The 54,299-nt window shown below is 70.1% G+C and carries 55 protein-coding genes, 2 pseudogenes and 1 riboswitch; of the genes and pseudogenes, 22 read left to right on the forward strand and 35 right to left on the reverse strand.

Annotated features, from left to right (window positions below):
• Positions 1-234: 234 nt before the first annotated feature.
• A complete protein-coding gene (locus AC0IY0_RS25055; RefSeq protein ID WP_471766006.1) occupies positions 235-480 on the forward strand; it encodes a cupredoxin domain-containing protein in 246 nt (81 codons plus the stop codon).
• A gap of 35 nt (positions 481-515) precedes the next feature.
• Here the strand turns inward: AC0IY0_RS25055 and AC0IY0_RS25060 are convergent, their stop codons facing one another.
• The 3 genes from AC0IY0_RS25060 to AC0IY0_RS25070 form a co-directional block, all read right to left on the reverse strand.
• Positions 516-1,586 carry a hypothetical protein gene (locus AC0IY0_RS25060; protein ID WP_471766008.1) on the reverse strand — a complete coding sequence of 357 codons (1,071 nt, stop codon included), beginning with the start codon at positions 1,584-1,586 and terminating at the stop codon, positions 516-518.
• A 139-nt stretch (positions 1,587-1,725) separates the two neighbouring features.
• Positions 1,726-2,100, reverse strand: a complete 375-nt coding sequence (locus AC0IY0_RS25065; RefSeq protein ID WP_147941855.1) for an integron — start codon at positions 2,098-2,100, stop codon at positions 1,726-1,728.
• A gap of 614 nt (positions 2,101-2,714) precedes the next feature.
• Positions 2,715-3,519, reverse strand: a protein-coding gene (locus tag AC0IY0_RS25070; protein ID WP_471766010.1) for an IS5 family transposase whose coding sequence is annotated in 2 segments (ribosomal slippage) — positions 2,715-3,192 and positions 3,191-3,519 — 807 coding nt in all. Because the reading frame shifts where the segments join, the coding sequence is not laid out codon by codon here.
• Positions 3,520-3,727: 208 nt separating this feature from the next.
• Between AC0IY0_RS25070 and AC0IY0_RS25075 the strand changes: the two genes are divergently transcribed.
• Complete coding sequence (locus AC0IY0_RS25075; protein ID WP_147942009.1) at positions 3,728-3,979, forward strand: hypothetical protein; 252 nt, start codon at positions 3,728-3,730, stop codon at positions 3,977-3,979.
• 63 nt (positions 3,980-4,042) lie between these two features.
• On the forward strand, positions 4,043-4,309 hold the full coding sequence (locus AC0IY0_RS25080; RefSeq protein ID WP_147942010.1) for a helix-turn-helix domain-containing protein: 267 nt from the start codon (positions 4,043-4,045) through the stop codon (positions 4,307-4,309).
• Here the strand turns inward: AC0IY0_RS25080 and AC0IY0_RS25085 are convergent.
• The 6 genes from AC0IY0_RS25085 to AC0IY0_RS25110 all read right to left on the reverse strand — a co-directional run bounded on the left by AC0IY0_RS25085 (position 4,244) and on the right by AC0IY0_RS25110 (position 7,738).
• A complete protein-coding gene (locus AC0IY0_RS25085; RefSeq protein ID WP_187193754.1) occupies positions 4,244-4,423 on the reverse strand; it encodes a hypothetical protein in 180 nt (59 codons plus the stop codon). The two genes, AC0IY0_RS25080 and AC0IY0_RS25085, sit on opposite strands and share 66 nt — an antisense overlap.
• Positions 4,424-5,158: 735 nt before the next feature.
• Entirely contained in the window at positions 5,159-5,830 is a 672-nt protein-coding gene (locus AC0IY0_RS25090) for a sugar transferase (RefSeq protein WP_187193620.1), read from the reverse strand.
• Between the two features lie 720 nt (positions 5,831-6,550).
• Positions 6,551-6,778, reverse strand: coding sequence for a hypothetical protein (locus AC0IY0_RS25095; protein WP_147909528.1), 228 nt, complete (start codon positions 6,776-6,778; stop codon positions 6,551-6,553).
• Positions 6,779-6,785: 7 nt separating this feature from the next.
• Positions 6,786-6,980: a hypothetical protein gene (locus tag AC0IY0_RS25100; protein WP_147909529.1), complete on the reverse strand. Its 195-nt coding sequence runs from the start codon at positions 6,978-6,980 to the stop codon at positions 6,786-6,788.
• The gene (locus AC0IY0_RS25105; RefSeq protein WP_246692319.1) at positions 6,977-7,315 is read right to left on the reverse strand and encodes a hypothetical protein; all 339 of its coding nucleotides are present in this window, start codon (positions 7,313-7,315) and stop codon (positions 6,977-6,979) included. The genes AC0IY0_RS25100 and AC0IY0_RS25105 overlap by 4 nt, the downstream gene beginning before the upstream one ends.
• Positions 7,316-7,465: 150 nt before the next feature.
• Positions 7,466-7,738: a hypothetical protein gene (locus AC0IY0_RS25110; protein WP_471766014.1), complete on the reverse strand. Its 273-nt coding sequence runs from the start codon at positions 7,736-7,738 to the stop codon at positions 7,466-7,468.
• A 24-nt stretch (positions 7,739-7,762) separates the two neighbouring features.
• On the opposite strand from AC0IY0_RS25110, the gene AC0IY0_RS25115 reads away from it, so the two are divergent.
• Together AC0IY0_RS25115 and AC0IY0_RS25120 are read left to right on the forward strand one after the other, a co-directional pair.
• Entirely contained in the window at positions 7,763-8,260 is a 498-nt protein-coding gene (locus AC0IY0_RS25115; RefSeq protein WP_471766016.1) for a hypothetical protein, read from the forward strand.
• Positions 8,220-8,766: pseudogene (locus AC0IY0_RS25120) on the forward strand (transglycosylase SLT domain-containing protein). Before AC0IY0_RS25115 ends, AC0IY0_RS25120 begins: the two are co-directional and overlap by 41 nt.
• A 356-nt stretch (positions 8,767-9,122) precedes the next feature.
• On the opposite strand, the gene AC0IY0_RS25125 reads toward AC0IY0_RS25120, so the two are convergent.
• Positions 9,123-9,533, reverse strand: coding sequence for a hypothetical protein (locus AC0IY0_RS25125; protein WP_147909532.1), 411 nt, complete (start codon positions 9,531-9,533; stop codon positions 9,123-9,125).
• Between the two features lie 397 nt (positions 9,534-9,930).
• Positions 9,931-10,521 (reverse strand): cell wall hydrolase, encoded by a 591-nt coding sequence (locus AC0IY0_RS25130; RefSeq protein ID WP_471766018.1) that lies wholly within the window; start codon positions 10,519-10,521, stop codon positions 9,931-9,933.
• A 417-nt stretch (positions 10,522-10,938) separates the two neighbouring features.
• Positions 10,939-11,136: riboswitch (cobalamin riboswitch) on the forward strand.
• 240 nt (positions 11,137-11,376) lie between these two features.
• Here AC0IY0_RS25130 and AC0IY0_RS25135 point away from each other — a divergent pair.
• Positions 11,377-13,401, forward strand: a complete 2,025-nt coding sequence (locus AC0IY0_RS25135) for a TonB-dependent receptor (protein ID WP_461232478.1) — start codon at positions 11,377-11,379, stop codon at positions 13,399-13,401.
• Positions 13,402-13,448: 47 nt separating this feature from the next.
• Here the strand turns inward: AC0IY0_RS25135 and AC0IY0_RS25140 are convergent, their stop codons facing one another.
• The gene (locus AC0IY0_RS25140; RefSeq protein WP_147909534.1) at positions 13,449-13,775 is read right to left on the reverse strand and encodes a DMT family transporter; all 327 of its coding nucleotides are present in this window, start codon (positions 13,773-13,775) and stop codon (positions 13,449-13,451) included.
• A 346-nt stretch (positions 13,776-14,121) separates the two neighbouring features.
• On the opposite strand from AC0IY0_RS25140, the gene AC0IY0_RS25145 reads away from it, so the two are divergent.
• The gene (locus AC0IY0_RS25145; protein WP_461231463.1) at positions 14,122-15,351 is read left to right on the forward strand and encodes a serine hydrolase domain-containing protein; all 1,230 of its coding nucleotides are present in this window, start codon (positions 14,122-14,124) and stop codon (positions 15,349-15,351) included.
• A 58-nt stretch (positions 15,352-15,409) separates the two neighbouring features.
• Here AC0IY0_RS25145 and AC0IY0_RS25150 read toward each other — a convergent pair whose 3' ends face one another.
• The gene (locus AC0IY0_RS25150) at positions 15,410-16,732 is read right to left on the reverse strand and encodes an HdeD family acid-resistance protein (RefSeq protein ID WP_246692636.1); all 1,323 of its coding nucleotides are present in this window, start codon (positions 16,730-16,732) and stop codon (positions 15,410-15,412) included.
• Positions 16,733-17,559: 827 nt separating this feature from the next.
• On the opposite strand from AC0IY0_RS25150, the gene AC0IY0_RS25155 reads away from it, so the two are divergent.
• A complete protein-coding gene (locus AC0IY0_RS25155; protein WP_147938572.1) occupies positions 17,560-18,522 on the forward strand; it encodes a sugar kinase in 963 nt (320 codons plus the stop codon).
• A gap of 14 nt (positions 18,523-18,536) precedes the next feature.
• Here AC0IY0_RS25155 and AC0IY0_RS25160 read toward each other — a convergent pair whose 3' ends face one another.
• Positions 18,537-19,376 carry a YfdX family protein gene (locus AC0IY0_RS25160; RefSeq protein ID WP_147938571.1) on the reverse strand — a complete coding sequence of 280 codons (840 nt, stop codon included), beginning with the start codon at positions 19,374-19,376 and terminating at the stop codon, positions 18,537-18,539.
• Between the two features lie 265 nt (positions 19,377-19,641).
• Here AC0IY0_RS25160 and AC0IY0_RS25165 point away from each other — a divergent pair, with 265 nt between their 5' ends.
• The gene (locus AC0IY0_RS25165) at positions 19,642-20,442 is read left to right on the forward strand and encodes a DUF502 domain-containing protein (RefSeq protein WP_147938570.1); all 801 of its coding nucleotides are present in this window, start codon (positions 19,642-19,644) and stop codon (positions 20,440-20,442) included.
• Positions 20,443-20,516: 74 nt separating this feature from the next.
• Here AC0IY0_RS25165 and AC0IY0_RS25170 read toward each other — a convergent pair whose 3' ends face one another.
• Positions 20,517-20,840, reverse strand: coding sequence for a hypothetical protein (locus AC0IY0_RS25170; RefSeq protein ID WP_147938569.1), 324 nt, complete (start codon positions 20,838-20,840; stop codon positions 20,517-20,519).
• Between the two features lie 322 nt (positions 20,841-21,162).
• The gene (recG, locus tag AC0IY0_RS25175) at positions 21,163-23,379 is read right to left on the reverse strand and encodes an ATP-dependent DNA helicase RecG (RefSeq protein ID WP_246692635.1); all 2,217 of its coding nucleotides are present in this window, start codon (positions 23,377-23,379) and stop codon (positions 21,163-21,165) included.
• 144 nt (positions 23,380-23,523) lie between these two features.
• Between recG and AC0IY0_RS25180 the strand changes: the two genes are divergently transcribed.
• Positions 23,524-24,408, forward strand: a complete 885-nt coding sequence (locus AC0IY0_RS25180) for an alpha/beta fold hydrolase (protein WP_471766020.1) — start codon at positions 23,524-23,526, stop codon at positions 24,406-24,408.
• 34 nt (positions 24,409-24,442) lie between these two features.
• On the opposite strand, the gene AC0IY0_RS25185 is transcribed toward AC0IY0_RS25180, so the two are convergent.
• Both AC0IY0_RS25185 and AC0IY0_RS25190 read right to left on the reverse strand, forming a co-directional pair.
• The gene (locus AC0IY0_RS25185; protein ID WP_471766021.1) at positions 24,443-24,904 is read right to left on the reverse strand and encodes a type II toxin-antitoxin system HicB family antitoxin; all 462 of its coding nucleotides are present in this window, start codon (positions 24,902-24,904) and stop codon (positions 24,443-24,445) included.
• A complete protein-coding gene (locus AC0IY0_RS25190; RefSeq protein WP_147938635.1) occupies positions 24,901-25,095 on the reverse strand; it encodes a type II toxin-antitoxin system HicA family toxin in 195 nt (64 codons plus the stop codon). The genes AC0IY0_RS25185 and AC0IY0_RS25190 overlap by 4 nt, the downstream gene beginning before the upstream one ends.
• A 256-nt stretch (positions 25,096-25,351) precedes the next feature.
• On the opposite strand from AC0IY0_RS25190, the gene AC0IY0_RS25195 reads away from it, so the two are divergent.
• A complete protein-coding gene (locus tag AC0IY0_RS25195) occupies positions 25,352-26,566 on the forward strand; it encodes a UbiH/UbiF family hydroxylase (protein ID WP_471766022.1) in 1,215 nt (404 codons plus the stop codon).
• Positions 26,567-26,765: 199 nt separating this feature from the next.
• Here the strand turns inward: AC0IY0_RS25195 and AC0IY0_RS25200 are convergent, their stop codons facing one another.
• Positions 26,766-27,110, reverse strand: a complete 345-nt coding sequence (locus AC0IY0_RS25200) for a hypothetical protein (RefSeq protein WP_147899101.1) — start codon at positions 27,108-27,110, stop codon at positions 26,766-26,768.
• Between the two features lie 161 nt (positions 27,111-27,271).
• Positions 27,272-28,522 carry an AMP-binding protein gene (locus AC0IY0_RS25205; RefSeq protein WP_461231462.1) on the reverse strand — a complete coding sequence of 417 codons (1,251 nt, stop codon included), beginning with the start codon at positions 28,520-28,522 and terminating at the stop codon, positions 27,272-27,274.
• Positions 28,523-29,036: 514 nt separating this feature from the next.
• Here AC0IY0_RS25205 and AC0IY0_RS25210 point away from each other — a divergent pair.
• Positions 29,037-29,819 carry an invasion associated locus B family protein gene (locus AC0IY0_RS25210; RefSeq protein WP_471766023.1) on the forward strand — a complete coding sequence of 261 codons (783 nt, stop codon included), beginning with the start codon at positions 29,037-29,039 and terminating at the stop codon, positions 29,817-29,819.
• Between the two features lie 165 nt (positions 29,820-29,984).
• Here the strand turns inward: AC0IY0_RS25210 and hspQ are convergent, their stop codons facing one another.
• Both hspQ and AC0IY0_RS25220 read right to left on the reverse strand, forming a co-directional pair.
• Positions 29,985-30,323 carry a heat shock protein HspQ gene (hspQ, locus tag AC0IY0_RS25215; RefSeq protein ID WP_147909570.1) on the reverse strand — a complete coding sequence of 113 codons (339 nt, stop codon included), beginning with the start codon at positions 30,321-30,323 and terminating at the stop codon, positions 29,985-29,987.
• Positions 30,324-30,384: 61 nt separating this feature from the next.
• Positions 30,385-31,149: a DJ-1/PfpI family protein gene (locus AC0IY0_RS25220; RefSeq protein ID WP_471766025.1), complete on the reverse strand. Its 765-nt coding sequence runs from the start codon at positions 31,147-31,149 to the stop codon at positions 30,385-30,387.
• Between the two features lie 52 nt (positions 31,150-31,201).
• Here AC0IY0_RS25220 and AC0IY0_RS25225 point away from each other — a divergent pair.
• A pseudogene (locus AC0IY0_RS25225) lies at positions 31,202-32,184 on the forward strand (GlxA family transcriptional regulator).
• Between the two features lie 5 nt (positions 32,185-32,189).
• Here the strand turns inward: AC0IY0_RS25225 and AC0IY0_RS25230 are convergent.
• From AC0IY0_RS25230 to AC0IY0_RS25255, 6 genes are all read right to left on the reverse strand, one after another.
• Entirely contained in the window at positions 32,190-33,239 is a 1,050-nt protein-coding gene (locus AC0IY0_RS25230) for an HpcH/HpaI aldolase/citrate lyase family protein (protein ID WP_147857554.1), read from the reverse strand.
• A gap of 174 nt (positions 33,240-33,413) precedes the next feature.
• Positions 33,414-34,745: a DUF2778 domain-containing protein gene (locus AC0IY0_RS25235; RefSeq protein WP_471766026.1), complete on the reverse strand. Its 1,332-nt coding sequence runs from the start codon at positions 34,743-34,745 to the stop codon at positions 33,414-33,416.
• A 277-nt stretch (positions 34,746-35,022) separates the two neighbouring features.
• Positions 35,023-36,342, reverse strand: coding sequence for an AmpG family muropeptide MFS transporter (locus AC0IY0_RS25240; RefSeq protein ID WP_147909574.1), 1,320 nt, complete (start codon positions 36,340-36,342; stop codon positions 35,023-35,025).
• Positions 36,343-36,560: 218 nt separating this feature from the next.
• Positions 36,561-40,181 carry a transcription-repair coupling factor gene (gene mfd / locus AC0IY0_RS25245; protein WP_471766027.1) on the reverse strand — a complete coding sequence of 1,207 codons (3,621 nt, stop codon included), beginning with the start codon at positions 40,179-40,181 and terminating at the stop codon, positions 36,561-36,563.
• 615 nt (positions 40,182-40,796) lie between these two features.
• Positions 40,797-41,027 carry a hypothetical protein gene (locus AC0IY0_RS25250; protein WP_147941392.1) on the reverse strand — a complete coding sequence of 77 codons (231 nt, stop codon included), beginning with the start codon at positions 41,025-41,027 and terminating at the stop codon, positions 40,797-40,799.
• A 14-nt stretch (positions 41,028-41,041) separates the two neighbouring features.
• Positions 41,042-41,338 carry an FAD assembly factor SdhE gene (locus AC0IY0_RS25255; protein WP_147857071.1) on the reverse strand — a complete coding sequence of 99 codons (297 nt, stop codon included), beginning with the start codon at positions 41,336-41,338 and terminating at the stop codon, positions 41,042-41,044.
• Positions 41,339-41,535: 197 nt separating this feature from the next.
• Here AC0IY0_RS25255 and AC0IY0_RS25260 point away from each other — a divergent pair, with 197 nt between their 5' ends.
• The 3 genes from AC0IY0_RS25260 to AC0IY0_RS25270 all read left to right on the forward strand — a co-directional run bounded on the left by AC0IY0_RS25260 (position 41,536) and on the right by AC0IY0_RS25270 (position 43,469).
• Positions 41,536-42,513, forward strand: a complete 978-nt coding sequence (locus AC0IY0_RS25260; protein WP_147941391.1) for a quinone oxidoreductase family protein — start codon at positions 41,536-41,538, stop codon at positions 42,511-42,513.
• On the forward strand, positions 42,510-43,136 hold the full coding sequence (pncA, locus tag AC0IY0_RS25265) for a bifunctional nicotinamidase/pyrazinamidase (protein WP_147941390.1): 627 nt from the start codon (positions 42,510-42,512) through the stop codon (positions 43,134-43,136). Before AC0IY0_RS25260 ends, pncA begins: the two co-directional genes overlap by 4 nt.
• Positions 43,137-43,268: 132 nt before the next feature.
• The gene (locus AC0IY0_RS25270; RefSeq protein ID WP_147909579.1) at positions 43,269-43,469 is read left to right on the forward strand and encodes a hypothetical protein; all 201 of its coding nucleotides are present in this window, start codon (positions 43,269-43,271) and stop codon (positions 43,467-43,469) included.
• A 69-nt stretch (positions 43,470-43,538) separates the two neighbouring features.
• On the opposite strand, the gene AC0IY0_RS25275 is transcribed toward AC0IY0_RS25270, so the two are convergent.
• From AC0IY0_RS25275 to rimO, 3 genes are all read right to left on the reverse strand, one after another.
• On the reverse strand, positions 43,539-43,772 hold the full coding sequence (locus tag AC0IY0_RS25275; protein WP_147941389.1) for a hypothetical protein: 234 nt from the start codon (positions 43,770-43,772) through the stop codon (positions 43,539-43,541).
• Between the two features lie 53 nt (positions 43,773-43,825).
• Positions 43,826-44,908 (reverse strand): DNA polymerase IV, encoded by a 1,083-nt coding sequence (dinB, locus tag AC0IY0_RS25280; RefSeq protein ID WP_147941388.1) that lies wholly within the window; start codon positions 44,906-44,908, stop codon positions 43,826-43,828.
• Between the two features lie 117 nt (positions 44,909-45,025).
• The gene (rimO, locus tag AC0IY0_RS25285) at positions 45,026-46,378 is read right to left on the reverse strand and encodes a 30S ribosomal protein S12 methylthiotransferase RimO (protein ID WP_147941387.1); all 1,353 of its coding nucleotides are present in this window, start codon (positions 46,376-46,378) and stop codon (positions 45,026-45,028) included.
• Between the two features lie 394 nt (positions 46,379-46,772).
• On the opposite strand from rimO, the gene pabB reads away from it, so the two are divergent.
• The 5 genes from pabB (at position 46,773) to AC0IY0_RS25310 (ending at position 50,512) form a co-directional block, all read left to right on the forward strand.
• A complete protein-coding gene (pabB, locus tag AC0IY0_RS25290) occupies positions 46,773-48,164 on the forward strand; it encodes an aminodeoxychorismate synthase component I (protein ID WP_246692944.1) in 1,392 nt (463 codons plus the stop codon).
• A complete protein-coding gene (locus tag AC0IY0_RS25295; RefSeq protein WP_147941386.1) occupies positions 48,161-48,784 on the forward strand; it encodes an anthranilate synthase component II in 624 nt (207 codons plus the stop codon). Before pabB ends, AC0IY0_RS25295 begins: the two co-directional genes overlap by 4 nt.
• Positions 48,771-49,646 (forward strand): aminotransferase class IV, encoded by an 876-nt coding sequence (locus tag AC0IY0_RS25300; protein WP_147941385.1) that lies wholly within the window; start codon positions 48,771-48,773, stop codon positions 49,644-49,646. The genes AC0IY0_RS25295 and AC0IY0_RS25300 overlap by 14 nt, the downstream gene beginning before the upstream one ends.
• Positions 49,643-50,059 carry a DoxX family protein gene (locus AC0IY0_RS25305; protein ID WP_147941384.1) on the forward strand — a complete coding sequence of 139 codons (417 nt, stop codon included), beginning with the start codon at positions 49,643-49,645 and terminating at the stop codon, positions 50,057-50,059. The genes AC0IY0_RS25300 and AC0IY0_RS25305 overlap by 4 nt, the downstream gene beginning before the upstream one ends.
• A gap of 210 nt (positions 50,060-50,269) precedes the next feature.
• Positions 50,270-50,512 carry a hypothetical protein gene (locus tag AC0IY0_RS25310; protein ID WP_147941383.1) on the forward strand — a complete coding sequence of 81 codons (243 nt, stop codon included), beginning with the start codon at positions 50,270-50,272 and terminating at the stop codon, positions 50,510-50,512.
• Positions 50,513-50,669: 157 nt separating this feature from the next.
• Here AC0IY0_RS25310 and attM read toward each other — a convergent pair whose 3' ends face one another.
• Positions 50,670-51,461, reverse strand: coding sequence for an AttM family quorum-quenching N-acyl homoserine lactonase (gene attM / locus AC0IY0_RS25315; RefSeq protein WP_471766031.1), 792 nt, complete (start codon positions 51,459-51,461; stop codon positions 50,670-50,672).
• Between the two features lie 360 nt (positions 51,462-51,821).
• Here attM and AC0IY0_RS25320 point away from each other — a divergent pair, with 360 nt between their 5' ends.
• On the forward strand, positions 51,822-52,379 hold the full coding sequence (locus AC0IY0_RS25320) for a YciE/YciF ferroxidase family protein (protein WP_147941938.1): 558 nt from the start codon (positions 51,822-51,824) through the stop codon (positions 52,377-52,379).
• Positions 52,380-52,543: 164 nt separating this feature from the next.
• Here the strand turns inward: AC0IY0_RS25320 and AC0IY0_RS25325 are convergent, their stop codons facing one another.
• The 3 genes from AC0IY0_RS25325 to AC0IY0_RS25335 form a co-directional block, all read right to left on the reverse strand.
• Positions 52,544-52,873, reverse strand: coding sequence for a hypothetical protein (locus AC0IY0_RS25325; RefSeq protein WP_147941937.1), 330 nt, complete (start codon positions 52,871-52,873; stop codon positions 52,544-52,546).
• Positions 52,874-52,949: 76 nt separating this feature from the next.
• On the reverse strand, positions 52,950-53,819 hold the full coding sequence (gene mazG / locus AC0IY0_RS25330) for a nucleoside triphosphate pyrophosphohydrolase (RefSeq protein WP_461231454.1): 870 nt from the start codon (positions 53,817-53,819) through the stop codon (positions 52,950-52,952).
• Positions 53,820-53,881: 62 nt separating this feature from the next.
• Positions 53,882-54,115: a hypothetical protein gene (locus tag AC0IY0_RS25335; RefSeq protein WP_147941935.1), complete on the reverse strand. Its 234-nt coding sequence runs from the start codon at positions 54,113-54,115 to the stop codon at positions 53,882-53,884.
• Positions 54,116-54,299: the final 184 nt, after the last annotated feature.

Consider the following 54,299-nt stretch of genomic DNA (forward strand, 5'->3'; position numbering starts at 1 on the left):
ATGCGGTCACGCCCGACGAGTGCGCCAACTTCTTCGCTGCCGCAGGATACGAACCAGATTAAACCGAAAATGCTCTAGTGCTAGGCTTGTTTCGCGAAATTATTTACTTGGGTTGTAGCCGTGCCGATACGCAATCTTGGTCGCGGGTTTCTCGTCGGCACGCCTATCGCGCTCATAGCAGGGTTACTCGCGCTCGGACCGGCCCAAGCCGATCTTGCCAACGTCGTCCGCGTCGTGCTGCAGAAGAGTCGGCAATACGCCCCCACCGACCTGTTCCTCCGCCGAGGTGACACCATCGTCCTGGTCAACGGGGACGACGGCGCGATCCATCATGCCTTCATCGAGGCCGATCGGTTCGCGTTCGACGCCGGCGATCAGGAGCCGGGCAAGCAGGCCACGCTGACGCTGAAGGAGCCCGGCGACTTCGTGATCGAGTGCGGTATCCACCCGAAGATGAAGCTTACCCTCCACGTCCAGTAGGATGGCCGCCACCGAGCTCCATCTATCAGGCGGCCTCAGATCACCGGTAGGCCGGTGAGGCCTTCGTACAGGGCTTCGTGGCCGACGTAGTACAGCGCCAGGAAGGTCGCGAGCGCACCGCCGTAGTACGCCGGCGCCCACGTGATGTCGCGGACCCGCACCGCGGTGCGCACGTCGTCGGCGGCAATGCCGAGCAGCACGACGATGATCCCGGAATGCCCGATCGCGTCGACCTTGCCGAACTCGAACACCGCCGAGACGAAAATCGCCGCCAGGATGATCGCCGCAGCGCGTCGCACCAGCGGTGTCCAGATCAGCGCGAAGGCCAGGGTGAACTCGATGACGCCGGCCGCCTGCATGAACAGCTCAGGCGTCGCACCCATGGTCATCTGCGGCTTGGCGGCGAGCAGCGGATCGGTCCACTGCGGGTAGGCCCATTTCTCGACCGAGGCCCACATCAGCGTGACGGCAGCGGCCCAGCGCACGATGTCGAGCGAACGCAGGCCGAAGGGCTTCAGGTTGAGGCCTTGGAAGATCAGGTAGACCGCCACCCCGAGAAACACCGGATAGTCGGCGAGGTGGAACACGCCGTACTGCGCGGTGGCGAAGCTGAACAGGAAGACGATGCCCAGGCCGGTGAGCGGCATGGTCCGCCGCCAGATCAGGCCGGCGGCCAGCGCGAGCTGGAACCACGGGATCCAGGCGACGTCGGTCTTGAGCTCCGGGGTGAGGATGATGCCGCCGAGTTCCCAGAGCGAGACGAAGAAGAAGCCCAGCGTGGCGCGGACCAGAAGTTCGGTGTCGGTGCGGATCCGGGTGGTCACACGATCCAGCGCGTTGAGCAGGGCACCGCCCAGCGGCGTACCCTCGGTCAGGCACCCGAACATCAGGCACAGGATGGCCAGACCGGCGAGCCACTCGAAGTCAGCGCACAGCACCTGCTCAAGGCCACGCGGCTGCCCGGCGACGTCGTAGGCACAGAACCATTTTACGTGAGCGCTGGCGGAGCTCGTACCGGCGAGGAGGGCCAAGGGTGGGGCTGCGAGGCTTGCCAGCGAACGCGTACCCAGGCGACGCGTGAGCCTGAGCGCCGAGACCCGAACCATGATTACCTCGAAAGACGTGGCGGGCACCAACCCGCCTACGTATTTCCTCACAAACAGCGGTATCACGTCAACGAGTTATTAACGAACATTACGCGATGGTTAATAGCTGTCGCGGTGCTTATTGCCTGGGCAAACGACGCTAGTTTCGATCTTTGCTGAGGCTGATGTAGCGCGCCAGAACCCAGCCGTGCTCGCAGGGGCCGGTGTAACTCTGCTCGATCGGCGTGAGGATCGTGGTCCGGCATCCGAGCAGCGCGGAGCCGTAGACGACGCCCAGCCACGGGCCGAGCTTCTCGCAGACCACGACCATGTCGCCGTCGTGCAGGCGGCCGATCTCGCGAAACGGAGCTTCTCCGGGCCCGCTCTGCACCGCCACGAAGCTCTCCGGCTCGGCTCCGAGTTCGATCACACGCCCCTTCTCCGGACAGGCATCGTCGCCGATCGACCCATGCATCAGGATCGGCACGTTCAGAGGGATCGTTTCGGCCTTCGCCAAGCTGGGCAGCAGAAGCATGAGAGGCAGCCCAAGACGCAGGACAGTGGATGACATGAGCGTGCCGCGCTGCCGTATTCGATAGGAAGCGCTATCGCGCTCGCCTGAGTGGGTATGACGGCGAACAACGCCGCCGATGCTGAGGGGATCCTGGCCATGAGCCGGTGCCTGCAGTGTTCAGTTCCCCCCGCCGCACCGACCCTCATGCGACTGCCCGGCCAAGGCCTCACAGGCAGCCTACAGGGAACTGGCCCGGAGAGCGCCTGTCGTCACATGCTTGCCCGCCGCGTGCATTGCGGTGTCGCGAACATCTTGGTCACACTGACGGAAGGAGGCGGTCCTATAGCAGGCCTGGAAGAGACTGTCGCTGGTTAGGCTCGACCGCGCTGAGCCTTGAGGCGCGGCAAGGCGAGCTCCTTCTCTTGCTCGAACTGCGCCAGCGTCATCTCTCCAGCATCTAGTGCACAGACGCCAACGAACGCACCACGTGCTTTCCCGCGAACTAACTGCCATCGCTTGAAAGATCATACTGCCTTGTGTGCGTTTTGCCGGCGTCAGAGCACTAGACGGCGTGCGAGTTGCTCGCGGTACTTGCCCCTGCGGTGCCGTCGCGATCTGAAACTTTTAATTAAGAGTTAGGGACAAAACCGTTTGGCCTGAGTTCGGCAGATGAGGGCGCAGGCGAGTGTCGTGAGGGCGAGGTGGAGGTTGAGGCGTCGCTGGCAGCGGATGGTCAGTCGGCGGAAGCGGGCCAGCCAAGCCAGGATGCGCTCCACGATCCAGCGGTAGCGTCCCAGGTGCTCGCGGATCTCGATGCCACGGCGGGCGATCCGCGGCGTGATGCTACGAGCCCGGCACTCGCGCCGACACCGGCGATGATCGTAGCCCTTGTCAGCGTGCAGCTTGTCGGGCCTGCGCCGCGGGCGACCACGCCGGCCGGTGCGCACGCCCGGCACCGCGTCGAGCGTGGCAGCCAGCATGCGGCTGTCGTGGCAGTTGGCCCCGGTGAGTATCAGGCCGAGCGGCGTGCCGTTGGCGTCCACGACGAGGTGGCGCTTCGTGCCCGGCTTGCCCCGGTCCGTCGGGTTCGAGCCCGTCGCAGAGCCCCTTTTTCGCCGGCAGGCTCGCGCTGTCGAGGGCAGCCCGTGACCAATCGAGCACATCGGCATCCTGAAGCTGCTCCAGCATCACGCGATGCAAGGCGGCCCAGACGCCCGCCGCCTGCCACGCGCCCAGCCGCCGCCAACTCGTCTTGCCGCTGCAGCCCACTTCGGAACGCGGCAGGTGCGTCCTCTGCATGCCGGTCCGCAAAACCAGGATGATGCCGGACAGCGCCGCCCGATCCGAGACGTGCGGCCGGCCACCTTTCGGCTTCTCGGGCTTAGGCGGACGAAGCGGCTCGACCACCGCCCAGAGGTCGTCGGGTACAAGAGCATCCATGCCCTCCCAACCCGCCCGAATGGGTTTTGTCCCACGCTCTTATTCGGTGGGCCCTACGCTTGAAAGAGCCACCACAACAGTGGTCCAGCGCATCAGGAGCAGCCGACTTAAAACTCGGCTTAGATGTAATTTTTATTATTGGAATGGTTCGCCCATCGTAGTAACGATCTTGCGATGGCGTCAGTGCCTCACGAGATCAACATTCTTCATGGCCGAGACCAAAGATCAACGGGAAATCGTGCTGCGCAATCTCGCGACACACGCCGGCTCGGCACGGAGCCGGATGTGCATGTCTTTGGACAATGCAGCCCGCTTGGTTCACCTCACACCTGAGCTCATCGCAACGGTCGAGAACGGCAGCGACTGCTCATCTTCGCTCGCCGAATTGATGCGGCTCGCCCTTTTTCTCGGCCTGACCGAGCTTGGCGAACCCCGCCCTCGGGCGCTTGGAGCTGTGTAGCCACCACTCAAAAAAACTCGCCGAGCAGAAACTTCGGTCCGAGCCTGCACGTACCGAAGGCCCATGATCGATCCAGATAAAAAGCCTGCATCCCTCGATGCGACCCTAGCTGCGCAGGTCCAAGCCGCCCGCCTACGCGGCGCCTACTCGATAGAGACCTTGGCAACGCTCGCCCGGGTTGAGCCCGGGGTGATCACCGAGCTCGAGAACGGCAGACAGGTTTTCGATGTCAGCGCCCGAGAACGCGTCATGGATATCCTTGGTCTACGTCCCGACAGCCTTCGCCATCTCAACAGAGCCGCCGATCCTCTTCTGCGCACCCCGGACTGAGATGGACGTCGGGCCGTCGGCAATCACCAGGATTTCATTCCGCCAGGCATCGCGCTCGCCCTGAACCGCCTTGATCAGCGCATGCATGCTACCGGCGTCGATCGCGGTTTCCATCAGCATGTCCTGGGCGATCGCGAGCTGCTACCACAGGTCGGCATTCTCGCGTGCGATGGGGATAAACGCGCTCACGTCATCGCCCAACCTCTGGCCTTCTGCCCGCGCTGTCGCGTGCCATCATAGGCTGGAACTGGAGCACCAGAGGCGGCTTAGGAGGCCCACACTGTTCCGGCGGCAGGCGTTAGGCGATCCGTTCGGTTGTCCCCACGCCTGACAATCCGCTTTCTTTAAGTGGACGTGAAGCAGGACCTCACAGCCGGCGCATAGGGTCTGACACAACTTCAAAATGTTGTAATTTGTTAAGGTTTTGGCTGCACAAATATGGGTCGTCCGTGTTAAAAAACCTGATGATGCATTGGGCCGCCGTTGTCCTCACCGCCTACGTCGTAGGCTTTGTCGAATTCTGGCGCATATGTGAAGCTGCGCCGACTTCGCGGGACGACGTGGGCAAGGGCGTCGTTTAAGGCCACGCAGGTTTGCGACAGCTACCACGCGGCTTAAAGCGGCTCTACCCGCACCCTTCGAGTTTGAGCCAACTGAGTTGGTTTCAAGGGCCACAGCTGGTCGGACATCCGGCATACCCGGATCGTAGCCGCGATGATGTTCATCGCGATGGACACCAAGCCAGCTAAAACTAGCAGCGTTCGACAGGGTGCCTCGTCGGGTTCAGCGTAATCGCACCAGAGCGGGTTGTCGTCCTGCATGGCGTGGTCCCTCGGCGGCACGGCCACGCTACTTGCTGCCGCGCTGGGCGAGCACGGCCGGGACGGTGCGCAGCATGATCGCGATGTCCCGGCGCAGGCTCCAGCGGCTGGCGTAGTCCAGGTCGAGCGCCACGCGCTCGGCGTAGCTGGTGTCGGAGCGGCCCGAGACCTGCCACAGCCCGGTGACGCCCGGCGGCACGGCAAAGCAGGTCGAGAACGCCCGGCCGTAGCGGGCGACCTCGGCCTGCACGATCGGGCGCGGGCCGACCAGGCTCATCTCGCCGCGCAGCACGTTCCACAGCTGTGGCAGCTCGTCGAGCGAGGTCTTGCGCAGCACCTGGCCGATGGCGGTGATGCGCGGATCGTCGGAGAGCTTGTGCGTGGCGGCCCACTCGGCCCGGGCGCTCGGGCTGGCGGCCAGGTGCGCGGCCAGCACGCCCTCGCCGTCCGTGACCATCGAGCGGAACTTCAGGCAGCCGAAGCTGCGCCCGTCCCGGCCGAGCCGCATGTGCCGGAAGATCGGCGCCTTGCGGTCGCCGGCCCAGACCAGCACGGCGATCAGCAGCATCAGCGGCAGCAGCAGGAACAGCGCGGTCGCCGCCACCCCGATGTCGAGCCCGCGCTTGGCCGCCCAATCCAGCCGAAGCCCACGCGCCACGAACGGCGTATCCGGCAGAACAGCCTCGGTCGCTTCGATCACCGGGCTTGGGACCTTCTCAACATCCACACCAAAATGCGTGATGTCGAGCTTATGCCGCAATGCAAAAACATGCTCGATCTCTTGGTAAATTGCGGTATGCGACATGGCTATGCTTCACAGTAGAGACGGAACGAATGATAAATCATCGGTAAGTTAACGAACTATTACGGCCAACATTCTGTCGATAGTTGAGCATATTAAAAAAATATTGGCGGTCGCCTCAGCAGGCTAATGCTGGTTAACGCCGCGGATCATGTCGCGAATGTGGCAGAACCAATCTGGGAGGTTAAGCTGCATTACGGATATGCATGAGACGCGCACAGTAGTCCCATCATAAAACAATTTTAAATTGTGTTTTTTGACGAAGTTTCGCCTTTGCGGCGCAACAACAAGATCAATCCTGCCGTGGGATTTGAATGGGTTCGAGGTAGGAGCAGAGGCTCGAGTTCTGGGTCGGGTCACCAGTACTCGTTGAGATCCCTGCGGATTGCCTCCGACGATCAGAGATCCGGGCCGTGAGCCGGCGCTTGCGGTGTCCAGTTCCCCCGCCGCGCCGACCCTCCCGCGACTGCCCGGCCGAGGCTTCACGGGCGCCCTGTGGGGAACTGGCCCGGAGAGCGCCTGTCGTCACGAGCTTGGCCGCCGCACGCTTTGCGATGTCGCGAACGCCTCAGGCGCACAGACGGAAGAGGCGACGCTTTAGCAAATCCTGAGATGGTCTCAGAGGGCCCCCTCCAGCAAGCGCTCCATCTGCACGTCGGCCAGGTAGTTCATCAGGCGATCGGCCGTGCCAGAGCTAGCTCCCGCGACCCAAGCTGGAACGGGCAACTGGGTTTGCGGGATGGCGGCAATAACGGACTCGGCCTTCAGCGCAGCCTCCCGCGGTGTGGCGGCGACGAGGAACCGTACCCCCTGAGGGGCTTCGATAAGGAGCGCGATGCAGGTCATGGCGTCCTCAACGGGTCGACTGCGAGAACTGTTTCGTTCTCAATCCTGTTTTCTCGTCCGTCTCGCCGAACGGCTGCAGATCCTCACCGCATGGCTCGGCCTGTTCCACCACGCGCGCGCATTCTCGGTTGGCCTGATTGGTCGAGGTCGACAGCCGGTTGTCGGCAGCCCCTGTTTTGGTCCCGCTGGCCTCGTCTTTCACAGATCTGCAGCCTCAGCGGACATGCGCTTTGCGGACTTGCACCCTCTCCCCCCGAAAAGCAGGGTGGTGATGACCTTCTCTCCGGACGGGGGAGACTCGGCGGCATTCTCCCTTTGGGCCAGCCGTGGCCGGGCGGTCCATTCGGGCGAGACGATCCGCACGATTTTGGTCTCGCTGCGGAAGCCGGTGATCTGACGCTCCTCGACGGTCAGCAGCTCGAGCTTCCGGGCCTCGCAGATCGCGTTGCGCACCGTGGTCTCGGCGACGCCTACGAACGCCGCGAAGCGCCCGACTGCCAGCCGGCAATCCTTCCTACGAATCACCTCGGCGGCCACCAAAGCGAGATCCGCCTGACGTCGCGAAGGTCCTTCGCGGCGCCGGGGCGAGCGTCGCGGTGCTGGGCCGTGCGGTTCGTTTCAAGCCCAACGTCGCGGGTGGCGCGCCCGCGCCCGAGCCTGCGAGTGCGAAGCCGCCCGGCCCTGATGTCAACGATTCTCGATCCTGCAGGCGCCCTGTCCGCGCTGCTGGCCCTGAATGCCGCAGCGGCGCTGAAGCTTCAGCCGCTGGTCCAGTCGAAGCCGGATCCGCGGCACGACCACGGCATTCGACACGGCCGCCCCCCAGAAGCCGATGGGCGTCGCACCTGCGCAAAGCCAGGTGATCTCCTGGATCGAGCGGGCCGTTCTCGCCTCCATCGACGAGCATGCGGAGGATGCCGCAGTGTCGGCCGGATCGCGCGACGGAACCGGGACCGCCACGAGCTTGCCCGCCGAACCCTGCCGATGATCGCGACGGCCATCCGGGAGAAGCTCGAGCGCGCGACCGCGGCCGCCGTGCAAGGCCGGACCCATGCCGATCCGCCGGCTGGCGGCGTCCCGGACGGGCCGCTGCGCGTCCTCAAGATCCGGCTTCGGCCGGACGATCTCGGGGTCGTCACCCTGGAGGTGCAGCTCTCCAACGGCCAGTTTTTAACCCATCCGCGCGCCTCGCAGTCGGAGACCGCCACGCTGCTGCGCGAGCATACGGCGATCCATACCGACCTCCTGAGCCACGGCAGCTACCAAGCCGGGGGCATCGTCGGGCAGGCGCGTTCAGCCGAGGCATCGACCGCGTCGGACGGCTCACGATTTCACGCGTCGCCATCGTTCAACGACGGGGCCCGCGCGGGCAACGAGGGCACCAGACAGCAGCAGGACGAGCAGCGCCAATCGGGCAACAGACGCAAAAGGGAACGGACGGATGAAGTGGTACGTCTTCGTGAGAGCGGCATTTATCTCTAGCGTTGTCACGGCAGTGGCGAATGTCTGCGAGGCCGAGATGGCGCGCGCCTCCGCCCGCTACTGCGTGCCGCTGGGCGTGCTCTACGCCGTCGGCCTGACCGAGGATCGGCAAGCGCGGCTCCCTTCAACCCTACGCCATGAACTTCGCCGGAACCGCCTATTTCGGAACGGGGCCGCGGGACGTGATCGCTCGCTTCACGGAAGCGCGCAGCAAGGGCATCCGCCCGATCGACCTCGGCTGCATGCAGATCAACCACCTCTATCACGGCGGCAAGCTCGGCTCGGTCGAGGCCATGATCGACCGGCTCGCGAACGTCCAGTACGCCACCCAATTCCTCCAGGAGCTCAAGAAGCGAGAGGGCAGCTGGACGATGGCGGTGGCGCGCTACCATGCCGGGCCGAACAACAATGCGGCGCAGAAACAGTATATCTGCCGGGTGGTCGCCAACATGGTCGCGACCGGATTCAGGCAATGGACCCCGGCGGCGACGCAGTTCTACCGGTGATGCACCCTTCGACCGGGGGCGGCCGCGGGCACGCTCGATCACGGTGGCCGGCGCCGATCCCCTCGAGGCATGCCACGTCCCTTCCGGCTAGGCGGCGAGAGATGCAGACGAGGAACGGTTTCTTCAGTGCCAACAGCGCAGATTACCGACCACTCTATGCGGATGCTGCCTATTGGCCGCTCATACGTTGAGCAAGACGGCAAACGCCACCATCCTTCCGGGGCTGGGAGAGCATGATGAACGACGCACCAGACCCGCCCGACGGCGCGTTCGCCAGGACGCTTCTGCTGTTCGCGGTGACCATCGCGGTCATCGCGGTCTCGGCCTACATCCTGATCCGGATGGATTGAGCGCAGTCAGAGGATCTTGCAGCTTCCGTAGCTCATCTTGATCTCGCCGCGATCCTCCGGATTGAGCTGCGCCTCGACGAAGTTCAGCTTGTTCAGGTCGATCAGAAGAAAATATACGCCGTTCTGGCACTTGATCGCGTTGCGCGGGGTCCGTTCATTCAAGCGCGGCGACGCCACCTGACATTCGTAATAGTCGGACCGCCCGGCGGAGAGGACGGTCAGCAAGCCGCCGCCGGAGACCAACGAGAAGGTCCGCGCCCGGTGCGGCTGAGGCTTTGCACCCTCGGGGCCGGGGGCCGCGTCGAGCCCCACCGAGACGTCCTCCGTACAGGTCATCGGGCGGCGCAACTGAGAGGCTGCCGGTGCGATGCTCAGAATGAGGACCGCACCAGCGAGCGCTACCCTGTGGGCAATCATCGGCGGCAGATCCGTGATTCGTGGGTAGTTCTAACCGACAAGCTAAGGCGTCGCCCGTCGATGTAAATCTCGCCTCCGCGGGTCACGGAGCCAATCAACAGATTTACCGCCGCGCGCGATGTCACTTCATCTGCCATGACCGGTCAAGATGGTGCGATCGACAGCACCGCCTCGTTCTATGCCGGTCGATCCGCGTCCCTGTCGGGAGCCGCGTCCCGATGTATGGCTTGCGGCGGCTTCCGCCGGCCCGCGTGGTCGCGGGCGGCCACGCTCGCAGCGGGATGGACACGCGCTGCGAGCGGGTGGTGCCGGGGCGCAGGCTTGCGGCAAGGGGAGGGACCCGCGCCGGAAGCGCGATCCGGATCCGGCAAGGCCGTTCGGATCGTTGTGCGCAGCGCTAACGCGTCGGCGCAGCCGGGCCGGCCGCGTAGCTCGACACCGTCGGGGACAGGGCGGCGGGCGCCGGCGTTTCCGCCTTGGCGGCGCGGGAGTTGCGCTTCTCGTAGAAGGCATTGCCGCCGGCTACGGCCACGTAGTGCATGTTCGTGTACGGGAAGTGGTGGCCGGCCGTGTGGAAATACATCGCCTTCCCGACCTTCGGGTGACGCTCGCCCGCCAGCACCGCGTCGGCGGCATCCGCCACCTTTTGGAGGTCGCGGTCCTGCATCGGCTTGGTCAGGACGCCGGGGGCGAACTGCCCGGGCTGCCCGACCACCGCACAGATGCCGCCCGGGAAGATCGCGGCCTCCATCCGGTTCATGACCACGGTGCCGACGGCCAGCAGACCGGATTCGTCGCTGCGGTTCGATTCGAAATACATGGCCCGGCCGAGGCAGTCGCGCTCGGCGTCGGTGACCACCATCGACGGCTTGCGGCCGGGGATCGATCCTGTGGTCAGGGGTGACGCGGTGTTGCACGCACCGAGGCCGCCGGCGAGCGCCAGCGCGACCAGCCCCGAAACGGTCTTGATCCTCTCGCTACCCTGCATGCATCAGCGCTCCGTCCTCCGGCCTCGGGGCAGGGCGATCGCCCTGCCCGGCGTCGCCACTCTCGATCGTTGTACGCGCCAAGCTTGTGTGCACGTTCGCGGCGAGGATGTGGCGGGCCGGCATGCGTGGATCGCCCCGAACGCCGGTCGGCCCGCGCTGGCGGACCACGGACAGCCCTGGAACGCGGCCCCTCGCGGGACGGACCGGAGCCGCAGCGGGAGCCGCAGGTCCGGGCGGAAAAGCTTCGCGATACCATTAGCGTAGCATCGCCCGGAGCCGTCCGGGATCGGAGGGACGAGTCCCCCGGTCGGCGGCCTCGTTCGGCTGGAACGAGAGCCGGCCGAGGGCCCGGTGTCATCCGATAGACACACACGCCGCCAACCGGTGCCGGGACGTTGACGGGACCCAAGCCTTGGCTCGAAGGTGGCTGGGACGGTTCCCTTCGGGGATCAAAAGGGAACGCGGTGAGGGGTCTTCCCCGAATCCGCGGCTGCCCCCGCAACTGTAAGCGGTGAGCCTTCTCGTCACCACGTCACTGGGCCGCCTCGCCCGGGAAGACGACGAGAGGGCGGCGACCCATGAGCCAGGAGACCTGCCGTCAGTCGTGGTCACACGCGAAACGCGCTGGGCGGGGTGTCCTGGCGGGTGCCGGGACGCCCGCGCGAGCGCGGTCGGCGCGGCCTCGTTCGCGGTGACGTGCCACTGCCGTCGCCCGAGGTCCCGTGTCCCGTCCTGTGCCGCGCTTGACGCCCTCGAAACTGGCCGTGCTGACGGCCCTGGCGCTGCTGCCCCCGGCGGCCTCCGCCCGGGACGGATCCCGGCCGAGCCAGGACACCGAGGCGACGCTCGACGAGATCTCGGTCACCGCAGAGCCTTCCGGGGCCCCGCGGGGCGGTGCCGCCGCGAGTGCGGGCTATGTCAGCGGCGTGACCGGCATCGGCGGCCCGCTCCTGCCCGTGGCTTCCGCCAGCGCGGGGGTGATCACGGGCGCCCAGCTCAACAGCCGGCCGGTGACGCGTCCCGGCGAGGTGCTGGAGGCGGTGCCGGGCCTGATCGTCACCCAGCATAGCGGGGAGGGGAAGGCCAACCAGTTCTTCCTGCGCGGCTTCAACCTCGACCACGGTACCGACATCGCCCTGTTCCTGGACGGCATGCCGCTCAACATGCGCACCCACGCCCACGGGCAGGGCTATGCCGACATCAACTTCCTGATCCCCGAACTCGTCGGCGCGGTGGAGTTCCACAAGGGGCCGTACTTCGTACGCGACGGCGATTTCGCCTCCGCCGGCTCGGTGCGGATCGACTATCTCGACACCGTCCAGAAAAACCTCGCGCTCACCGCCATCGGCAGCTTCGGCTACAAGCGCGCGCTCACCATCGCCTCGACCCCGATCGGGGACGGCAACCTCCTGGTCGCGGCCGACGCACAGGTCTACGACGGTCCGTGGGTGGTCCCGGACGCCCTGCGCAAGATCAGCACCGTCGCCCGCTACAGCCAGGGCACGGCGCTCGACGGCTTCTCGGTCACGGGCATGGCCTATGCCAGCCGCTGGACCGCCACCAACCAGATCCCCGAGCGGGCCGTCGCTCAGGGGCTGATCGGCCGATACGGCACGATCAACCCCACGGATGGCGGGGATACGAGCCGCCTCTCGCTGTCCGGCCGCTTCAGCAGCACCGACGACACAGGCGTGACCCGGGCCTCGGCCTACGTGATCCGCTCGCAGCTCAACCTGTTCAACGACTTCACTTATGTCCTCAACGACCCCGTCGCGGGCGACCAGTTCCACCAGCTCGACCAGCGCATCATCGGCGGCGGCGAGGCGCTGCACATCTTCCAGGGCGCGTTGTTCGGGCGTCCGATGGAGAACGAGGTCGGCGTGCAGACCCGGACCGACAGCATCCGGGTCGGGCTGTTCAACACGACGAACCGGCAATACCGCTCGGGCGTGCTCGACGATCGGGTGCTGGAGACGAGCGGGGCCTTCTATTTCGACAACCGGGTGCGCTGGACCGACTGGCTGCGCACCAGCCTCGGCTTCCGCGCCGACGGCTATGATGCCCGCGTCGCCTCGGACACGCCGGCCAATTCGGGCCGGGCCCGCGACGGCATCGTCAATCCTAAGCTCGGCCTGACCCTCGGACCGTGGTTCGACACCGAGTTCTACGTGAATTACGGCGGCGGCTTCCACTCGAACGACGTGCGCGGGGTGACTGCCACGGTCGATCCGGCAAGCCCCCTGTTCAACATCGGCCGCGCGCCGTTCCTGGTGCCCTCGACCGGCTACGAGGTCGGGCTGCGCAACCGCTCGATCGCCGGGCTGGAGACCAGCCTCGCCTTGTTCCGGCTCGACTTCGCGTCCGAAAACCTGTTCCAGGGCGACACCGGCACCACGGAGCCGAGCCGCCCGACCCGGCGCTTCGGCGTCGAGTGGACGAACCGCTACGCGCTGACGCCGTTCCTGTCGCTGGAGGGCGATCTGACGATCACCAACGCCCGGTTCTCCGATTCCGACCCAGTCGGCACCCGGGTGCCGGAGGCGCCTACCACCATCGCGTCGGCCGGCATCACCTTCGGCGCGCCGCTCGGCTGGTTCGGCTCCCTGCGGTTCCGGTATTTCGGGCCGCGCCCGCTGATCGAGGACAATTCCATCCGCTCGCGCCCGACCGCCCTGTTCAACGGCCGGGTCGGCTACGCCTTCGAGAACGGGGTCAGCGTCTCCCTCGACGTGCTGAACCTGACCAACAGCAAGTCCGACCAGATCACCTACGCCTACGTCTCGCGCCTGCCCGGGGAGCCCGCCGAGGGCCTGACCGACCGCGTGTTCCACCCGGCCGAGCCCACGGCCGTGCGCCTCACCATCGCAGGCCGGTTCTGAGCGCGGCCGATTCTGAGCGCGACCCCGGGGCCCGGAGGGGATCCGGCTCAGTGCTGGCCCTGCCCGGACGCCAGGATGGCCACGCCCACCGCGATGATCGCGATCCCCACTAGCATGGTCGGGCTGATCGCCTCGCCGTACAGCCACGCGCCGCCGAGTGCGGCGCCGATCATGCCGACCCCGGACCAGATCGCGTAGACCACCCCGATCGGCAGCATGTCCATGCTGCTCGACATCAGCCATAGGGCGGTGCCGTAGCCGACCGCCACGATCAGAGTGGGGCCCGGCTTGGTCAGGCCGTCGGCGGCCTTCAGCGCCAGGGTGGCGGTGACCTCCGCGCCGATCGCGAGCCCGAGGATCAGGAAAGGGTTCATCGCGCGGAAGACCTTTTGTGCAGGCGCGGAGCCAGTCTCAAGTGAAAATCGGTTCTTCGGATCGGCAAGGACGATCAGGGGAGGACGATCAGGTAAGGACGGTGGGTTGCAGTTTGTGCGCGGCAGCCTCCTCCCATAAGGTGCCGCCGGCGTTCGGGAGCCCTTTTCCGTCGAATCGATGAAGATTTTCGAATCCTCCGCACTAGGCACGCGCGGCTGAGCGCCGAATTCAACGTCCGACCGGGTTGGCCCTTCGTTAACGCCTCCTCATCATGGTCGCCGCCCGTGCCAAGGCCCCGATCGACGGCGCCACGACAGTGCCGATCCAGAGCGATACCGATCCACCATGACTGCGTCGCCCGCGATCCCGGAAGCTTCGGCCCGCCCCCGTCCGGGCCGCCAGCGGGGCATGCGCTGGGGCCTGATCGCCGCGGCCGGCGGCGGCGTGGCGGCGGGCTGCGCCTGGACCGCCACCGCACTGATCAACGTCCCGAATCCGGTCACGCTGGCAGCCCTGGCGGTCATCGAGCCGTCCGCGATCGGCCCCTGGTTCCCCAGCCGGGTGGTGCAGGCGCCCGAACGGGCCCGCGACCTGGCGTTCCGGCCGAGCCCGATCCTGGAGCGCGTCTCCTGGAAGGGCCGGACGGTTCCGCTCGCGACGATGCTGGCGGAGACGCACACCAACGCCTTCCTGGTGGTGCAGGACGGCGTCCTGATCCACGAATGGCAGCGGCCGGGCACAGGACCGGCGACGCTGTTCCCGTCCTGGTCGGTGGCGAAGTCGATCGTGTCGCTGCTGGTCGCCACCGCGGTGGCGGGCGGCAAGCTCGCGGAGACCGACCGGGTCTCGGCCCTGCTGCCCGAACTGCGCCACGGCGCGGTCTTCGGCCAGATCACCGTGCGCGACCTCCTCGACATGACGAGCGGGATCGCCGTGCCGGAGAACTACGACCCGCAGCATCCGCTGACCGGCACCGCCGGGATGTACCTGACGCGCGACATCACTGCCTTCGTCCGCGACAACGCCCATCTGGCGTTCAAGCCCGGCAGCCAGGGCCGCTACCGCAGCATCGACACCGAGTTGCTCGGCCTGATCCTGGCGCGGGTCGAGGGCAAGCCCCTGGCGAACCTCCTCTCCGAGCGGATCTGGAAGCCGATGGGCGCCCAGGCCGACGCGACCTGGAATCTCGACCGGGCCGGCGGGATCGAGAAGGCGTTCTGCTGCATCAACGCCACGCCCCGCGACTTCGCCCGCCTTGGGCTTCTGGTGGCCGACCAGGGCTTGGCGGGCCAGAACCGCATCATCCCGGCTCGCTGGATCGACCGGATCGAGACGCCGGCCCGCCGGGCGGTCGATGGCTGGCAGTATTCGGCCCAGTGGTGGCATGCCCCCGGGGGCGACGACAGCGACATCTCGGCGATCGGCGTCTACGGCCAGTACGTCTACGTCGACCGCGAGACTGGGACCGTGATCGTGAAGCTCAGCGACCACGGCGCCGAGCAGGATGAGGTCGACACATTGTCGGTGATGCAGGCCATCGCCCGCGATCTCGCTGCCCGCCGCACGGCCCGTTGACCCGGGCGCGCCACCCTATCGGCGGCCCGGAGGGCAGGGGGACCCGGAAGGCCCTCAGTCAGGCCTCGGTCTGACCCGAGCCTGATGCGCGCCGGCGCCAGGCGAGGTGGAACAACCGGGTCAGGGACCCGAACCGCCCGTTGCGGACGAACCGGCGGCCCACATTGGCCCAGGCGATGGAGGTCACCGGTGTGGCCGGGTCGACGAGGGCGCTAAGCGCGCGCGTGTAATCGAGCACCAGACCGGGGGTCCAGGTCATCGACCGGGCACCGTTGCGCAGCAGCGCCGCGGCCCAGAATTCCGGGCTCGTCAGCGCGTTGGCGAGGCTCCGCCAGGGATGCCCCCCGCGGCTGAACGCGCCCTCCACGGCGACATCCAGGGCGCGGGCGACCGTGGTCGAACAGTTGCGGCTGATGAAGTTGTAGGTCGTGTCGCCGCGATAGGCGTCCCAGAACGCCCGCAGCCGGAGGCCGTCGACGCCGTTGAGTGTGACCGCGACGGTGGCCTCGCACCAATCCGCGACCTCCGCGCGATGCGACGGCAGGAACCGGCCGGGGACGTCGTTCTCGGGACCGGCGCGCAGGCTCGACCGGAGGTTGGCCGGCGAGCGGTCGATCTCCACCGCGGGGTAGTGGCTGATATAGAGGTCGCCCGCCAGTTCGAGGGCGGCGTGGCCGGTGGAGTACCGCCCCGCCACGTCGACGGAGGCGACGTAGCGCCGGACCAGCCGCTGCGTGGCCGGCGTCGTGGCCTGGCCGGTCGGCGTCCAGACATAGACGGTCAAGCTGTCGGAGTTCAGGGCCGACGCCCCCTCCAGCACCGGCTCCGGGGCCGTCCGCCGGGTCCGCAGGCCCGCCAAGGCCAACCGCAGGCCGTTGATGACCAGGAACATCCCGATGCAGTAGCCCACGGTGCCGACGTACCAGGTCGGCCAAGGCTGCAGGTGGAACACGCCGAAGGCGACGCCCAGCGCGCCGAGCGCCACAGAGGTCCGCCATTCGGGGAATTTCAGCAGGTAGGCGAGGACGATCCGGATCATGCCGTCGACCAGGAAGACGGTGCCGAACAGCATCGCCAGCAGGAAGAAGCTCGAGGCCGAGGCCATCATGATCAGGATGGCCGCCAAGGCCAGGAACAGGCCCTTGAAGATCCGCAGCCGCCGGGCCGCCCCCGCGGCGATCAGGCCGGCGCCGAGCGAACCGAGGGCGTCCACCAGCAGGAGCAGGCCGAACCAGCGCTCCGGGATATGGACCGCCCCCGCGAGGGCATCGATCATCACGGCGACGCCTAGCAGGGCCAGGGCCACGCCGGCGGCCAGGATCAGGTGCGCATGGCGGCGGACCGCATCGCCCCCGACCAGCACCTGCCACAGGGGAGCCATCCGGGCGCCGCCCTCCCGGATCGGACGATCCAGATCGAGGCCGTCAGGTCGGGTTATCACGGATGAGCGATGGGACATGAAGGTCGTCTTCGAAAGCGCGCGTGCGACCCGCACCTTTCACGACTCGACTGATGACTTTGTTAAAGCATGCGCGGCCGCCGCGCTTCCAGAGATGGTATCCAGAGGGCACACACGGATTTGCCGAACCATCCGGCAAGACGAGATCCGGGATATGACGCGCGTTCCGTACGAACAAGGCACTGCTCCCAAACCTCGACCCGGCGCAGATAGGTCCGTGTGAACCAGAACCGGCGGACCGTCCGATCCGCCGAGCCCCAGATCCGACAGCTCGTAGGCGATCTGAGCGGAGGCGTTGCACCGGTCGGTCTCGAATTCGGTCGAGCTTCCGGGGGAGAACGAGAGCTGATACGGACCGAACCGGTCTGCATTCGCCAGTGGCGGCCGCCGATACCGACGCTGACGGCCGACGTCAGGTCGTACGGGAGGATACCCTCTGCGAAGTAGCCATCCTCGTTACCCTATTACGAGTTCGTGTTGATGCCGGGCCGGAGCCAGTGGCCCTCAACGTTCCAATATGTTCGAATCGGATCTTCAAAAGTCCGAGACGGTCAATGACGTCGGACAATTCAGGACGGCGCGCTGGAAGACTGCGCGCGACGCGCGAAAACCGGATACCGGCGGGGGTCGATGAGGGCTATACTTCAAAAGGATACGAGCCCACGAGGCGGCCGCGCGATCGATAGGCCAAGCCGGACGGGTCCGGTCGTCCACCGGCCCGGTCGAGGCTCCGCACACGGAGAAGCCGCATGAGGGTCGCCTGCGTCGGGGAGTGCATGGTCGAGTTGTCGGAGCGGCCGGATGGGAGCCTGGTCCGCGGTTTCGGCGGCGACACGCTCAACACCGCGCTCTACCTCGCCCGCCTCGGCGTGACGGTGGATTACGTCACCGCCCTGGGAGATGACACCTGGAGCGACGCGATGGTGGAAGCCTGGGGCCGCGAGGGTATCGGCCTCGAGCGGGTCCGCCGCCTGCCGGGCCGGATGCCGGGGCTCTACATCATCCGCACTGACGACGCGGGCGAACGCAGCTTCCATTACTGGCGCGACAGCGCCGCCGCGCGGGACCTGTTCTCGGAACCGGGCGCGGCCGAGACGCGTGCCGCCCTGGAGTCCGACGACCTCGTCTACGTCTCCGGGATCAGCCTGTCGCTCTACGGCGAGGCCGGCCGCGCCGCCCTGGCCGAGACCCTGGCGACCCTGCGCGCCCGGGGCGGACGGGTCGCGTTCGATACCAATTACCGGCCCCGCGGCTGGCCGGACCGGGACGTGGCTCGGGCGGCGTTCCGCCAGGCCCTGGCGCAGGCGGACCTGATCTTCGCCTCGGTGGAGGACCTGGACTGGCTGTTCGGCGAGGCGGGGGAAGAGGAGGTGCTGCGCTACCGTGGCCGTGCCGAGATCGTGCTCAAGACCGCGGACGGCTCGGTCCCGGTCGCCCGGGTGCTGGACGGGACGTCTGACACGAACGTGCCGGCCGGCCCGGTGGACCGGGTGGTCGACACGACGGCCGCGGGCGACAGCTTCGCGGCTGGCTACCTCGCGGCACGCATTGCTGGGCTGCCCCCGGAGGCCTCCGCCGCCGAGGCGCACCGCCTAGCAGGCGCCGTGATCGGGCATCGCGGCGCGGTGATCCCCCGGGACGCGATGCCAGCACCCGCTATCCGACGTCCCCGTCCGAGCGGTAGCGGCGAGGTTGCAGCGGCAGACCCGTAGCCCGCCGCCCCGCCTCACTGCGCGGCCGACTTGGCGGTGCTGGCCGTGGCGTGTCCAGCCTCCGGCTTGGGCGCGGCAGCCGCTTTCGGCACCGTGGTCACGTCGATCGTATCGAAGCGTACGCCGTCCTCGACCTGCTTCAGCGCAACGTTGGCCTGGTAATACTGACCGTCGGCGATCAGCTTGGCGGCCTGATCGACGTCCTGGGTGGTCTTGACCAGCGGCACCACCGCCATGGTGAAATCGACATCGACGCCGGCAAGCTTGAGCCGATCGACCGCGCCGGTTCGATCTCCGGCCCGCAGCTTGTGGTTGGCTTCGTCGATCGCGGCGGACTGATCCTTGGTGCGGGCCACGAAGTCGTCGGCCAGGACTAGTTGCGCGTCGACCGGCAACCACGTGACCGATTCGGTCGCGCGCGCGGTCCCGGCCTTCGCCGGCGGCGTGTCCTTGGCGCCCGCTTGCCCCATCGCGGCGTCGCCCGCCGGGGCACCCCCTGCCATCGTGGCCGCCGTGCGCATGCCGGACGGCGGCTTGAGGTCGGCTTCGGCCTTCGTGAAGGCGGTGGAATCGGTCTTGGACTTCTCCAGTGCGGATTGGGCGTGGCTGACGAACATCCGCGCTTGCTCGGGCTTCGCCTCGTAGATCGCGAGCCGCGCCAGGTGGACGTCGCGATAGGCGTCGATGCCGTCGGTCGACAGCTTGCCGGCCTCCGCGGCGGCCTGCTTCTGCAGCGCGCCGGTCACGTGCGGTGCCGTGCGGTCCGGCTGCGCAGCTTGGTCGGCGGCCGCGGCCGCGCCGGCGAGCAAGGTCGATGCGGCCAGGGCAGCCGCCAGCGTCTTCAGTCTGGTCATGTCAGGATTCCGGTCTGGCCCGGTGGGCGTCGGCGGCCGGCGTCGGTCGTCTTCAGCGCGCCGTCGGGACTGCCGGAACAACCGCCTGCCGGGGGCGGCCGTTGCGTGAAATTTCGGTCATGGCTCGGCCACCGGACGGTCAGGCGGCGAGGCCGCACGCGGCTATCGCCCTTGAGGCGGACAAGCGCAGCCGCTACCTGTGCCTTCGGGGGACCGATCGCCCCCAGGCAGGATCGCCGCAGGTCGAGCGGCCGAGAGGGCACCCGTGGCGCCGAGTTCCCCGCCGATTCAGGCTCCCGAGCCCGACGCATCCGCGCCCGGCCCCGCCACCCCGAAGACGCGCGTCAGCGCGCGGGGGCGGCTGCGCACCTATTTCCTCACCGGCATCATCGTGGCCGGACCGCTGGCGATCACCGCCTACATCACGTGGTGGTTCATCGCGCTGATCGATTCCTTCGTGAAGCCGCTGGTGCCGGCGAACTACCTGCCGGACCATTACCTGCCGTTCTCGATCCCCGGCCTCGGCCTTGTCATCGCGTTCCTGGCGGTGACGCTGCTGGGCTTCCTCACGGCGAACCTAGTCGGTCGCTCGGTGATCGAGTTCGGCGAGGTGCTGCTGGCCCGCACCCCGGTGATCTCCGGCCTGTACAAGGGCCTGCGCCAGATCTTCGAGACCCTGTTCTCGGCCAACGGCACCTCGTTCCGCACGGTCGGCTTGGTCGAGTTCCCGGTGAAGGGCACGTGGTCGGTGGTGTTCCTGTCGGCTCCGGCCTCCCCGGAGGTCGAGGGCGCGCTGCAGGCCCGGAACGCCGCCGGCGCCGACGAGATGGTCGGGGTGTTCCTGCCCTGCGCGCCCAACCCGACCACGGGCTTCTTCTTCTACCTGCCGCGCTCAGCGGTGGTGGAACTGCATATCAGTGTCGACGACGCGGCCAAGCTGGTGATGTCGGCGGGCGTGATCCAGCCGGAGGACCCGCAGGGACGGCTTCATGCCATGGCGGCGTCCCTGCGGACGGCGCAGCAGGCAGGCGACCCGGCGGCCCACCGGGAGCCGCAGGACGCGTGAGGCCCAACCGAAAGGGCCGCCCCGCACGCGCGGGCCGGCCCTGAAATCCGTCGCTCATTCTGAGATCGTGTGACTCAGCGCTGCAGCGAAGCCGTCTGCGGCGCGATGGTCGGCGGCGTGGCCTGAGCGACCGTGACGGCGCTGCGGGTCGGAGTCGGGGCCCAACCGGTGGCGCACTGCATGGTCAGGGCCAAGCCCAGCGCGATGCAGATCCCGTTGGCAGCGAGCCAGAACGGACGCGCGGCCCGCCGCACGGCAGCCTGCAGATCCTCCGACGTCTTCGTCACCGCTGCGACGGCACCGTCCGAGATCGGCAACAACCAGGGCTCGGTCGGCAAGGCTTGGATACCGGCCATCTCGTGGGAGCCCGGCAGGTTTTGGAACAGTCCGTTCGACATGTCCGTCCTCCAGATTCGTCCGTGATGTCCCGGCTTACCGGGCCATTCGTTCATCTACAGTTAAGGGACGATTGTGGCTGATGCAAGGTCAAGGCGCATGTCTACGCGATCTCCCGCCGCCGTGAGGCCGGCCCCGGCCCGCCCGCAGCTCAGCACAAGTCCTTCTGAAACAGAGATTTTCTCCGCATTACGTGCTCCGCGTGCATCAGCAGGCGGTTTCGTGCGGTTTGTTCCCGGGCGTGCAGGGCCAAGGTGGCGTTTTCCTGAACGGCGGGCTTTCCTGAACGCGCCGTTCAGGAAAGCCACGTCCCACCCGGGCCGTTCAGCCGGCCCCGATCAATCGGATCGCGGCATCGCGCTCGAACAGGTAGAGCAGCACCCGCAGCGCCTGGCCGCGCGGGCTCCTCAGGCCGGGATCGCGCTCGACGATCATCCGGGCGTCGTCCCGGGCAGCCACGAGCAGGTCGCCGTCGCTCTCGAGCCGGGCCAGCCGGAACGCGGCGAGGCCCGACTGGCGGGTGCCGAGCACCTCGCCTTCGCCGCGCAGCTTCAGGTCGGCCTCGGCGATGCGGAAGCCGTCCTCGCTGTCGCGCATCATCTCGAGCCGGGCCCGCGCCACCTGCCCAAGCGGCCCGCGGTAGAGCAGCAGGCAGGACGACGCCTTGGAGCCGCGCCCGACCCGGCCCCGGAGCTGGTGCAGCTGTGCCAGGCCGAACCGTTCGGCATGCTCGATCACCATGATGGTCGCCTCGGGCACGTCGACCCCGACCTCCACCACCGTGGTCGAGACCAGGACCTTGGTGTCCCCAGCGGCGAACCGGGCCATGCCGGCGTCCTTCTCGGGCCCAGGCATCTTGCCGTGGATCAGCCCGACCGCGTCGCCGAAATGCTGTTTCAGGTCGTCGAAGCGCTCGGCCGCGGCGGCGAGGTCGATGAACTCGGATTCCTCCACGAGCGGGCAGATCCAGTAGACCCGCTCCCCCGTGGCGATCGCCCGGGCGAGCCCCGCCACGACCTCGTCGATCCGCTCGGTCGGCAGGGTGATGGTGCGGATCGGCTGGCGGCCGGCGGGCTTCTCGTCGAGGACCGAGACGTCCATGTCACCGAAGAAGGTCAGCGCCAGCGTGCGCGGGATCGGCGTCGCGGTCATGACCAGGAAGTCCACCGCCTCGCCCTTGGCGCCGAGCGCCAGGCGCTGGTGCACGCCGAACCGGTGCTGTTCATCCACGACGGCGAGACCGAGGTCCCGGAACGTCACCGCCTCCTGGAACAGCGCGTGGGTGCCGACCAGGATGTCGATCTCGCCCGCCGCGAGGGCGGCGAGCGTGCTCTTGCGCTCGGCGGCCCGGTCGCGGCCGGTCATCAGGCGCAGCCGTAGGGAGCCGGCCAGCGGCTGGAGCCGGTCGAAATGCTGCCGGGCCAGGATCTCCGTGGGCGCCATCAGGGCGGCCTGCCGCCCGGCCTCCACGGCCGACGCCATGGCCAGCAGGGCCACCGCGGTCTTGCCCGAGCCGACATCGCCCTGGAGCAGGCGCAGCATCCGGCGCGGGGCGGCGAGATCCTCGCGGATCTCCACCACCGCCCGGGCCTGGGCGCCGGTGAGCGCGAAGGGCAGGGCGGCCCGGATGCGCCCGCTCAGCGCCCCGTCGCCGGCGTTGACCCGGCCGGCCTTGCGCCGCTGGCGGGCCCGCATCAGGGCGAGCGCCAGCTGCGAGGCGAGCAATTCGTCGTAGGACAGCCGCCGCCGTGCGGGGGTGGCCGGCGGCGGCTGGAGCGGATCCTCGGCCTTCGGCAGCGGCTCGTCGGGGCGGTGCTCCACGCGGAGCGCATCCGCGAAGGCGGGCAGGCGGTTCTTCTCCAGCCAGGCCGGATCCTGCCATTCGGGCAGGGTCGGCAGGCGATCGAGGGCCGCCACCGCGAGCTTGTTGATCGCCCGGGAGGTCAGCCCCTCCGTGGCGCCGTAGATCGGCTCGACGGCGGGCAGCTCGGCCAAGCCCGCCTCGTCCACGATGCGGGACGGGTGGACCATCTGGCGGGTGCCGTCCCACAGGTCGATCCGGCCGGTGATGTAGCGATGCGCACCCAGCGGCAGCATCTTCTCCACCCGGGCGCGGGGCATGCCGAAGAACACCAGGGAGATGTCGCCGGTGGAATCCTCCACCAGCACCCGGTGCGGGCGCTTGCCCGATCCGATCTGGGCCGGACGGTGGGCCACCACGGTGACCCCGACGGTCACCGGCTCGCCCACGGGCGCCTCGCTGACCGAGCCCATCAGCCGGCGCGGGACGCCGCCCTGGGGCAGGTGGAACAGCAGGTCCACGATCCGGGCCTCCCGCTCAGGCGTGCCGAGCAGCTTCTCGATCAGCGGCGCCATCTTGGGACCGACGCCCGGCAGGGCGCGGGCCGGGGCGAACAGGGGATCGAGGATGCTCGGACGCAGCAGCGGCGCGCGGACGCCCTCCGGCGCCTCCGCGGCGTCGGGGTCGTTCACGGCCGCATCCCGGGGGGCGGCGTCCTGAGGCGCGCGTGCATCTGTCATGGTGGCTCGGCGGACATCGTGCCGGAGCCGCCTTATCATCCGGTGCATGCCGGCGCGCCAGTGCGGCGCAAGGCACGGGCGCACGGGCGCATGGCACCTGGGCTCACGGCACACGCGTTCGCGACACGGAGGCGACCCACTCGCATGGCGACGGATTTTCTGCCGGGCTTCGACCGGCACCGGATCGAGACCGCACCCGGCGTGACGATCCACGCGCGCTCGGCCGGCTCGGGGCCGCCGGTGCTGCTGCTGCACGGCCACCCGCAGACGCTGTCGACCTGGCTGCACGTCGCCCCGCGCCTGGCCGAGCGCCGCACCATCGTGGCGATGGACCTGCGTGGCTACGGCGATTCGGACAAGCCCCCGGGCGGCGAGCGCCACGCCGCCTACGCCAAGCGCGCCATGGCGGCGGACGCAGTGGCGGTGATGCGGGCGCTCGGCCACGACCGGTTCGCTGTGGTCGGCCACGACCGCGGCGGCCGTGTCGCCCACCGCTTGGCCCTGGACCATCCGGAGCGGGTCGAGCGCCTGGCCCTGTTCGACATCGCCCCCACGGCGACGATGTACGCCCGCACCGACAAGGCCTTCGCGACGCGCTATTTCTGGTGGTTCTTCTTCATCCAGCCGCATCCGCTTCCCGAAACCCTGATCGGCGCGGACCCGGAATACTTCCTGCGCCACCACGTCGAGGGCCAGTCCAAGACCTCCGGCTCGACCCCGCCGGACCTCTTTTCGGAATACCTGCGCTGCTACAGTGACCCGGCCTGCCGCCACGCGATCTGCGAGGATTACCGGGCGGCGGCAGGCATCGACCTGGAGCACGACGCGGCCGATTCGGAGGCGCGGATCACGGCGCCGCTGCTCGCCCTCTGGGGGGCGCGGGGCGTGGTCGGCCAGACCTACGACGTGCTGGAGACCTGGCGCGAGAAGGCCACAGCCGTCTCGGGCCGGGCGCTCGATTGCGGGCATACCCTGCAGGAGGAGCGGCCCGAGGAGCTGTTCTCGGAGCTGTCGGCGTTCCTCGGGTGAAACGGCGCGCTCGGACGAAGCGAAGACGCAGCGCTCAGGACACCGGCACGCTCTGCACGCTCAGTTCGCAACCGAGCGCCCAGTAGGCAGCGTCGAACTGTGCCGTTCGGGTCTGATGATCGAGCCGGAACAGCCGGTCGACGCTCTCCCGGTTCCAGCCGAGCTGGCGCTGCAGCTCGGCGCGCGTGATGCCTTTGCTCCGCAGCATCCGGTACAGCATCACCTTGAGGTCGGTCTGCAATGGCAGCTTGACCCAAGCCCTGATGATGCGTCCATCCCAGGTGTCGGGAGCCTCGTCGGCCTCCACTCGCGCCGGTGCGGGTATGTCCACACCGCGCGCGATGCGCGCCGCCAGGGCTTCCTCAAGGGCACCTAAGCCGTTCATCGGAAGGGCGGCCGGATCCTCGACATACGTGGTGATCTCGGGAAAGGCCGCACAGGTGGCGAGATACGTCCCGTTGTCGTCGGGTTCGAGATCGAAGATGTAGCCAGTCACTTGAGATCCAACGGCTTAAGGATGCGGTTGACGAGCCCCGTGCCGAGCTCCTTCCGGCCGCCATGCATCGGGATCTGCGACACCCGATCGCCACGCCGGACCGTGAGATGGCCCGAGCCGCCCGTGTGGTTCTCGAACGTGCATCCCTTCGCGGCGAGGAGCCTGCGGAGTTCGCTCGCGTTCGTGCGGATATCGGACGTCCGACAGGTTCGTGGAAGTCCACAGAAATGTAGACCCCCGGCCTCACGTCAACGTTGTTCTGCGAACGGAGACTCACCGGGCAGGCCAATCGCTCGGTGGGCTGCGGCGCCGTGGCGGCGCCGGCCGGGATTGGCAGGGTGACTGCAAGACTCAGATAGGATCTGTCCCATAGGGACGAATCGGCCGAGACCGCCGATGCGACCCGGATCATGGGCGCAGGCGGTTCAAAGGATCGCGTCGGGCAGCATGTCAGAAGTGGTGAATATACCTTTCGACGTCGCCGTGGTGGGCGCGGGAGCCGCGGGGCTCGCCGCCGCGCTGGCGAGCGCCCAGGCCGGCATCCGGACCGCCCTGGTCGGCCGGCACGCCCCCGTGGCGGACGGGCGCACCGTGGCGCTGCTGGACGGGTCGGTGCGCTTCCTGGAGGCGCTGGGCGCCTGGGAGGCGGTGGCGCCGCAGGCCAGCCCGCTCTGCACCCTGCAGATCATCGACGACACCGGCAGCCTGTTCCGGCCGCCGCCGGTGCGCTTCCAGGCCGCCGAGATCGGGCTGGACGCCTTCGGGTGGAACGTCGAGAGCGCCCGCCTGGTCGAGAGCCTGCGCATCCGGGCCCGCGCCCAAGAGAATCTCACCCTGGTCGAGGCGGATGCGGCCGGCGCCGCCCCCGGCGAGGCGGTCTCGCGCCTGACCCTGGCGGATGGCGGCACGGTCGCGGCGCGTCTGGTGGTGGGTGCCGACGGGGCGCGCTCCCCGCTCCGGGCCGCCAGCGGCGTGCGCGTGCGCGACTGGACCTATCCGCAGAGCGCCATCACCACGATCCTGGCGCATGACCGCCCGCACCGGGACGTTTCCACCGAGTTCCACACCCGCTCCGGCCCGTTCACCCTGGTGCCGCTGCCGGGCGGCCACCGGTCGAGCCTCGTCTGGGTCACCGCGGAGAGCGCCGCGCGGCGCCTCGCGGCCCTGGACGACGCCGCCCTCGGCCAGGCGGTGGAGCGCCAGGCCCGGGCGATGCTCGGCGCGATGCGGATCGACGGCCCCCGGGGCCTCGTGCCGATGCGCGGCCTGTCCGTGTCGAGCCCGGTGGCGCAGCGGCTGGCGCTCGTCGGCGAGGCAGCCCACGTCTTCCCGCCGATCGGCGCACAGGGGCTGAACCTCGGCCTGCGCGACGCGGCCGCCCTGCGCGACCTGCTGGTCGCCGCCTCCCGGGACGGCCGCGACCCCGGCGGCCGGCCGGTACTCGACGGCTACGCCCGGAGCCGCCGCCTCGACGCGGCGGCCCGCACGGCCGCGGTCGACCTCCTGAACCGAAGCCTGCTCACCGACCTCGTTCCGGTCGACGCGCTGCGGGGCCTGGGACTGCTGGCGATGTCGCATCTCGGTCCGCTCCGGCGGATCGTGATGCGCGAGGGCGTGCTGCCGCGGCTCGGCGCGCCGGAACTGATGCGCGGCGCGCGCTGAGCGCGCTTCCAATCGCCGCCGATGACGCGCCGTGGGCCCTTGGCCGAATCGGACACGATCGTCCGGGCAGATCGTCCAAGGCCGTCATGGCGCGCAGCGCAGCGACCCAGTGCTGCGCTGCACTCCGGGACGGCGCGCGACCTAAGGTTGCCTCGCGGCACCCGCTAGGGCGGCGGAGCTTTGAACGAAAACTTATCGCTTAGAGGTCGGGCTGGGCGGCCACGTAGGCGCCGAGACGGGTGGCGAGGTCGACCGGGCCGCCGGCCCGGCCCTCGGCCGCGTCGCCGATCAGGAGGACCGGGATGCCGCGGTCCCGCAGTTGCGCGCGCAGGCGTGCGGCGCGGCGGGCGTAGGCCGGGTCCCGACGGGTCGGGGCCTGGAGCAGCACCGCCGCGGGGCGGGCGATCACGGCCAGGACATCGTCCGCCGCCTCCATCGAGGCGGTGACGCTCGCGTAGCCGAGGTTGGCCAGCTCGCCCGAAAGGGACCGGTCCACGGCGCGAACACCGTCATCGACCACGAGCACTTGTTGCAGCGCACCCATAGGCTTGAGCGGTACCTCATGAAGCGTGGCTTGGGAAGATAGCCAGAACCACAATCCGAAGCGAAACCCGCGAAGAAGCGGATCGGATCCGTCCGGTTGTGTGCGCGTGCGAGATTATCCGTCGTGCCTGAGCGCTGGATGAACCGAATGCCGTCCGCCGGTCAGGCGGTCTCGACACCGGTCACGGTCCCGCCGGCCGAGACCGGCCGGTAGCCCGAGTTCCGCCAATCCTGGGGGTCCAGGTCGGGAACGCCGCCACGGGGGAGGGGCGCCGCCGCGCAGGCCAAGCCGCGATAAACCAGGCCCCGATAAACCGGGCCGCGATCGAGGAATGCGAGATCGAGGAGCGCTCGGGGCAGGGGCGCCCGCTCCGGATGGGCCAGTGTCGCGGCGAGGTCGCGGCCGCCCGGTCGCGTGAGGACTACGTCTTCGTCGAACACCAGCGAATCGAGGCGGCGCGGGCCGGCCGATTCGGCGACGGGGCCCGGGATCAGGTGCGTGGGCGCCCGGTGGACCACGTGGAGGGCCCGCACGGTCCAGGGCAGGGGCAGGGCGGCGAGCGCCGCCTCGATCAGGGACGGGACCACGAGGCGCGTCGGCACCGGCCGCATCAGGCCGGCCCGGAACCCCGCCTCGTCGAAGGGAATCACGGTCTCGAGGCTGGCCCCGGCCGCCAGCGCCGCGCCGAGGCCGGTGACCAGTCCGCGCAGGTCGTGGGCCGGCAGGAGCGTCAGGATCCGCTCGTCCGCCGTCACCGGCAGCACGTCGAGGTGGACGTCGATCGCCGCGGCGAGCGCTGCCGCGCTGCGGTAGACCGGCCGGGTCGGGTCGGCCGCCGCGAAGGTCACGAGGCCGCGGCTCGCGACCGGCTCGACGACCCCGCGCTCCAGAGCCATCGCGTCGAGGCTGATCACGCCGTCCGGGACGCCCGGCCCGAAGGCGGCGAGGTAGCGCAGGCCGAAATGGCCCATGGCCGCCTGGGCGAGGTCCTCGGCCGGACGGCGCGCACCGCGGCGGCCCTCCGTCAGCACCGCGACCAGGCCGGCGGACGCGATCCCGGCCGAGAGCTGCCCGGCATCCCAGAGGGCGGGCATCGGGCAGGGCAGGTGGCCGGCCGCCTCGACGGCCAGGTGGGCGAGGGCCGATTCGGCGCCGCCGGAGAACCACAGGCCGACCCGGCTGCCCGCGGGCAGCCGCCAGGCGCCGATCCCGCGCGCGAGCCGGCCGACGATCTCCGCCGCCGCCGCGTAGGTCCAGGTGATCGGCGGGCGCCCGCACCACGCCGCCCGGTCCCCCGAATCACGCAGGGCCGTGCGCTGCGGGCCGGACCGAGCCGCCGCGAACAGGCTGGCGGACAGCCCGCCGGACCGCGCGGACGCGTCCGGCGCGGCGTCGGCCGTCCTCTCCGCCACCGCGAACGCGCTCAATCCGACCCCCGCTCAAACCGCAGATCCATCCGCATGGTCGGCCGGCCATGGTTAACCCGCGCCTAAGATGCGCTCACTTGAAATCGGCTCGCTTGGGCGAGGCTGTCGCCAGCCCTTGGGCGAGGCTGTCGCCGCGCCACACGTCCGGATCACGGTGGCGCGTGGGGGCCGTGCACGCGGGCGCGGCCAACGTCGCGCTTGCGGCCGGGGAGGCAGGAGCCTATCGGAGGCCGCTGCGGCACGACGCGCTCCGAGGGCGCTCGATGCCGTGGTGTCATGCCTTCGCCTCATTCGGAGGGGACAGGCAGGCCGCCCGGTCGCTGGGGCGGGCGATGCGCGCATGAGGCGCCCATCCTCGCCCGATGGTCGGACCGATTCATCCGGAGCCCCGGGAGGCACGCCACGGCGGTGCGTGCCCGGGCGGTCCGGCGGACCAGCCCGTCAGGCCGGCTCCGCATTCCGCAAGCCACACCACGTTTCTTCAAAGGGGTCAGAGCCGATGTCCTTCACCCGCCCCGCGACGCTGGCACGCGCCGCCCTCCTCGGCCTTGCGGGCCTCGGCCTCGCGGCCGCCCCGGCGCTGTCCCAGGCGAAGAAGCCCGCGGCCCCCGCGCCGACCGCGCCCGCCCCCACCGCACCGAACACTCCGGCCGCCAACACCCCCGCCGGCGGCGCCGCGCAGGCCGGTCCCCAGATCGTGACCGTGAAGTCCGAGCCGAGCCAGGCCGACTGGACCAAGGTCTGCGGCAAGGACCAGGGCTCCGGCACCGACATCTGCTACACGACGCGCGATTTCGTGTCCGACCAGGGCCAGCCCGTGCTGGCGGTGGCCGTCTACGAGATGAAGAACGCCGCGCAGAAGCAGGAAGTCCGCGTGGTGCGCTACCTGCTGCCGCTCGGCCTGCTGCTGCAGCCGGGCATCCGCTTCAACGTCGACGGCCAGGCCGCGACCCCGGGCCGCTTCGCGGTCTGCTTCCCGAACGGCTGCTTCGCCGAGGCCGGCGGCGTCGATGCCGGCGTCGTCGCCGCGATGAAGAAGGGCACGACCCTCAACGTCTCGGTCCAGAACCAGACCCAGCGCGAAGTCACCTTCGCGGTGCCGCTGGCCGGCTTCGGCAAGGCCTTCGACGGCCCGGCCATCGACCCGAAGGTCCTGGAAGAGCAGCAGAAGAAGCTGCAGTCGGAGCTGGAGAAGCGCTCCGAGGACATGCGCAAGAAGCTCGAGCAGCAGGGCAACGCCGCGCCGGCGGCCGGCGCCGCGCCCGCTCCGGCCGCGAAGTAACGCCCCGGCGGATTGAGATCGGGGGCCGGACCGCGAGGGCCGGCCCCTTTTTCATGCGCGATCGCCGGCGCCGGGATTCGGGGGCTCCCAAAGGGCTCGCCCTTCGGGAGCCCGGACCGCGGAACGACGGACTCGGCCGGCTCCTTCGAAGATCGTCGAAAAAAATCAGTTCCGGACGCGGTCGCGCACGCGGTAGCCGCCCACGGCGTCGCGCTCGAACATCTCGGCGATGCCGGCGTGGCGCAGCGCCTCGCCGGAGGTGTCGGGCAGGAGGTTCTGCTCCGACACGTAGGCGACGTACTCGGTCTCGGCGTTCTCGGCGAGCAGGTGGTAGAACGGCTGGTCCTTGCGCGGCCGGACATCCTCGGGGATCGCCAGCCACCATTCCTCGGTGTTGTCGAACACCGGGTCGACGTCGAACACGATACCCCGGAACGGGTAGATCCTGTGACGCACCACGGCGCCGATCGCGAACTTCGCGGTTCTCAGTGTTACGTCCGTCATGACTCTGCCCGCCCAGAGCGGACAGATAGGACCGATGCCGAGTCGTGTCACCGGGCCGGCGTCATCTCCCGGTGACCGGCGTGCGATTTGGCAAGTCGTGGATCTCGGGATCCGAAATGCCGAGCTCGGCCGCGATCGCCCGGGCGGTGGCCTCGCGCCGGGCGGTGATCCCGGCCGCCGCCTCCCGGGCCTGCGCCAGGATCGCCGGCGGGGCGCTGCGCGGCGTGCCGCTGTCGAAGGGCGGCTCCGGGGCGTATTGCATGCCGAGCTGGATCAGCCGCGCGGCATCGTCGCCGCGCAGCGCGGCCGCGAGTTGCAGCGCGCCGTCGATCCCCGCGGTGACCCCGGCCGCGAACAGCCAGGTGCGGCCGTCGGCATCGGGGTCGATCACCACCCGCGCGTCCACCGCCTCCGCGCCGAACCAGGGCAGCAGGTGGACCGCGTTCCAGTAGGTCGTGGCCCGCCGCCCGACCAGCAGACCCGCCGCCCCGAGCAGCAGCGCGCCGGTGCAGACCGAGAAGACGTGGGAGGTGCCCGAGGCCTGGCTGCGGATCCAGCCGAGCACGGCGGCGTCGCGCATCAGCGCCTCCTGGCCCTGGCCGCCGGGGATGTGCAGCACGTCGAGGCGCGGCGCCTGCGCCAGGGTGGCGTCGGGGGTGATCCGGAGGCCGCGCACGTCGCGCACCGGGTCCAGGCTCGGCCCGTAGATCCGGTAGGTCGCATTGGGGATCCGCGACAGGACCTCGAACGGCCCGGTGAGGTCGATCTGGTCGAGCCCCTCGAACAGGAGCGAACCGATCTGCAGGTGGGTCTCGGGGGGAATCATGCGGGCCTCCGTGCTGGACAGGGAGACCTTACCGCGCCACGGTCTGGCCGAGATGCCAAAGACCCCTCGTTTCTCGCCAGATACCCCGCGCCCCGTGGAGCTGCTGGCCTTCCCGGCGGTGCAGCTCCTCGACGTCGCCGGGCCGCTCCAGGTCTTCGCCACGGCGAACGACTTGAGCGGCGGGCTTGCGCCCTACGCGCCGCGGGTGATCGCGGCCGGCGACGGGGCGCTCACCGCCTCGGCCGGCCTGCGGCTGGTGGCCGAGCCGCTGCCGGAGCGCGGCGCGCCGGTGGACACCCTGATCGTCGCGGGCGGGCCCGGCGTCACGGCGGCCTGCGCCGACCCGGCGCTGGTGGCCTGGGCGCGGGACCGGGCCGGGCGGGCGCGCCGGGTCGCCTCGGTCTGCACGGGCGCGTTCCTGCTCGGGGCCACGGGATTCCTCGACGGGCGGCGGGCGGTGACCCACTGGAAGCATTGCGGTGCCCTGGCCCGGCGCTACCCGCTGGCCCGGGTCGAGCCCGACCCGATCTTCGTGCAGGACGGCCCGGTCTGGACCTCCGCGGGCGTCACCGCGGGGATCGACCTGGCGCTGGCCCTGGTCGAGGCCGATCTCGGCCGCGACCTCGCTCTGGCGGTGGCGCGCCACCTCGTGATGTTCCTGAAGCGCCCCGGCGGGCAGGCGCAGTTCAGCGCGGCCTTGGCCCTGCAGGCCGGGGAGGACCGCTTCGCCGCCCTGCACGCCTTCATCGCCCAAAACCTGTCGGGAGACCTGTCGCTCCCGGCCCTGGCGGAGGCCGCCGGGATGAGCGAACGCAGCCTGAGCCGGCACTACCGGGAGGCGACCGGCCTCACCCCGGCCAGGGCCGTGGAGCGCCTGCGGATCGAGGCGGCCCGGCGGGCGCTCGCCGAGACCGCGCAACCGGTGAAGCGCATCGCCCGGACCTGCGGCTTCGGCTCGAGGAGACCCTGCGGCGCAGCTTCCTGCGGCACGTGGCGGCGACGCCGCAGGATTATCGGGCGCGGTTCGGGGAGTGAGGGGGCTACCCCAGCTGATACACCGCCGCCAGCTCCGGATCCTTCGCGGCGACCAGCTTGGCCAGGTCCACGATGACCTTGGCCTGCTTCCAGGTGGCGTCGTCCTGCATCTTGCCGTCGAGCATCACGGCGCCGGTGCCGTCGGGCATGGCCGCGACGATGCGGGCCGCGAACGCCACCTCGGCGGGGTCGGGGGCGAAGACCCGCTTGGCGATCGTCACCTGGCTCGGGTGCAGCGTCCAGGCGCCGGCGCAGCCCATCAGGAAGGCGTTGCGGAACTGCGCCTCGCAGGCATCGCCGTCGGAGAAGTCGCCGAACGGGCCGTAGAACGCCTTGATGCCGTTGGCCATGCAGGCATCGACCATCTTGGCGATGGTGTAGTGCCACAGGTCCTGCTGGGCGGTGGCCCGGGGCGCGTCGCCCGCGGGATCGCTGAGCACCCGGTAATCCGGGTGGCCGCCGCCGACCCGGGTGGTCTTCATGCCGCGCGACGCCGCCAGATCGGCCGGGCCGAGGCTCATACCGTGCATCCGCGGCGAGGCGGACGCGATGGCGTCGACGTTGGCCACGCCCTCGGCGGTCTCCAGGATCGCGTGGATCAGGATCGGCTTGGTCACCCCGTGCCGGGCCTCGAGCTGGGCGAGCAGCTGGTCGACGTAGTGGATGTCCCACGGCCCCTCGACCTTGGGCACCATCACGACGTCGAGCTTGGATCCCACCTCGGCGACGATGGTGAACAGGTCGTCCAAGATCCAGGGCGAGTTGAGGGCGTTGATCCGGGTCCAGAGGCCGGTGCCGGTGGCGGCGAAGTCGGTCGCCTGCGCCATGGCGACGAAGCCCTTGCGGGCGGCCTCCTTCTGGTCGGCCGGGACCGCGTCCTCCAGGTTGCCCAGCACCACGTCGACGGTGCCGGCGAGCTCGGGCACCCGGGCGCGGACCTTGTCGTTGTGGGGCGGGACGAAGTGGATCATCCGCTCCAGCCGCACCGGCAGCTCGCGGAACGGGGCCGGCGCGCCTGTGGCGAGGGGCTGGAAGAAGCGGCGGGGCAGTTTCATGATGGGCCTCTTGTAACGGGCTTGGCGTCTGGCCCGTTAAGGCAGGCTTGGGGCGGCGCGTAAAGGCGCTGGCCGTCAAGCCCCCTCCGACTTTCGGGGCAGCCGCCCGGAGCCGTTCCCGGCCGTGGTGCGATCGGGAGACCGGCCCGCGATCCCCGCTACGACGTGCGCGCGTCAGCCCCGCCGGCCCGGGCGGTCGGCCATGCCGACCCGGCTGCCGAAGAAATCGCCGCTCTTGCCGGCCACCACCACGAGGCGGCGGACCTCGCCCCGCAGGAACGCCTGCAGGAAGCGGTTGTAGTCGCGGAACGAGACGCAGCCGTTCGAGGCGCCGGGCTGGCGCAGCATGTAGGTGTGGGCGAGCAGGCCGTCGCGGCCGTGGATCGCGGCGCTGCCGCCGATCGGGTTGAGGCGGATCGCCCGGACCCCGTGGAACAGGCGCTCGCGCTCGGTCAGGTCGTAGGTGCCGGGGGGCGTCGAGCCGCGCATGCGCAGGTGGACGTAGCGCGGGTCGTCCATGGCCTCGCCGAGGCCGGAATGGGCCTCCAGCACATCGCCGGAGGGGAGGGTCACGGTGCGGGCGGTGATGTCGTAGACGGCGGTGCCGGCGACCGAGTCCGGGGCGGCGCTGATCCGGGTGCGCGGCGCCTCCTGCGGCAGGGCGTCCGGGCTGGCATAGGCGAGCGCCTGACGCGACTCCGCGCGGGGTGCGGCGGCGCCGACGCCGAACAGCGTCTCGAGGAAGGACGGCTCCTCCGCCATGGCGGCGCGGAACACGTCGCGGGTGCGGGGCAGGGCGCGGGCCGCCACCCGGGGCGCCGGCGCCACCGCGGCCGGGCGCCGCAATTCGGACGGCCGGGCGACCGGCAAGGGGACGAGATTGGGCACGCGGGCGGCGGGCGTCGGCTCGGCGGCGGCGATCCGGACCGGCGCCCTGGACGGCGCGGCGGCGGCCTGCGTGATCGGGGCCTGAACGACGGGAATCGGGGCCGGCTCTGCCGATGCCATCCGGGCCTGGACCAACTTGCGGGCGACCTTCTGGGCGATCTCCCGGACCGCCGGGGACGGCTCGGCCACCGCGACCTGGAAGGACGCGGCCGGGGGCGGCGCCCCGAAAGCGGTGGCGGCGCCGGAGCCGAGCGCCGGGCTGGGATCGAGCATCCAGGCGATGCTCGGCCGCGGCGCGGGCCGGGATGCGGGGGCGGGCTGTGCCTCGGTGGCCGGGGTGGTCTCGCTCCGGGTGGTTGGCCAAGCGGTCGACCAAGTGGTCGGCAGGCCGTGCGGCAGGGTCAGCACGGTCCAGCCGGCCATGGACAGGGCGGCCAGCGAGATCAGCGCCGTCAGCCGGGCGCGGCGGCGGGCGCGCCGCATGGCGCTCGGGTAGGGGGCCCGGCCCGGGGGCGCGTAGGCCGCCTCATAGACGAGGCGCGGGTAGGGCGCCGGCACGGAGGCCAGGAGAGGGGCCGCGTCGCGGTACGCGGGTCGGGAATACGCAACCTGGGCCATGCGGGAACTCGCGTACGCGCTTCCCCGTATGGCAGCCGTCGCCGTTCGCCCGCGGAGGCTTTTTCCGCGCACGTGGCCTGGGCTGCCCGTCTGGGGAGGACATCAACCGTCCAGCCCATTAGGCCTCGGCGTGGTTAATCTTGGCTAAAGAGCCGGCGGCGTCGGACGCACCGCCCTGGAACACGCTCGGACGGCGTGCGGAACACCGGACACGCGCCCCGAAAACCGATCGCCGGCGCGCGAAGACTGTGGAGATCGCGCACGCGTCCGCGGGCCGTCACCCGGCCGGCGCCTCCATGGGCCCGTGGCGGCGCGCCACCAGGAGGCACAGCAGCGCCACCGGCACGCCGATCAGCGAGGTGCCGATGAAGAACCACGTGAAGCCGGTCTGCTCGATGACGAATCCCGACAGCCCGGCGAGCAGGCTGCCCGGCAGGGCGCAGAGCGAGGTCAACAGGGCGTACTGGCTGGCCGCGTGCTCGGTGGCCGCGAGCCGGGACATGTAGGTGATCAGCACGATCGACGCGAAGGCGTAGGCGAAGCCGTCGATCCCGACCGTCACCGCGAAGGTCCAGAACGCCGCCCCGCCATGGCCGCCGTGCCAGGCGAGGTAGGCCAGCGCGAGATGCGACGCGGAGGCGACCACGGTGCCGATCAGCAGGCTCGCCATCATGCCGATCCGCGGGATGATCGCGCTCGCCAGGAAGGTGCCGCCCAGCGCGATCCAGAAGCCGAACAGCTTGGTCACCGTGGCGATGTCGGTGTTGGTGTAGCCCAGCGTCTTGAACAGCGGGATCGCCATGGTGCTCGACACGTAGCCGGGCATCCGGAAGCCCGCCACCAGCGCCAGCACCGGCACCGCCAGGGGCCCGAGGCGGGCCAGCAGGTCGCGGATCGGCGCCCAGACGGTCTCGACGAAGCCGCCGGGCGGCAGCGGCGCGGCGGGGGGCTCGGGGGCCAGCAGCGCCGCGATCGTGCCGGGGGCGAGCAGCACCGCCATGCACAGGTAGGCGGTGCGCCAGCCGTAGGCGTCGGACAGGTAGAGGGCGCCGGCGCCGGCCGCGAGGTTGCCGACCCGGTAGCCGATCTCCGACCAGGACGACATCAGCGCCTGCCGCTCGGGCGGCGCCGCGGTGATGCGCCAGCCGTCGATCACCACGTCCTGGGTCGCGCCCGCCACCCCGAGCGCCAGGGAGAACGCCACCGTCCAGCCGAGCCAATGCGCCGGATCGCCGAACGCCACCCCGGCGAGCGCCAGCGCCACCAGGATCTGCGTGGCGACGATCCAGCCCCGCCGCCGCCCGAGCCAGCGCCCGAGCAGGGGCGCATCGTGACGGTCGAGGAACGGCGCCCAGAGGAACTTGAGCTTGTACGCGATGGTCAGCTCGCTCATCAGGCCGATCGTCGCCAGCGGCACCTTGGCCTGGACGAGCCACGCCGACTGCGTCGCGTAGACGAGCAGGAACGGGATGCCCTGCGCGAAGCCCAGCCCCAGCACCGCCACGACCCGCCGGTCGGTGAACAGGGGCGTCAGGAAGGCGTTCGTTTCGGACTTGGCCGGGCCGGACGCACCGGTGGCCTGCGCCGGGTTTGCCATCCACGCGTCTCCTGGGGTTCGCGACGGTGAGAGCAGAGATGGGCGGGAGGCGCAACACGCGACGGTCCCACCCGCCACCTCAGCCTGAAGCGCCCGGAGCCCTCGAAGGAGGGGCCCCGGGAGCGCGGGGCCGGCTGGCGGCCTCGTTCGAGACCCGCTGCACGCTCACCTCACGGTGAGGGGGATCGTTGGCGGAGCCCTTGTCCCCACCCCGCCCCTCACGCCGCCTTCTTCACCCGCTCGGCGATCTTCACCAGGCTGCGCAGCACCTCCGTGGCGGTCTTGAGCCGGGCCGGGATCGTGGTCAGCTCGCGCACGAACACGACGCTCATGTCGGGCCGCACCTTGGCGAAGGAGGCCTGCTCGGCCACGAACGCCACCAGCCCCTGCGGGTTGGCGTAGGATTTGTCCCGGAAGTGGACGACCACGCCCTTCGGGCCGGCCTCGACCTTCTCGACGTTGGCCTTGAGGCACAGGATCTTGATCGTGCCGATCTTGAGGAGCTGCTCCACCTCCGGCGGCAGAGGCCCGAACCGGTCGATCATCTCGGCCCCGAAGCTCTCCATCTCGGCATCGTCCTGGAGGGTGGCGAGCCGGCGGTAGAGGGACAGCCGCGCCCCGAGATCCTCGACATAGGTCTCCGGGATGGTCACCGGGGCGCCGAGCGCGATGGTCGGCGACCACGCCTCCTCGGGCACGTCCTCGATGCCGGCCTTGAGCGCCGTGACCGCGTCCTCCAGCATCTGCTGGTAGAGTTCGTAGCCGACCTCCTTGATGTGGCCGGACTGGGCGTCGCCTAGGAGGTTGCCGGCGCCGCGGATGTCGAGGTCGTGGCTGGCCAGCTGGAAGCCGGCGCCCAGCGTGTCGAGGGTCTGCAGCACCTTGAGCCGCTGCTCGGCCTGGGTCGTGAGCTGGCGGTTGGCCGGGGTGGTGAACAGCGCGTAGGCCCGGGCCTTCGAGCGGCCGACGCGGCCGCGCAGCTGGTAGAGCTGGGCCAGGCCGAACATGTCGGCCCGGTGGACGATCAGCGTGTTGGCGGTGGGGATGTCGAGGCCGGATTCGACGATGGTGGTCGAGAGCAGCACGTCGAACTTGCCCTCGTAGAACGCGGTCATCACGTCCTCGAGCTGGCCCGCCGCCATCTGGCCGTGGGCGATCGCGAACTTGATCTCCGGCATCTCGGCGTCGAGGAATTTCTTCACGTCCGCCAGATCTTCGATTCTGGGCACGACATAGAACGACTGGCCGCCGCGGTAGCGCTCGCGCAGCAGCGCCTCCCGGATCGTCAGCGGGTCGAACGGGGTCACGAAGGTGCGCACCACCAGCCGGTCCACCGGGGGCGTCGCGATGATCGACAGCTCGCGCACGCCGGTCATGGCGAGCTGGAGCGTGCGCGGGATCGGGGTCGCCGAGAGCGTCAGCACGTGGACATCCGCCTGGAGCGCCTTCAACCGCTCCTTGTGGGCGACGCCGAAATGCTGCTCCTCGTCGACGATGATCAGGCCGAGATCCTTGAACGCGATGGTCTTCGCCAGCAGCGCGTGGGTGCCGACCACGATGTCCACCGTGCCGGCGATCAGGCCGGCCCGGGTCTGCTTCATGTCCCCGGCCGAGACGAACCGGGACAGCTGGGCGATCTGGATCGGCAGGCCCTTGAAGCGCTCGGTGAAGGTCCGGAAGTGCTGGCGGGCGAGCAGGGTGGTCGGCACGATCACCGCCACCTGCTTGCCGGCGATCGCCGCCGCGAAGGCGCCGCGCAACGCCACCTCGGTCTTGCCGAAGCCGACATCGCCGCAGACCAGCCGGTCCATCGGCCGCCCGGCATTGAGGTCGTCCAGCACCGCGTCGATGGCGTTGGCCTGGTCCTCGGTCTCCTCGAACGGGAAGCGGGCGGCGAACTCGCCGTAGAGCCCCTCCGGCGCCTTGAGGACCGGGGCCTTTCGGACGAAGCGCTGGGCCGCGACCTTGATCAGCTCGCCCGCCATCTCGAGGATGCGGCGCTTCATCTTGGCCTTGCGGGCCTGCCAGGCCCCGCCGCCGAGCCGGTCGAGGGCGACCTCCGAATCCTCCGAGCCGTAGCGGGTCAGGAGTTCGATATTCTCCACCGGCAGCAGCAGCAGGCCGCCGGTGTAGCTCAGCTCCAGGCAATCGTGCGGCGCGCCGGCGGCGTGGATCGTCTTCAGGCCGGAGAACCGGCCGATGCCGTGGTCGGCATGGACCACGAGGTCGCCGGGCTGCAGCGCCTGCACCTCCAGGATCACGTCCTGGGGCCGCTTGGCCTTGCGCTTCTGGCGCACCAGCCGGTCGCCCAGGATGTCGCCCTCGGAGACCACGGCGAGCTCGCCCACCGTGAAGCCCGCCTCCAGGCCCCAGACCGCCACGGCGGAATCGGCGCCGCGCTTGAGCGCGTAGACGTCCGACAGGCGGGTGATCGCCACGGGCTTCCTCAGGCCGTGGTCGGTGAGCACGCCGCAGAGCCGGTCGCGGGAGCCGTCGGACCAGGATCCCAGGATCACGTGATGACCGGATCCCTGGAGGTCGCGGATATGGGCCACCGCCGCGTCGAACACGCTGGCGCTCTCGTTCGCGCGCTCCGGGGCGAAGGTGCGTCCGGCCTTGGCGCCGCAATCGATCACCGCGCGCTCGGGGGAATCCGGCTGCGCGAACGGGGTCAGCCGGGCCACGGTCGCGGTCGCGATCCGCTCCTTGAACTCGTTCGGGGTCAGGTAGAGGGCGCGCGGCGGCAGCGGCTTATAGGGGGCGACGCCGGACTGGGGCGTCTTCATCGCGCCCTCGCGGGCTTGGTAGTAATCCTGCACGAGGCTGATCCGCTCGGCGGCGGCGTCCTCGACCTGCGGGTCGAACACCAGCGGCACGCCGCCGAGATAGTCGAACAGCGTGTCGAGCCCGTCGTAGAACAGCGGCATCCAGTGCTCGAGGCCGGCATAGCGGCGGCCCTCGCTCACGGTCTCGTAGAGCCGGTCGTCGCGGGTCGCCGCGCCGAAGCTCTGGATGTAGCCCTGGCGGAAGCGCCGGATCGTCTCGGTGGTGAGCTGGACCTCGCTCATCGGCATCAGGTCGAGCGAGCGCAGCTGGCCGGTGGTGCGCTGGGTCTCGGGATCGAAGGCGCGGATCGATTCCAGCGTGTCGCCGAAGAAGTCGAGGCGGATCGGCACCGGCAGGCCCGGCGGCGACAGGTCGAGGATGCCGCCGCGCACCGCGTACTCGCCCGTGTCCCGCACCGTCCCGGTGCGCAGGAACCCGTTGGCCTCGACCCAGGCGACCACGTCGTCCATCGCCACGACGTTGCCGATCGCGGCCGAGAACGCCTCCTTGGCGATGTGGCCCCGGGGCGGCACCCGCTGCACCAGCGCGTTGACCGTGGTGCAGAGGATGCGCGGGCGGTCCTCGGCCGAGCGGGTCCGGGCCAGGCGGGCCAGCGCGGTCATCCGGGCGGCGGCGGTGGCCGTGGTCGGCGAGACCCGGTCGTAGGGCTGGCAGTCCCAGGCCGGCAGGTTCATCACGTCCATCTCGGGCGCGACGAAGCCGAGCGCCGACTGGAACGCCGCCGAGCGCCCGGAGTCGCGCGCCACGTGGACCAGCACCGCGGGGGCGTCGACGGTGGGCGCCAGCGCCCGGGCGAGGTCGGCCACCGCGAGCGCGTCGAACCCCTCCGGGGCGTTCGCCAGGACCGGGCTGTCGCCGCGCTTGAGCGCGTCCAGCACCTGCGCGAGCGCCGAGGACTTCGGCAGGGCGAAGCGCGCGGCCTGCGGCTTGGCAGCCGGCTTGGCGGCCGGGGCAGGGGGCTTCGGGGAGGATTTCGGCTGGGGCTTGGCCATCGGGTCTTTCGCGGGGAATCCCGCCGGGTACTGGGAGGGCTGACGCGGGCCGGCGTTAGCCCATTGAGCCGTCGTGATAAAGCATCCCGACGGCCGGCGTTCGGGCGGCTGACGGTGCCCTATATGGCGGCGACGCTCCAGCAGGGAACGTGTGTTCGGTTGCGTTTCGGGGACGCGCCCTCTTGCCGGGGGCGCGGCACTTTCGACGCGCTGGTCGATCGGAGGGGGCGCGCCCGCCATGGCGCATGCCGACGCGATCCTGTTCACGCACCGGGCGGATGGAACGCCGGTTCAGCGCCGGCCCGATGGCGCATCACGGCCGGTGGTTGCCGTGAGCGACCGCGCCCAGCGCGCGGCCCCGCCGGACGATAGAGATCGCGCATGTGCGTAGGGCCGACCCGGATCACCCCGGCCGCGACGGGGCCTCCTGGAAGCGGGCGATACCGGTTCGAAGCGCCGTCATTCCGGGGCGCCGCAGGCGAGCCCGGAACCCGGAAACGCTGTCCGTGCAGGAGCTTGGCACATCACGCGTCGCGCCATGGCCTGCTCGGAGGTGGAAGCCCGGATCGGCCGCCACCCCTGCGCGCGGCCGGGACGGGGCGCTGAGCCCCACCCCTACGCGTCGGGCCCCACGAGCTCCGCGAGCGCCGCCTCGACCCGGCCGCGGAAGAAGTCGGCGTTGGGCATGGTCTGGGTCATCGCGGCGGCCCGGCTGGTCGCCTGCCGCAGGATCTCCGCGCGCAGCGCCGGGTCGTCGCGCTCCATCATCTCCAACATGATGCGCACCACGAGTTCGGTCGCGATCGACCGGGCGGGGTGATCGTAGGGGGGCTTGGGCTCGTCCATCGCGCGCTCTCGGGTCAGGAATGGATCGGTGCGTCGTGCCGGTGGAACGCCCGCACGCGGCGCCAGACCGCGGTGTCGTAGTTCGACGGCGTCTCGGCCTCGCCGGTGAGCCACTTGAACAGGTCGCGGTCCGGCACCTCGATCAGCGCCTCGAATTCGGTGAGTTCCGACTCCGACAGGGTGCCGATCTCCGCGTCGGCGAAGCGGCCCATGATTAGGTCCATCTCGCGGATGCCCCGGTGCCAGGACTGGAACAGCAGGCGGCGGCGGCGCGGGTCGAGGTCGGCGCTGGTGCGGGTGGTGCCGGACATTGTTCGGGACTTCCGGTCAGAGGGTGGTCAGCATCAAGATAGGCTGCGCGGGGGGCCGGATCCAGGATTGGGATTCCGGGTTTCAGATCGGGCCGCAACCGCAGGGCGAACGGCAAAAAGCAATTGCCTCCGGCGGGGCCTCCGTTATCTCGAGTCCGCGACGTCCCGGCGCAACGGGACTTGAGCGGAGTACGATGATGCCGAAGGCGATCCGGGTCTACGAGTACGGCGGCCCCGAGGTGATGAAGTTCGAGGATGTGCCCCTGGCCGAGCCGGGCCCCGGGCAGATCCGGGTCCGCCAAGCCGCCATCGGCGTCAACTTCATCGACATCTACTTCCGCACCGGCGCCTACAAGTCGCCGCACCTGCCCTACACCCCCGGCAAGGAGGGCGCCGGCACCGTCACGGCGGTGGGCGAGGGGGTCTCCAACATCAAGACCGGTGACCGGGTGGCCTACGGCTCGGTGCCGGACGGCTGCTACGCCGAGGAGGCGGTGATCCCGGCCGCGGCGGCTGTTCCGATCCCCGACGGCGTCGACGAGAAGACCGCCGCCGCCATGATGCTGAAGGGCCTGACCGCCGAGTACCTGCTGCACCGGACCTACGCGGTGAAGCCCGGCGACACGATCTTGTGGCACGCGGCCGCCGGCGGCGTCGGCCTGATCGCCTGCCAATGGGCCAAGCACCTCGGCGCCACCGTGATCGGCACCGCCGGCAGCCCCGAGAAGGCCGAACTGGCCAAGCAGAACGGCTGTGACCACGTCATCCTGTACCGCGAGGAGGATGTCGCCAAGCGGGTGCGCGAGATCACCGGCGGCAAGGGCGTGCCGGTGGTCTATGACGGCGTCGGGCAGGCGACCCTGATGGGCTCGCTCGACAGCCTCGCGCCGATGGGCCTGCTGGCGAGCTTCGGCTCGGCCTCCGGGCCGATCACCGGCCTCGACCTCGGCCTGCTCGCCCCGCGCGGCTCGCTCTACGTGACGCGGCCGACCCTGGCGACGTTCTCGTCGAACCGCACCACCCTGGAGGAGGCGGCCGCCCGCCTGTTCAAGGTGGTCGGCGACGGCGCCGTGAAGATCGCCGTCAACGCGACCTACCCGCTCGCCGAGGCGCAGACCGTGCACCGGGACCTCGCCGGACGCGAGACCACCGGCTCGATCGTGATGCTGCCGTGACACCCGGCGCCGCCGACCTGCTCCTCGTCATCGACGTGCAGGTCGACTTCCTGCCGGGCGGGGCCCTCCCCGTCCGGGACGGCGACGCGGTGGTCGCGCCGATCAACGCGCTCCAGCACCGCTTCCGCCACGTGGTGCTGATGCAGGACTGGCATCCGGCCGACCACGTCTCCTTCGCCGACACCCATCCCGGGCGGGCCCCGTTCGAGACCGTGGCGCTGCCCTACGGCCCGCAGGTGCTGTGGCCTCGGCACTGCGTCCAGGGCAGCCTGGGCGCGGGCTTCGCGCCGGGGCTGGCCACCGACCGGGCGAGCCTGGTGGTCCGCAAGGGCCTGGACCCCCGGGTCGACAGCTATTCGGCGTTCCTGGAGGCCGACCGCATCACCCGCACTGGGCTCGCCGGCGCGCTGGCGGAACGCGGCATCACCCGCGTCGTCCTGTGTGGCCTCGCGACCGATTTCTGCGTGCTCTGGAGCGCGCTGGATGCCCGCGACGCGGGCTTCGAGGTCCAGGTGGTGGAGGATGCCGTGCGCGGGATCGACGTGGACGGCTCGCTCGCTCGGGCCTGGGCCCGGATGGAGGCGGCCGGCGTGCGCCGGATCGGGTCGGCCGAGATCGCGTAGCGCGCCATCCCGGCGGCTGGCTGTCGGCGCGTGGGGGATCGGCGGGGGATCGAGAGGCGAACCGCCGCACGGCGACCGCGCGACCGCCCCCGTCTCGACGCGTTGGACTGGCACCAGCCAACAGGAGCCAGCATGTCAGGCAAGCACCCGAAGACCGATACGCCCACGGACGCCGACCTCAAGGGCAATCCCGGGATCGGCACCTCGAAGGGCATGACCGGCGCCGACCCTGAAGATCTGGAGGCGGATTCCACCTTCGAGGGCGACGTCGAGAACGAGACCAAACCCGACGGCGGCATCGACCCGAACCACCGCCCGCGCAAGAACGCCTAATTCCAGACGCCTGATCCGAGAAGCCTGATCCGAGAAGCCCGCTGACGCCCATGGCCCGGGCCATGGGCGTCAGCGGGCGCGGGTCGGCGCCTTCGGGCGCTGCGGCACGGCGGTCCCATCGGTGAGGAAGCCGGCGCCCGGGCCGCCCGAGGACACGTAGAGCTGCGGCGGGCTCGCGCTGTAGCCCCGCAGCAGGATCGCGTTGGCGGCCCTGAAGGACGCGGTGCTGTCGGCGCGGGCGGCACCCACCGGGACGCCGAGCAGCAGGGCGGTCGCCAGGGCCAGGGAGATCGATTTCGACATTGGGACGGGACCTTTTGGTTCGTGAGGTGGCGGGCAACGCCGGCCGAGGCGGATCAGAGCCCGAGCCCGAGCTGCAGCGGCTCTTCCTTCTCCCCCTGCTCGAAGCTCGAGAGCGCGATCCCGATCAGCCGCGCGCTGCGCCGGAGGGGAAACAGGCCGGAGAGCAGTTCCAGCCCGATCCGCTCCAGGGCGGCCCGGTCGACCACCGGGGCGGGGAGGGACCTCGCCCGGGTGACCTGGGCGAAATCCGAGAACTTCAGCTTCAGGGTCACGGTCCGGGCCCGCATCCCCTTGGCCTCGGCCCCGCCCCAGACCTTGTCGAACAGGGGCGCGAGCCGCTCGGCCAGGATCGTGAAGGCGGCCGTATCCTCCGAGAAGGTGGTCTCCGCCCCGATCGACTTGCGCACCCGGTGGGCGCGGACCGGCCGCATGTCGAGCCCGCGGGCGACCGCGTGATAATAGGCCCCGGCCGACCCGAAGGTCTCGCGCAGGCGGTCCGGATCCCAGGCGCGCAGGTCGGCCCCGGTCTCGATGCCGAGCCGCTTCATCTTCGCTTCGGTGACCGGGCCGACGCCGTGGAACCGGCCGATCGGCAGGGCGGCGACGAAATCCGGCCCCATGGACGGGGTAATGACGAACAGGGCGTCAGGCTTCCTGAAGTCGGAGGCGACCTTGGCCAGGAACTTGTTGTACGAGACCCCGGCCGAGGCGACGAGGCCGGTGCGCTCCAGGATCTCGGCCCGGATCGCCTTGGCGACCGCGGTCGCGGTCGGAAGGCCCAGCAGGTTCTCGGTGACGTCGAGATAGGCCTCGTCCAGGGCGACCGGCTCGATCACCGGCGTGTGCCGGGCGAACACCGCCCGGATCTCCTCTGAGACCGCCCGGTAGACCTCGAAGCGCGGCTTGACGAACAGCAGGTCCGGGCAGAGCCGCCGGGCGGTGGCCGACGGCATGGCCGAGCGCACGCCGAACCGCCGCGCCTCGTAGCTCGCCGCCATCACCACGCCGCGCTCCCGGGAGCCGCCCACGGCGAGCGGCAGCCCGCGCAAGACGGGATCGTCGCGCTGCTCCACGGAGGCGTAGAACGCGTCCATGTCGATATGGATGATCTTGCGGAGCGCGACCTCCGGATCCATCGCAGCCTCGGGGTCCGGACTGAAGTTCCTGCTATGTTCCAGACATGCCAGACCGGACGCCCGGGTCAACCGCTCCGATCCGACGGCGCACAGGGGATTGCGCGCAATCCGGGACCATCAGGTCACGGTGCCGTAGAGGTCGTAGGCGTCGGCCCGGTCGATCTTCACGGTGACGATGTCGCCGGAGCGCACCGGGCGCCGGAACGCGGCGTGGACGTTGCCGTCGATCTCGGGGGCGTCGGCCTTCGACCGGCCCTTGGCGATCCCGCCCTCGACGGAATCGACGATCATGGCCAGCCGCTTGCCGACCTTGGCCCGCTGGAGCCGCAGCGAGATCGCGTTCTGCGTCTCCATGAACCGGCGCTTGCGCTCGGCCTTCAGCTCCGGCGGCACGAGGTCGCCCAGGGCGTTGGCGGTGGCGCCGGCCACGGGCTCGTACTCGAAGCAGCCGACGCGCTCGAGCCTGGCCTCCTGCAGCCAGGCCAGCAGCTCCTCGAACTCGGCCTCGGTCTCACCCGGGAAGCCGACGATGAAGGTCGAGCGGATCGCGAGGTCCGGGCAGGTCTGCCGCCAGCTGCGGATCCGGTCGAGCTGGCGCTCCTGGTTGCCGGGCCGGCGCATCCGCTTGAGCACGGAGGGGCTGGCGTGCTGGAGCGGCATGTCGAGGTAGGGAAGCACCTTGCCCTCGGCCATCAGCGGGATGACCTCGTCCACGTGCGGGTAGGGGTAGACGTAGTGCAGCCGCACCCAGGCCCCGAGCTCGCCGAGCTCCTTGGTCAGGTCGTAGAACTTCGCCCGCACGCTCCGGTCGCGCCACGGGCTCTCGGCGTAGCGGATGTCGACCCCGTAGGCGCTGGTATCCTGCGAGACGACCAGCAGCTCCTTCACGCCGGCCTTGACCAGCTTCTCGGCCTCCCGCAACACGTCGCCGGCCGGGCGGCTGACGAGATTCCCGCGCAAGCTCGGGATGATGCAGAAGCTGCAGCGGTTGCTGCAGCCTTCCGAGATCTTCAGGTAGGCGTAGTGGCGCGGGGTGAGCTTGATCCCCTGCGGCGGGACGAGATCGAGGAACGGGTCGTGGGCCGGAGGCACCGCCTCGTGGACCGCCGCCACCACGGATTCGTAGGCCTGCGGCCCGGTCACGGCGAGCAGGTCCGGGTATTTCGCGCGGATCTCTTCCGGCTGCGCCCCCATGCAGCCGGTGACGATCACCCGGCCGTTCTCGGCCATGGCCTCGCCGATCGCCGAAAGCGATTCCGCCTTGGCCGAATCCAGGAACCCGCAGGTGTTGACGATCACCACGTCCGCCCCGTCGTGGCGGCGGGCCAGCTCGTAGCCCTCGGCGCGCAGGTGCGTGAGGATCCGCTCGGAATCGACGAGCGCCTTGGGGCAGCCGAGCGAGACGAACGAGATTTTCGGGGCGGCCCCGGGGACGGCGTCCCGGGGGGCGGGCGTGGCGGTTGCGGTCATGGTCGCATTCGGAAGACGGGTCGGACGCCACCCTCGCGTGCGGCCGGTGGATCGGGTCGCACGGCGCGCGAGGACAGGCATTCGGGATCGCGCCCCTATAGCGGTTCTGACGCGCTCGCGCGAGACCGGCCGCCGCAGGGGTACCCGGCCCCGCGCGGGAGGCTCGGCGCAGGAGGTACGGCACATCGCCGAAACTTGGCTGTTCGCAGGGCTTTGCCGGCGGCTCCTGAGATCCCACATCAGGTGCGGCCCGCCGTCTCCCGAACCCGGGACGGACCCCGACCGCCCGCGACGGGTGGGGCCTTGCGCGGAACTGCCGCTTTCCCCGCGGCATCGCCTGTGCAACGGCAGCGTGCGGGGCGCGTGCCCTCAGGACATCAGCCCGAACCCGGTCATGTGGACCCAAGAGATCTGGACCCGAGAGATCCCCTTCGTCGATCCCGTCGCGGCGGCCGCCCGGCTGCGGCCCCTGCCGGATCTCGCCTTCCTCGACAGCGCCATGCGGCACGACGCGCTGGGGCGGCACTCGATCGTGGCCGCCGACCCGTTCGCGCGGTTCCGGTTCCGGGATGGGCGCGCGACGCTGGACGGGCGCCCGGTGTCGGGCGGCCCGTTCGCTGCGCTGCGGGCCTGCCTCGCCCCCTACCGGGTCGAGCCCGATCCGGACACCCCGTTCCCGGGCGGGGCGATCGGCTATCTCGCGTATGATCTCGGCGCGCAGCTGGAGCGGGTCGCAGCCCCGGCCCGGCGGGCGGGGCTCACCGACGACATCGCGGTCAACCTCTACGACACGGTGCTGGTGATCGACCACGCCGCCGGGACGTGCCGGCTCGTCGCCACGGGATTTCCCGAGACCGAGCCGGCCGCCCGGCAGGCCCGCGCCGAGGCGCGGCTCGCCGCCTTCACCGACCGGCTCGGCACCGCGACCGAGCCCGAGGAGGCACCGCCCCAACCCGCAAAAAACCTCGCGTGGCACTCGAACTTCGACCGGCAAACCTATGAAGAGGCTGTCGAAAAGGTCCGCGCCTATATCCGGGCGGGCGATATCTACCAGGCCAACATCGCCCAGCGCTTCAGTGCCGACCTGCCGACGGGCTTCGACCGGTTCGCGCTCTACCGGCGCCTGCGCGCCACCAATCCGGCGACCTTCGGGGCCTATCTGGAACTGGCCGGGCTGACCGTCGCGTCGTCCTCCCCGGAGCGCTTCATCCGGCTCGACGGCCGGCACGTCGAGACCCGGCCGATCAAGGGCACCGCCCGCCGGCTCGACGACCCGGAGGCCGACCGGGCCGCCGCCAAGGCGCTCCTGGCCTCGGTCAAGGAGCGGGCCGAGAACGTCATGATCGTCGACCTGCTGCGCAACGACCTGTCCCGGGTCTGCGCGCCAGGCAGCGTCGCCGTACCCACCCTGTGCGGGCTGGAGACCTACGCCAACGTCCACCACCTGGTCTCGGTGGTGACTGGGACCTTGCGCGATGGGCTCGACGCCCTCGACCTGCTGGAGGGCACCTTCCCCGGGGGCTCGATCACCGGCGCCCCGAAGATCCGCGCCATGGACATCATCACCGAGATCGAGGGCGACGCCCGGGAGCTCTATTGCGGCGCCATCGGGCGGATCGGCTTCGACGGCGCGCTCGACACCGCGATCGCGATCCGCACCGTGTTCATGGACGAGACCCGGGCGGTCCTGCAGGCCGGCGGCGGCGTGACCCTGCTGTCGGAGCCGGGCCCGGAATACGACGAGACGCTCGCCAAGGCCGCCCGGGTGTTCGAGGCCTTCGCATGATCCTCGTCCTCGACAACTACGATTCCTTCGTCTTCAATGTCGTCCGCTACCTGGAGGAGCTGGGCGAAGAGGTCCGGGTGGTGCGCAGCGATGCGGTCGACGTCGCCGGCATCCGGGCGCTCGCCCCGGATGCCCTTGTGGTGTCGCCGGGCCCCTGCACCCCCGCGGAGGCCGGCATCTCGCTGCCGGCGATCCGCGACCTGTCCGGCGCGGTGCCGATCCTCGGGGTCTGCCTCGGCCACCAGGCGATCGGCGCCGCGTTCGGCGGCACGGTGGAGCGCGCGCAGCGCCCCCTGCACGGGCAGGCGACCCCGATCGCGCACCGGGGCGAGCGGCTGTTCTCCGGACTGCCCGCGCCGATGCCGGTCGGGCGCTACCACTCGCTGGTGGTCACCCCGGGCCCGGACATGGACAAGCACCTCTCGGTCGACGCGGTCTCGCAGGAGGGCGAGGTGATGGCGCTCTCGCACCGGACCCACCCGACCTACGGCATCCAGTTCCACCCGGAATCGGTGCTGACCGAGGGCGGCCACGCCCTGTTCGCCAATTTTCTGGGACTCGCCCGCGCCTGGCGCGACGAGCGGGGCCACCGGGGCAGGGGCGACGATGCTGTGGCGTGACGGGACGATCGTCCCGGGGACGCAGGCGTCCCTGGACCACACCGACCGCGGCCTGACGCTCGGCGACGGCCTGTTCGACACGGCGCTCGCCCTGGGCGGCCGGGTGGCCTTCGAGGAGGCCCATATCGCCCGGCTCGTCGCCGGGGCGGAGACCCTCGGGATCCCCGCCGAGGCGGACCGGATCCGCGCCGCCATGCGGGCGCTCGCCGGGCAGGGGAATGACAAAGGTAGGGGGGACGACGACCGGCTGGCGATCCGCACCACCCTCACCCGCGGCTCCGGCCCACGCGGGCTGAAGCCGCCGGAGGATCCGCATCCGACCCTGTTCGCCACCGCGGCGCCGAGCGCGAAGGGCGCGGCCTTCGCGCGCCTGCGGTTGTGGCCGACGGGGATCGCACGCAACGACACCACCCCGGCCGCCCGGCTCAAGACCCTGGGCTATCTGGACGCCGTGCTGGCCGCACGCGAGGCCGCCGCTTCGGGCTTCGACGAAGCGCTGTTCTGCAACACAGGCGGCCGCGTCGCCTGTGCGGGCACCGGCAATCTGTTCGCCCTGTTCGGCGACACGCTGATCACGCCGCCGCTGGCCGACGGCGTGCTCCCCGGGATCGTCCGTGCGGAGGTGCTGGGGCTGGCAGGGGCGTGCGGATTGCGCCCGGAGGAGGGCTCGCTGAGCCTGCCCGCGTTCCTCCGCGCCGAGGCCGTGTTCGTCACGAACTCCCTGCGGCTGCTCGCCCCCGTGACCGCGATCGGCGCGACCGGCTTCGCCAGCGCGGAACACCCGGCCGTGGCCCGGCTGACGGCGGCGCTCCGAACCGCAATCGCCCGCGCCTGCGGCGTCGCGGAAGACCGGGTAGGATGAGCGAGCCGAGGCCTGAGGCCTGGCGGCGCCGGCTGCGCTACGGGCTGGCCCTAGTCTATGCCGGGATCGGGATCGTCCACCTCTTGGCCGCCGACGCGATGCTGCCGCTGATGCCGGACTGGGTGCCGGCGCCGCGGTTGGTGATCCTGGCCACCGGCCTGTGCGAGATCGCCGGGGCGATCGGGCTTCAGACCCGGTCGCTGCGCCGGGCGGCCGCGATCGGGCTCGCCGTCTACGCGGTCTGCGTCTACCCGGCCAACCTGAAGCACGCCTTCGCGGCCGTCCACGTCGAGGGCATCCCGGATTCCTGGTGGTACCACGGACCCCGGCTGGCGTTTCAGCCGGTCTTCGTCTGGGCGGCGCTCTGGGCCGGCGGTCTGATCGACTGGCCATTCGGCGCGCGCCGGCGCTGAGGCGCCGGCCGGTCGATCCCCGGGCGGCCCGGCATTCGTCGCGCCCCCAGGACAGGACGGCGAGCAATCCCTGAGAAACCGTGATCACAGGATCCCCGGATCGCAGGCTCACGGCAGGCTTTGATCCCGGGATCACTGCGGATAGACTGCGGTGCGGTCGCCGCACGCGCTGGAACATCGCGTCGCACGGCCCCGATACGGGCGAACTGCATGACCAAGCGCCGCGAGGCCGGCCGAACGACACCGCTCGCCGACACGCTGCCGGAGCAGGCCGCGGTCGAGCGCGCCATCGAGGCCGTCCTCGACCGCCTGCGTCCCAAGGACCGCCAGGAGACCAAGAATCGCCAGGACGTCAGGGACCGCCCGCAACCCAAGTCGGCTGGCCCAGCCACGTCCCGCCGCCCGGCGACCGAGGCCCCCCGGAAGCCCGGTCCGGTCCGGAAGGCCGATTGAACGGCCGGATGCGGCCGGGCGCAGCCCCGCGCTCCGAAGGGCAAAGATTGCCCCCCAGGACGATCGTGTCGCGCACCTTGCCGGGTCTCGGAACCGGCAGGGTGCGCATCGATCCGCATCGTGCCGAAAGACGGCGGCCGCCTTTCGGCACGCTGCGCTAAGCGTAGAAGGCGGGGGCCTTCTTGAACATCGGCCACGCATCCGGATCGTGACCGGTCACGATCTCGGCCCCCGTCTTGTTGGCGATGCCGTGCAGTTTCTGGACCGAGCGGACGCAGTCGACGGCCGAGGCTAGGAAGGCCGGCAGCGCTTTCTGGTTCCAGTGATCGAGCGTGTAGGCCGCGTCGATCGTGAGCAGAACCGGTCTCGAAGCCGGCAACCGCACCAGAACCGATTGATGTCCAGGGGCGTGCCCCGGGGTAAACACCGTCGTCAGCGTGCCGTCGCCGTAGATGTCATGATAATCGTCGGCTGACCCGTTCAGGAAGTGCCACTTGAGATTGGGCCGGTCGAAATCAGCGCGGGTATAGCCACCTCGGGCGAACCAGTCCGGCGTGAACGCATATTCGTATTCCGACCGCTGGACGATGTGCGTGGCGTTCGGGAAGCGGCCGATCGCGCCCGTATGATCGAGGTGCAGGTGGGATTGAAGGACGTAGCGAACGTCTTCCGGATTGATCCCGAGGCGGCGCAGCTGGTCGACGCAACCCTCCTCCTTTCGGAGCACGGGATAGTGGACGTCGGCGATGCTGCCCCAATAGGCGTGGGGATTTTCCGCGACCTCCACCGCGTCGCCGCCATCGATGATGGTATGTCCGGCCGGATGCATGATCAGAAAGAACTGCACCGGAATCTCAAAATCCGCATCGTCGCCCTGGTTCATCTTGATGTTGTGAACCTTGCACTTCAGCGAGCCGGACTGGAGCATATATAGCTTTATATAGATCATTTTCTCCCAAAATTCAATACTTATGCTACAGAATTCCCCCTCGGACGATCGATTTCAGTCACATTCATAATGTCGATTGGGATATCAATACTCGGATCTCGATCACAAAGACTGAAGATCCGGGCCACAGAGTGTAGCGCGAAGCCTTCGTCTTCTTCAAGCGCCTTGGCGAACGTCAGTGGCGGCGTGGGCGCGGCCGTGACGCGCCGGCCCGGCGACGCCGGTCCGGGCGTGCCAGGGCACGGCCAAAAAGTTCCTCCACAGAACGAAGATATCGCCCGGAAACGACGGGGCGGACCGGCGTTCCCCGTCCGGAAGCCGCGTCCCCGAGACGGCGGCCCGCACTGGAGACGGACAGCCATGGCCAAGCCGAAGACGCTGCACGACGCCTTCTACGAGACCCTGAAGGACGTCTATTACGCCGAGAAGCAATCCGTGAAGGCGCTTAAGAAGTCCGCCAAGGCGGCCGAGCACCCGGAGCTGCGCCAGGCCTTCGAGACCCATGCCGAGGAGAGCGCCCAGCAGGTCGAGCGCCTGACCCAGGTGTTCGAGATCATCGGCAAGCCCGCCCGCGCCAAGACCTGCGAGGCGATGCAGGGCATCACCTCCGAGATGGAGGAGGATCTGGAGGATTTCGCCGACAGCCCGGCGGCCGACGCGGTGCTCGCCGCCTGCGCCCAGGCGGTGGAGCATTACGAGATCGCCCGCTACGGCACCCTCAAGACTTGGGCTCGCCAGCTCGGCCACGAGGAGGCCGCCAAACTGCTCGACGAGACCCTGCAGGAGGAGAAGAAGACCGACGCGCTGCTCTCCAAGATCGCCGAGACGATCAATGCCGAGGGCACCCCGGCGGACGACGACGCCGAGGTTCCGAAAGGCGAGGCTCCAAAAGGCAAGGCTCCGAAGAAGGCGGCCTGAGCGCGGCTGCGGCGGAGGAGGGGAGTCCGCTCCTCCGCCGGCCCAGGGATACGCGTTTCCGAGGGGCCCAGCCCCGGCCGTTGTCGGGTGCGCGGATCAGGCTGGAATCGGGCCGACCGTATCCGTCAGGTGCCCCGGCACAGGTCCGAGCCCCCCCAAAAAAGTCACTTCGCGGTCTCGATCGCGCTGAGCGGCGTCCAGTAGCAGCGATCCTGCCCGCTCGTCGGGGCGAGACATCCGTAGGTCACCGTCCGGTTCTCGAGCCGGACCGCTTCGCCGAGCTTCCACGACCGGCACTCGCCGCTGGCCAGGCTGCTCTTCAGGAGCTGCCCGAACGCCACCTCTTCGCCGGCCATGACCAGCTTGAACAAGCGATCGGTGACCTCCGGGGCGTGGCAGCCGAACCGCTCCTGGACGATGGTTTCGGCGCGCGCGTCCCGGGGCAGGGACACCATGACGGCGAGGGCGGCGAAGGCGGAAAGAAGGATGCGCATGGGCCAAGGATAAGCGCCGACCGCCGCCTGTCGAGCCCTCGGACCGGGGGCGCCATGCGGGGGAAAGCCGCGCCCGCTACCGCTTCTCGTCCCGCTTCACCGCCTGCCAGGCGGCCTCCATGGCGGCGAGATCCGAACGGCCGAGCGCCCCGCCCGCAGACGTCAGGTGCTCCGCCATGGCGGCGAAGCGGCGCTCGAACTTGGCGGTTCCGTCGCGCAGCGCGGTCTCGGGATCGATCCCGGCATGCCGGGCGAGGTTGGCCACCGAGAACAGCAGGTCGCCGATTTCCTCCGACAGGGCCTGCGGATCGCCGGCTGCGAGGGCCTCGGCGACCTCGTCGGTCTCCTCCCGGACCTTGTCGATCACCTGCGCGGCGTTGCCCCAGTCGAACCCATAGGACGCCGCCCGCCGGGAGATCTTTTCCGCTCGGGCCAGGGCCGGCAAGGCACGGGCGACGCCGCCGAGGGGATCCGGGTCGCCGGTGGCCGGATCCCGGGTCGCCCGCTCCTGCGCCTTGATCGCGGCCCACTGCGCCTCGACTTGGGCCGGGTCGCGCAGGGCCGAGCCCGCTTGGAGGGGGGTGCCGTCCGGCTCGAACACGTGCGGGTGGCGCCGGATCAGCTTGTCGCCGATCGCCCGGGCCACGTCGTCGAACGCGAAGACGCCCTCTTCCTCGGCCATCCGGGCGTGGAACACCACCTGGAGCAGAAGGTCGCCGAGTTCGTCGCGCAGGTCGTCCCGGTCGCCCCGCGCCACCGCGTCGGCGACCTCGTACGCCTCCTCGATCGTGTAGGGCACGATGGTCGCGAATGTCTGCCGGACATCCCAGGCGCAGCCGGATTCGGGATCGCGCAGGGCGGCCATCAGGCGCAGGAGCCTGCCGAGGGAGGCGGGCTCGACGGCGACCGGGGGCCCGGGCCGGCTTGAATCGCGTGTGTCGGTCATGCCCGCCGGGTTAGAGCAGGATGCGGGACAAGGAAATCCGGCCGTCCGGAGCGGACGTCCGGTCAGACCCGGGCGTCGCGTTCGCGGACCTGCTCGGCCTGCAGCTCGCTGAGATAGCCGGTCAGGCGGCCGGTGACGCCGGGGTCGGCGCATTGGACCCAGAGCGGAGCCGGCAGCGCCCGCGCGGGCAGCCGCCGCAGAAAGGCCTCGGCCGACCGGGCCGCCTCCCGCTCCGAGGTGGCGGCCAGTAGCCGGGCCCCCGCCCGGGTACCGATCAGGATCGCAATCGTGGCCATGGACACCCTCACATCGCATCACTAACCCCGCGAGCGGCCCTCGCGTTGCCTGGACCGGGGCCGGCGCCGGCGCCGATGCCGTTGTACAGGCCGCCGTCGATGCAAGCCGTCGACAACGAGATCCCAATCCGGCCCTTGCAGAACCGGGGAACCGACACCACCTCTGCAATCGTCGCCGGGGCCG

It is taken from the genome of Methylobacterium sp. AC315, from assembly GCF_979253755.1.

Excerpts from the sequence above, each read along its gene's own strand:
- AC0IY0_RS25060 (WP_471766008.1), bottom strand. The coding sequence starts at position 1,586 with ATGGTTCGGGTCTCGGCGCTCAGGCTCACGCGTCGCCTGGGTACGCGT.
- AC0IY0_RS25065 (WP_147941855.1), bottom strand. The coding sequence starts at position 2,100 with ATGCTTCTGCTGCCCAGCTTGGCGAAGGCCGAAACGATCCCTCTGAAC.
- AC0IY0_RS25075 (WP_147942009.1), top strand. The coding sequence starts at position 3,728 with ATGGCCGAGACCAAAGATCAACGGGAAATCGTGCTGCGCAATCTCGCG.
- AC0IY0_RS25080 (WP_147942010.1), top strand. The coding sequence starts at position 4,043 with ATGATCGATCCAGATAAAAAGCCTGCATCCCTCGATGCGACCCTAGCT.
- AC0IY0_RS25085 (WP_187193754.1), bottom strand. The coding sequence starts at position 4,423 with ATGGAAACCGCGATCGACGCCGGTAGCATGCATGCGCTGATCAAGGCG.
- AC0IY0_RS25095 (WP_147909528.1), bottom strand. The coding sequence starts at position 6,778 with ATGACCTGCATCGCGCTCCTTATCGAAGCCCCTCAGGGGGTACGGTTC.
- AC0IY0_RS25115 (WP_471766016.1), top strand. The coding sequence starts at position 7,763 with ATGATCGCGACGGCCATCCGGGAGAAGCTCGAGCGCGCGACCGCGGCC.
- AC0IY0_RS25125 (WP_147909532.1), bottom strand. The coding sequence starts at position 9,533 with ATGATTGCCCACAGGGTAGCGCTCGCTGGTGCGGTCCTCATTCTGAGC.
- AC0IY0_RS25130 (WP_471766018.1), bottom strand. The coding sequence starts at position 10,521 with ATGCAGGGTAGCGAGAGGATCAAGACCGTTTCGGGGCTGGTCGCGCTG.
- AC0IY0_RS25140 (WP_147909534.1), bottom strand. The coding sequence starts at position 13,775 with ATGAACCCTTTCCTGATCCTCGGGCTCGCGATCGGCGCGGAGGTCACC.
- AC0IY0_RS25145 (WP_461231463.1), top strand. The coding sequence starts at position 14,122 with ATGACTGCGTCGCCCGCGATCCCGGAAGCTTCGGCCCGCCCCCGTCCG.
- AC0IY0_RS25150 (WP_246692636.1), bottom strand. The coding sequence starts at position 16,732 with ATGGCTCCCCTGTGGCAGGTGCTGGTCGGGGGCGATGCGGTCCGCCGC.
- AC0IY0_RS25155 (WP_147938572.1), top strand. The coding sequence starts at position 17,560 with ATGAGGGTCGCCTGCGTCGGGGAGTGCATGGTCGAGTTGTCGGAGCGG.
- AC0IY0_RS25160 (WP_147938571.1), bottom strand. The coding sequence starts at position 19,376 with ATGACCAGACTGAAGACGCTGGCGGCTGCCCTGGCCGCATCGACCTTG.
- AC0IY0_RS25170 (WP_147938569.1), bottom strand. The coding sequence starts at position 20,840 with ATGTCGAACGGACTGTTCCAAAACCTGCCGGGCTCCCACGAGATGGCC.
- recG (WP_246692635.1), bottom strand. The coding sequence starts at position 23,379 with ATGACAGATGCACGCGCGCCTCAGGACGCCGCCCCCCGGGATGCGGCC.
- AC0IY0_RS25180 (WP_471766020.1), top strand. The coding sequence starts at position 23,524 with ATGGCGACGGATTTTCTGCCGGGCTTCGACCGGCACCGGATCGAGACC.
- AC0IY0_RS25195 (WP_471766022.1), top strand. The coding sequence starts at position 25,352 with ATGTCAGAAGTGGTGAATATACCTTTCGACGTCGCCGTGGTGGGCGCG.
- AC0IY0_RS25200 (WP_147899101.1), bottom strand. The coding sequence starts at position 27,110 with ATGGGTGCGCTGCAACAAGTGCTCGTGGTCGATGACGGTGTTCGCGCC.
- AC0IY0_RS25210 (WP_471766023.1), top strand. The coding sequence starts at position 29,037 with ATGTCCTTCACCCGCCCCGCGACGCTGGCACGCGCCGCCCTCCTCGGC.
- hspQ (WP_147909570.1), bottom strand. The coding sequence starts at position 30,323 with ATGACGGACGTAACACTGAGAACCGCGAAGTTCGCGATCGGCGCCGTG.
- AC0IY0_RS25220 (WP_471766025.1), bottom strand. The coding sequence starts at position 31,149 with ATGATTCCCCCCGAGACCCACCTGCAGATCGGTTCGCTCCTGTTCGAG.
- AC0IY0_RS25230 (WP_147857554.1), bottom strand. The coding sequence starts at position 33,239 with ATGAAACTGCCCCGCCGCTTCTTCCAGCCCCTCGCCACAGGCGCGCCG.
- AC0IY0_RS25235 (WP_471766026.1), bottom strand. The coding sequence starts at position 34,745 with ATGGCCCAGGTTGCGTATTCCCGACCCGCGTACCGCGACGCGGCCCCT.
- AC0IY0_RS25240 (WP_147909574.1), bottom strand. The coding sequence starts at position 36,342 with ATGGCAAACCCGGCGCAGGCCACCGGTGCGTCCGGCCCGGCCAAGTCC.
- mfd (WP_471766027.1), bottom strand. The coding sequence starts at position 40,181 with ATGGCCAAGCCCCAGCCGAAATCCTCCCCGAAGCCCCCTGCCCCGGCC.
- AC0IY0_RS25250 (WP_147941392.1), bottom strand. The coding sequence starts at position 41,027 with ATGGACGAGCCCAAGCCCCCCTACGATCACCCCGCCCGGTCGATCGCG.
- AC0IY0_RS25255 (WP_147857071.1), bottom strand. The coding sequence starts at position 41,338 with ATGTCCGGCACCACCCGCACCAGCGCCGACCTCGACCCGCGCCGCCGC.
- AC0IY0_RS25260 (WP_147941391.1), top strand. The coding sequence starts at position 41,536 with ATGCCGAAGGCGATCCGGGTCTACGAGTACGGCGGCCCCGAGGTGATG.
- AC0IY0_RS25270 (WP_147909579.1), top strand. The coding sequence starts at position 43,269 with ATGTCAGGCAAGCACCCGAAGACCGATACGCCCACGGACGCCGACCTC.
- AC0IY0_RS25275 (WP_147941389.1), bottom strand. The coding sequence starts at position 43,772 with ATGTCGAAATCGATCTCCCTGGCCCTGGCGACCGCCCTGCTGCTCGGC.
- dinB (WP_147941388.1), bottom strand. The coding sequence starts at position 44,908 with ATGGATCCGGAGGTCGCGCTCCGCAAGATCATCCATATCGACATGGAC.
- rimO (WP_147941387.1), bottom strand. The coding sequence starts at position 46,378 with ATGACCGCAACCGCCACGCCCGCCCCCCGGGACGCCGTCCCCGGGGCC.
- pabB (WP_246692944.1), top strand. The coding sequence starts at position 46,773 with ATGTGGACCCAAGAGATCTGGACCCGAGAGATCCCCTTCGTCGATCCC.
- AC0IY0_RS25295 (WP_147941386.1), top strand. The coding sequence starts at position 48,161 with ATGATCCTCGTCCTCGACAACTACGATTCCTTCGTCTTCAATGTCGTC.
- AC0IY0_RS25300 (WP_147941385.1), top strand. The coding sequence starts at position 48,771 with ATGCTGTGGCGTGACGGGACGATCGTCCCGGGGACGCAGGCGTCCCTG.
- AC0IY0_RS25305 (WP_147941384.1), top strand. The coding sequence starts at position 49,643 with ATGAGCGAGCCGAGGCCTGAGGCCTGGCGGCGCCGGCTGCGCTACGGG.
- AC0IY0_RS25310 (WP_147941383.1), top strand. The coding sequence starts at position 50,270 with ATGACCAAGCGCCGCGAGGCCGGCCGAACGACACCGCTCGCCGACACG.
- attM (WP_471766031.1), bottom strand. The coding sequence starts at position 51,461 with ATGATCTATATAAAGCTATATATGCTCCAGTCCGGCTCGCTGAAGTGC.
- AC0IY0_RS25320 (WP_147941938.1), top strand. The coding sequence starts at position 51,822 with ATGGCCAAGCCGAAGACGCTGCACGACGCCTTCTACGAGACCCTGAAG.
- AC0IY0_RS25325 (WP_147941937.1), bottom strand. The coding sequence starts at position 52,873 with ATGCGCATCCTTCTTTCCGCCTTCGCCGCCCTCGCCGTCATGGTGTCC.
- mazG (WP_461231454.1), bottom strand. The coding sequence starts at position 53,819 with ATGACCGACACACGCGATTCAAGCCGGCCCGGGCCCCCGGTCGCCGTC.
- AC0IY0_RS25335 (WP_147941935.1), bottom strand. The coding sequence starts at position 54,115 with ATGGCCACGATTGCGATCCTGATCGGTACCCGGGCGGGGGCCCGGCTA.